The 57,671-nt window shown below is 44.8% G+C and carries 56 protein-coding genes and 2 pseudogenes (1 of these 58 running past the window's edge); 32 read left to right on the forward strand and 26 right to left on the reverse strand.

The genetic code is table 11. The features are described from left to right. Window positions 1-270: 270 nt before the first annotated feature. Complete coding sequence (locus ABK447_RS18970; RefSeq protein ID WP_007409352.1) at window positions 271-633, reverse strand: helix-turn-helix domain-containing protein; 363 nt, start codon at window positions 631-633, stop codon at window positions 271-273. Window positions 634-864: 231 nt separating this feature from the next. Here ABK447_RS18970 and hxlA point away from each other — a divergent pair, with 231 nt between their 5' ends. The 4 genes from hxlA to comJ all read left to right on the forward strand — a co-directional run bounded on the left by hxlA (window position 865) and on the right by comJ (window position 3,269). Then, window positions 865-1,500 carry a 3-hexulose-6-phosphate synthase gene (gene hxlA / locus ABK447_RS18975; protein ID WP_015239130.1) on the forward strand — a complete coding sequence of 212 codons (636 nt, stop codon included), beginning with the start codon at window positions 865-867 and terminating at the stop codon, window positions 1,498-1,500. Next, a complete protein-coding gene (gene hxlB, locus ABK447_RS18980) occupies window positions 1,497-2,054 on the forward strand; it encodes a 6-phospho-3-hexuloisomerase (protein ID WP_007409354.1) in 558 nt (185 codons plus the stop codon). The genes hxlA and hxlB overlap by 4 nt, the downstream gene beginning before the upstream one ends. A gap of 358 nt (window positions 2,055-2,412) precedes the next feature. Further along, on the forward strand, window positions 2,413-2,850 hold the full coding sequence (locus ABK447_RS18985; RefSeq protein ID WP_003156588.1) for a NucA/NucB deoxyribonuclease domain-containing protein: 438 nt from the start codon (window positions 2,413-2,415) through the stop codon (window positions 2,848-2,850). Between the two features lie 20 nt (window positions 2,851-2,870). Next, on the forward strand, window positions 2,871-3,269 hold the full coding sequence (gene comJ / locus ABK447_RS18990) for a competence protein ComJ (protein WP_007609299.1): 399 nt from the start codon (window positions 2,871-2,873) through the stop codon (window positions 3,267-3,269). Between the two features lie 40 nt (window positions 3,270-3,309). Here the strand turns inward: comJ and ABK447_RS18995 are convergent, their stop codons facing one another. From ABK447_RS18995 to ABK447_RS19020, 6 genes are all read right to left on the reverse strand, one after another. After that, window positions 3,310-4,746, reverse strand: coding sequence for a glycoside hydrolase family 1 protein (locus tag ABK447_RS18995; RefSeq protein WP_076425807.1), 1,437 nt, complete (start codon window positions 4,744-4,746; stop codon window positions 3,310-3,312). A 103-nt stretch (window positions 4,747-4,849) separates the two neighbouring features. Further along, entirely contained in the window at window positions 4,850-5,128 is a 279-nt protein-coding gene (locus tag ABK447_RS19000; protein ID WP_263612330.1) for a YckD family protein, read from the reverse strand. Between the two features lie 117 nt (window positions 5,129-5,245). Further along, complete coding sequence (locus ABK447_RS19005; RefSeq protein WP_094031491.1) at window positions 5,246-5,680, reverse strand: RDD family protein; 435 nt, start codon at window positions 5,678-5,680, stop codon at window positions 5,246-5,248. A gap of 14 nt (window positions 5,681-5,694) precedes the next feature. Further along, a complete protein-coding gene (locus tag ABK447_RS19010) occupies window positions 5,695-6,831 on the reverse strand; it encodes a zinc-dependent alcohol dehydrogenase (protein WP_094031490.1) in 1,137 nt (378 codons plus the stop codon). Between the two features lie 64 nt (window positions 6,832-6,895). Then, window positions 6,896-8,098: a GTP-binding protein gene (locus ABK447_RS19015; RefSeq protein WP_069007411.1), complete on the reverse strand. Its 1,203-nt coding sequence runs from the start codon at window positions 8,096-8,098 to the stop codon at window positions 6,896-6,898. 188 nt (window positions 8,099-8,286) lie between these two features. Beyond that, window positions 8,287-9,492 carry an MFS transporter gene (locus tag ABK447_RS19020; RefSeq protein WP_014416869.1) on the reverse strand — a complete coding sequence of 402 codons (1,206 nt, stop codon included), beginning with the start codon at window positions 9,490-9,492 and terminating at the stop codon, window positions 8,287-8,289. Between the two features lie 180 nt (window positions 9,493-9,672). Between ABK447_RS19020 and nirB the strand changes: the two genes are divergently transcribed. From nirB to cobA, 5 genes are all read left to right on the forward strand, one after another. Further along, window positions 9,673-12,000 (forward strand): nitrite reductase large subunit NirB, encoded by a 2,328-nt coding sequence (gene nirB, locus ABK447_RS19025; protein ID WP_094031489.1) that lies wholly within the window; start codon window positions 9,673-9,675, stop codon window positions 11,998-12,000. After that, window positions 11,993-14,125 (forward strand): molybdopterin oxidoreductase family protein, encoded by a 2,133-nt coding sequence (locus ABK447_RS19030; protein WP_094031488.1) that lies wholly within the window; start codon window positions 11,993-11,995, stop codon window positions 14,123-14,125. The genes nirB and ABK447_RS19030 overlap by 8 nt, the downstream gene beginning before the upstream one ends. A gap of 119 nt (window positions 14,126-14,244) precedes the next feature. Continuing rightward, the gene (nasD, locus tag ABK447_RS19035) at window positions 14,245-16,662 is read left to right on the forward strand and encodes an NADPH-nitrite reductase (RefSeq protein ID WP_094031487.1); all 2,418 of its coding nucleotides are present in this window, start codon (window positions 14,245-14,247) and stop codon (window positions 16,660-16,662) included. A 20-nt stretch (window positions 16,663-16,682) separates the two neighbouring features. After that, window positions 16,683-17,003 carry a nitrite reductase small subunit NirD gene (gene nirD, locus ABK447_RS19040; RefSeq protein ID WP_007409365.1) on the forward strand — a complete coding sequence of 107 codons (321 nt, stop codon included), beginning with the start codon at window positions 16,683-16,685 and terminating at the stop codon, window positions 17,001-17,003. A 64-nt stretch (window positions 17,004-17,067) separates the two neighbouring features. Beyond that, complete coding sequence (gene cobA, locus ABK447_RS19045) at window positions 17,068-18,507, forward strand: uroporphyrinogen-III C-methyltransferase (RefSeq protein ID WP_094031486.1); 1,440 nt, start codon at window positions 17,068-17,070, stop codon at window positions 18,505-18,507. Between the two features lie 55 nt (window positions 18,508-18,562). Here the strand turns inward: cobA and ABK447_RS19050 are convergent, their stop codons facing one another. From ABK447_RS19050 to ABK447_RS19090, 9 genes are all read right to left on the reverse strand, one after another. Then, window positions 18,563-19,573 carry an NAD(P)/FAD-dependent oxidoreductase gene (locus ABK447_RS19050; RefSeq protein WP_094031485.1) on the reverse strand — a complete coding sequence of 337 codons (1,011 nt, stop codon included), beginning with the start codon at window positions 19,571-19,573 and terminating at the stop codon, window positions 18,563-18,565. 196 nt (window positions 19,574-19,769) lie between these two features. After that, complete coding sequence (locus tag ABK447_RS19055) at window positions 19,770-21,005, reverse strand: CdaR family transcriptional regulator (protein WP_003156600.1); 1,236 nt, start codon at window positions 21,003-21,005, stop codon at window positions 19,770-19,772. 157 nt (window positions 21,006-21,162) lie between these two features. After that, entirely contained in the window at window positions 21,163-22,617 is a 1,455-nt protein-coding gene (putP, locus tag ABK447_RS19060) for a sodium/proline symporter PutP (protein ID WP_015416771.1), read from the reverse strand. Between the two features lie 91 nt (window positions 22,618-22,708). Next, entirely contained in the window at window positions 22,709-24,256 is a 1,548-nt protein-coding gene (pruA, locus tag ABK447_RS19065) for an L-glutamate gamma-semialdehyde dehydrogenase (RefSeq protein WP_094031484.1), read from the reverse strand. A gap of 17 nt (window positions 24,257-24,273) precedes the next feature. After that, window positions 24,274-25,185: a proline dehydrogenase family protein gene (locus ABK447_RS19070; protein ID WP_087920787.1), complete on the reverse strand. Its 912-nt coding sequence runs from the start codon at window positions 25,183-25,185 to the stop codon at window positions 24,274-24,276. 187 nt (window positions 25,186-25,372) lie between these two features. After that, window positions 25,373-26,158, reverse strand: a complete 786-nt coding sequence (locus ABK447_RS19075; protein ID WP_094031483.1) for a nucleotidyltransferase domain-containing protein — start codon at window positions 26,156-26,158, stop codon at window positions 25,373-25,375. Between the two features lie 65 nt (window positions 26,159-26,223). Next, window positions 26,224-27,180, reverse strand: coding sequence for a cephalosporin C deacetylase (gene cah, locus ABK447_RS19080; protein ID WP_094031482.1), 957 nt, complete (start codon window positions 27,178-27,180; stop codon window positions 26,224-26,226). 140 nt (window positions 27,181-27,320) lie between these two features. After that, window positions 27,321-27,881 carry a shikimate kinase gene (locus tag ABK447_RS19085; protein ID WP_003156609.1) on the reverse strand — a complete coding sequence of 187 codons (561 nt, stop codon included), beginning with the start codon at window positions 27,879-27,881 and terminating at the stop codon, window positions 27,321-27,323. A 125-nt stretch (window positions 27,882-28,006) separates the two neighbouring features. After that, window positions 28,007-29,317, reverse strand: coding sequence for an MFS transporter (locus ABK447_RS19090; protein WP_094031481.1), 1,311 nt, complete (start codon window positions 29,315-29,317; stop codon window positions 28,007-28,009). Window positions 29,318-29,536: 219 nt separating this feature from the next. Between ABK447_RS19090 and ABK447_RS19095 the strand changes: the two genes are divergently transcribed. The 3 genes from ABK447_RS19095 to ABK447_RS19105 all read left to right on the forward strand — a co-directional run bounded on the left by ABK447_RS19095 (window position 29,537) and on the right by ABK447_RS19105 (window position 31,431). Continuing rightward, window positions 29,537-30,325 (forward strand): sugar phosphate isomerase/epimerase, encoded by a 789-nt coding sequence (locus tag ABK447_RS19095; protein ID WP_094031480.1) that lies wholly within the window; start codon window positions 29,537-29,539, stop codon window positions 30,323-30,325. Window positions 30,326-30,379: 54 nt separating this feature from the next. After that, window positions 30,380-30,973, forward strand: coding sequence for a tunicamycin resistance ATP-binding TmrB (gene tmrB / locus ABK447_RS19100; protein WP_094031479.1), 594 nt, complete (start codon window positions 30,380-30,382; stop codon window positions 30,971-30,973). A gap of 179 nt (window positions 30,974-31,152) precedes the next feature. Continuing rightward, window positions 31,153-31,431, forward strand: a complete 279-nt coding sequence (locus ABK447_RS19105) for an antimicrobial peptide LCI (RefSeq protein WP_007609269.1) — start codon at window positions 31,153-31,155, stop codon at window positions 31,429-31,431. Between the two features lie 50 nt (window positions 31,432-31,481). On the opposite strand, the gene nadE is transcribed toward ABK447_RS19105, so the two are convergent. After that, entirely contained in the window at window positions 31,482-32,300 is an 819-nt protein-coding gene (nadE, locus tag ABK447_RS19110) for an ammonia-dependent NAD(+) synthetase (protein WP_085341710.1), read from the reverse strand. Window positions 32,301-32,434: 134 nt separating this feature from the next. Beyond that, a complete protein-coding gene (locus ABK447_RS19115; protein WP_011996295.1) occupies window positions 32,435-33,031 on the reverse strand; it encodes a DUF1989 domain-containing protein in 597 nt (198 codons plus the stop codon). Between the two features lie 124 nt (window positions 33,032-33,155). Here ABK447_RS19115 and ABK447_RS19120 point away from each other — a divergent pair, with 124 nt between their 5' ends. Then, on the forward strand, window positions 33,156-34,484 hold the full coding sequence (locus tag ABK447_RS19120; protein WP_007409059.1) for an amino acid permease: 1,329 nt from the start codon (window positions 33,156-33,158) through the stop codon (window positions 34,482-34,484). A gap of 1 nt (window position 34,485) precedes the next feature. Here ABK447_RS19120 and ABK447_RS19125 read toward each other — a convergent pair whose 3' ends face one another. The 3 genes from ABK447_RS19125 to ABK447_RS19135 form a co-directional block, all read right to left on the reverse strand. After that, complete coding sequence (locus ABK447_RS19125) at window positions 34,486-35,247, reverse strand: YqcI/YcgG family protein (protein ID WP_011996294.1); 762 nt, start codon at window positions 35,245-35,247, stop codon at window positions 34,486-34,488. A gap of 64 nt (window positions 35,248-35,311) precedes the next feature. Continuing rightward, window positions 35,312-35,941, reverse strand: a complete 630-nt coding sequence (locus tag ABK447_RS19130) for a LysE family translocator (RefSeq protein ID WP_007409057.1) — start codon at window positions 35,939-35,941, stop codon at window positions 35,312-35,314. A gap of 63 nt (window positions 35,942-36,004) precedes the next feature. Beyond that, a complete protein-coding gene (locus ABK447_RS19135) occupies window positions 36,005-36,466 on the reverse strand; it encodes a MarR family transcriptional regulator (protein ID WP_032872770.1) in 462 nt (153 codons plus the stop codon). 113 nt (window positions 36,467-36,579) lie between these two features. Here ABK447_RS19135 and ABK447_RS19140 point away from each other — a divergent pair, with 113 nt between their 5' ends. Next, window positions 36,580-38,112 carry an MDR family MFS transporter gene (locus ABK447_RS19140; RefSeq protein WP_015239110.1) on the forward strand — a complete coding sequence of 511 codons (1,533 nt, stop codon included), beginning with the start codon at window positions 36,580-36,582 and terminating at the stop codon, window positions 38,110-38,112. Between the two features lie 41 nt (window positions 38,113-38,153). On the opposite strand, the gene ABK447_RS19145 is transcribed toward ABK447_RS19140, so the two are convergent. From ABK447_RS19145 to ABK447_RS19165, 5 genes are all read right to left on the reverse strand, one after another. Next, on the reverse strand, window positions 38,154-39,107 hold the full coding sequence (locus ABK447_RS19145) for an L-lactate dehydrogenase (protein WP_011996292.1): 954 nt from the start codon (window positions 39,105-39,107) through the stop codon (window positions 38,154-38,156). Between the two features lie 270 nt (window positions 39,108-39,377). Then, window positions 39,378-41,357 carry a starch-binding protein gene (locus ABK447_RS19150; RefSeq protein ID WP_094031478.1) on the reverse strand — a complete coding sequence of 660 codons (1,980 nt, stop codon included), beginning with the start codon at window positions 41,355-41,357 and terminating at the stop codon, window positions 39,378-39,380. A 368-nt stretch (window positions 41,358-41,725) separates the two neighbouring features. Next, window positions 41,726-42,868 (reverse strand): site-specific integrase, encoded by a 1,143-nt coding sequence (locus ABK447_RS19155; RefSeq protein ID WP_349909114.1) that lies wholly within the window; start codon window positions 42,866-42,868, stop codon window positions 41,726-41,728. 20 nt (window positions 42,869-42,888) lie between these two features. Next, a complete protein-coding gene (locus ABK447_RS19160) occupies window positions 42,889-43,410 on the reverse strand; it encodes an ImmA/IrrE family metallo-endopeptidase (protein WP_349909115.1) in 522 nt (173 codons plus the stop codon). Beyond that, window positions 43,407-43,784 (reverse strand): helix-turn-helix transcriptional regulator, encoded by a 378-nt coding sequence (locus tag ABK447_RS19165; RefSeq protein WP_349909116.1) that lies wholly within the window; start codon window positions 43,782-43,784, stop codon window positions 43,407-43,409. The genes ABK447_RS19160 and ABK447_RS19165 overlap by 4 nt, the downstream gene beginning before the upstream one ends. Window positions 43,785-43,961: 177 nt before the next feature. On the opposite strand from ABK447_RS19165, the gene ABK447_RS19170 reads away from it, so the two are divergent. The 18 genes and pseudogenes from ABK447_RS19170 to ABK447_RS19255 form a co-directional block, all read left to right on the forward strand. After that, the gene (locus ABK447_RS19170; RefSeq protein ID WP_045206659.1) at window positions 43,962-44,153 is read left to right on the forward strand and encodes a hypothetical protein; all 192 of its coding nucleotides are present in this window, start codon (window positions 43,962-43,964) and stop codon (window positions 44,151-44,153) included. Beyond that, complete coding sequence (locus tag ABK447_RS19175; protein ID WP_349909117.1) at window positions 44,150-44,410, forward strand: hypothetical protein; 261 nt, start codon at window positions 44,150-44,152, stop codon at window positions 44,408-44,410. Before ABK447_RS19170 ends, ABK447_RS19175 begins: the two co-directional genes overlap by 4 nt. A gap of 51 nt (window positions 44,411-44,461) precedes the next feature. Next, window positions 44,462-44,722: a hypothetical protein gene (locus ABK447_RS19180; protein WP_045927024.1), complete on the forward strand. Its 261-nt coding sequence runs from the start codon at window positions 44,462-44,464 to the stop codon at window positions 44,720-44,722. A gap of 205 nt (window positions 44,723-44,927) precedes the next feature. Further along, window positions 44,928-45,043: pseudogene (locus ABK447_RS19185) on the forward strand (hypothetical protein). Between the two features lie 49 nt (window positions 45,044-45,092). Next, the gene (helP, locus tag ABK447_RS19190; RefSeq protein ID WP_125778493.1) at window positions 45,093-45,473 is read left to right on the forward strand and encodes a helicase processivity factor HelP; all 381 of its coding nucleotides are present in this window, start codon (window positions 45,093-45,095) and stop codon (window positions 45,471-45,473) included. A gap of 297 nt (window positions 45,474-45,770) precedes the next feature. Next, window positions 45,771-47,192 carry an ATP-binding protein gene (locus tag ABK447_RS19195; protein WP_349909118.1) on the forward strand — a complete coding sequence of 474 codons (1,422 nt, stop codon included), beginning with the start codon at window positions 45,771-45,773 and terminating at the stop codon, window positions 47,190-47,192. After that, window positions 47,185-48,243, forward strand: a complete 1,059-nt coding sequence (locus tag ABK447_RS19200; protein WP_349909119.1) for a replication initiation factor domain-containing protein — start codon at window positions 47,185-47,187, stop codon at window positions 48,241-48,243. The genes ABK447_RS19195 and ABK447_RS19200 overlap by 8 nt, the downstream gene beginning before the upstream one ends. A gap of 276 nt (window positions 48,244-48,519) precedes the next feature. Continuing rightward, window positions 48,520-48,774 carry a DUF3850 domain-containing protein gene (locus ABK447_RS19205; protein ID WP_349909120.1) on the forward strand — a complete coding sequence of 85 codons (255 nt, stop codon included), beginning with the start codon at window positions 48,520-48,522 and terminating at the stop codon, window positions 48,772-48,774. A 21-nt stretch (window positions 48,775-48,795) separates the two neighbouring features. Next, the gene (locus tag ABK447_RS19210) at window positions 48,796-49,083 is read left to right on the forward strand and encodes a hypothetical protein (RefSeq protein ID WP_039062656.1); all 288 of its coding nucleotides are present in this window, start codon (window positions 48,796-48,798) and stop codon (window positions 49,081-49,083) included. A 67-nt stretch (window positions 49,084-49,150) separates the two neighbouring features. Beyond that, window positions 49,151-49,444: a hypothetical protein gene (locus ABK447_RS19215; protein WP_047935284.1), complete on the forward strand. Its 294-nt coding sequence runs from the start codon at window positions 49,151-49,153 to the stop codon at window positions 49,442-49,444. Between the two features lie 13 nt (window positions 49,445-49,457). Next, window positions 49,458-50,522 (forward strand): conjugal transfer protein, encoded by a 1,065-nt coding sequence (locus ABK447_RS19220; RefSeq protein WP_349909121.1) that lies wholly within the window; start codon window positions 49,458-49,460, stop codon window positions 50,520-50,522. Between the two features lie 15 nt (window positions 50,523-50,537). After that, entirely contained in the window at window positions 50,538-50,786 is a 249-nt protein-coding gene (locus ABK447_RS19225) for a hypothetical protein (protein WP_172869049.1), read from the forward strand. Window positions 50,787-50,797: 11 nt separating this feature from the next. After that, the gene (locus ABK447_RS19230) at window positions 50,798-51,322 is read left to right on the forward strand and encodes a conjugal transfer protein (protein WP_213404092.1); all 525 of its coding nucleotides are present in this window, start codon (window positions 50,798-50,800) and stop codon (window positions 51,320-51,322) included. Further along, the gene (locus ABK447_RS19235) at window positions 51,210-53,705 is read left to right on the forward strand and encodes an ATP-binding protein (protein ID WP_349909122.1); all 2,496 of its coding nucleotides are present in this window, start codon (window positions 51,210-51,212) and stop codon (window positions 53,703-53,705) included. Before ABK447_RS19230 ends, ABK447_RS19235 begins: the two co-directional genes overlap by 113 nt. Before the next feature lie 13 nt (window positions 53,706-53,718). Further along, complete coding sequence (locus ABK447_RS19240) at window positions 53,719-54,045, forward strand: YddF family protein (protein ID WP_017418466.1); 327 nt, start codon at window positions 53,719-53,721, stop codon at window positions 54,043-54,045. A gap of 10 nt (window positions 54,046-54,055) precedes the next feature. Continuing rightward, entirely contained in the window at window positions 54,056-56,425 is a 2,370-nt protein-coding gene (locus tag ABK447_RS19245; RefSeq protein WP_349909123.1) for a CD3337/EF1877 family mobilome membrane protein, read from the forward strand. Next, window positions 56,422-57,432: a bifunctional lytic transglycosylase/C40 family peptidase gene (locus tag ABK447_RS19250; RefSeq protein WP_349909124.1), complete on the forward strand. Its 1,011-nt coding sequence runs from the start codon at window positions 56,422-56,424 to the stop codon at window positions 57,430-57,432. The genes ABK447_RS19245 and ABK447_RS19250 overlap by 4 nt, the downstream gene beginning before the upstream one ends. Before the next feature lie 183 nt (window positions 57,433-57,615). Beyond that, window positions 57,616-57,671, forward strand: a pseudogene (locus ABK447_RS19255) (hypothetical protein); its annotated part runs 286 nt beyond the window's last position; the annotation flags it as partial.

Here is a 57,671-nt window from a genome sequence, read left to right on the forward strand (position 1 = left end):
ATGCGGCACACCGAAAAAAATTCCGACAAATCCAGAGGGTATTTTGCGGCATCCCGCAATTTATTTTCAAAAATATTATTTACGTAAAATTAAAAATCTTTAAACTATAATGAAAATCTGTCGAATATCCAGTTATGGCAGAATGAAAAAAATTTACGTACGTAAGCTGACCCGGAAAAAACAGCGCAAGAACCGAAACAGACAGTCCGAATGTTCGCAATATGATTTCATTAAACCGCAAAAAAAGCACTCTATTTTACATAGAGCACTTCAAAAAGATTCCTTTATTGCAGTTTTATCAATGTTGATTAATTCCATATAATCTTTTCCCCACTTATACATGGCGTCCAGAATCGGCATAAGGCTTTCTCCTTGCGCCGTTAAAGAATACTCCACTTTCGGAGGGACGACAGGGTAAACTTCCCTGTGAACGATCAGATCCTGCTCCAGCTCCCTGAGCTGATTCACAAGAATTTTGTGCGTAATATCCGGAATTAAAGCTTTCAGCTCATTAAACCGCTTCGTCCCTTCTTTTCCCAAGTGCCACATAATCAGCATTTTCCACTTCCCGCCTATCACGGCAAGCGTCAATTCCTTTTCGCAATTAAACGTTTTCTCATCCATTCGGCTCACGGACAATTCTCCTTCCTCTTACTTTTTGTACGGTCATCATCTATTCATACACGCTTACTTTTTCACACAACTTTCATCAGTTTATACTACCACGCAGTTTTGCTGAAACAAAGCGCATTGCCTGCGGGGACAGTATCCTCAAAGTAACTATTAGACTTCAAAGTGCGTACTTCTCAACATGCGGGGCACTCTATAGAATGAAAATACATAAAAAAGAGGAGTGGATATAAAGTGGAATTACAGCTGGCATTAGACTTAGTAAATATCCCGGAAGCAATTGAACTTGTGAAAGAGGTCGAACCATATATAGATGTTGTAGAAATCGGCACTCCCGTTGTCATTAATGAAGGCCTGAAAGCCGTGCAGGAAATGAAAACAGCCTTTCCTCACTTGAAAGTGCTTGCCGATCTTAAAATCATGGATGCAGGCGGTTACGAGATCATGAAAGCGGCAGAAGCGGGAGCCGACATCATCACCGTTTTAGGAGCGACAGACGACTCAACGATCAAAGGGGCGGTTGCCGAAGCAAAAAAACAGCAGAAAAAAATCCTCGTCGACATGATTAACGTAAAAAACCTTGAAACACGGGCAAAAGAAATTGACCAACTCGGTGTTGATTATATTTGTGTTCACACAGGTTATGATCTTCAAGCAGAAGGAAAAAATTCATTCGAGGAACTGACGGCGATTAAAAAAGCGGTCAAGAGCGCTAAAACCGCAATTGCCGGAGGCATTAAACTTGATACGCTTCCTGAAGCCATCAAACAAAACCCAGATTTAATCATTGTCGGCGGAGGCATTACGGGAGCTGACAATAAAGCGGATGCTGCTGCTAAAATGAAACAGCTGATCACACAAGGATCATGAAAACGACTGAATACTTACATGAAATACTAAATGAAATATCCCGCACCGCAGCATTAATATCCGACAGTGAAGCTGACAAGCTTGCGGATCAGATTTTATCGGCAGATCAAATCTTCACGTCCGGAGCGGGACGTTCCGGCTTTATGGCTAAAGCGTTCGCCATGAGGATGATGCACATCGGCCTGAACGCTTACATCGTCGGTGAGACGCTTACCCCTCCCCTCCAAGAAGGCGGTCTCGTCATCATCGGCTCAGGCTCAGGCGAAACAAAAAGTCTGCTTCATACAGCTGAAAAAGCCAAAAGCCTTAACGGCATCATCACTGCATTAACGATTAACCCCGACTCAAGTCTCGGCAAACTTGCGGATCTTACAATAACGATTCCCGGCTCTCCTAAGGAAGAGACCGGCGGAGACAGAAAGACGATTCAGCCGATGGGTTCTTTATTCGAACAAACTCTTCTGCTGTTTTACGATGCGGTTATTCTAAAAATCATGGAGAAAAAAGAATTGAATTCAGCAGACATGTTTACAAAGCATGCGAATCTGGAATGATTTGCTGACGGCCTTCTTATCAGATGGCCGTCTTTTTATCGTCCTGTTGCGCACGGTGACAAGACGGCCAAGTTTTTCGGGTCGGACACTCGCAGACAAAGATATCCTGCGGTGAGCTTATCGCTATAATAATTCAATTGACGATACACCCGCAACTATTCATTTCTGAATAGGGAAACGGCAAAAAACACTTTCTGATCGAATTTTTAATGAATAAAGTTGATTTGTGCGGATGGTTTTACAGATATTCAGCTGAATTGCGGCTGAGAAATATATTTTAACAGCTTTACAGCCGGCCGATTCTGCTTTATTCTTGGACCAGCTTTACAGCAATTAAAACTGGAGGTGATTGATACTCTTGAAAACATTAAAAGCACTGCTGCTTGTTCTTATCATCATTGCCGGAGCAGTCGCGGCCCTGATCAAGGGTGATCTTTTCTCAGATAACGAGCAGACCGTTCAGAAGAGTGATTACGACAAAGTAATCTTATTTCCGTCCGATCGATATCCGGAAACAGCAAAGCATATTAAGGACGCGATAAAAGAAGGACATTCCAGCATATGCACCATTGACAGAGACGGAGTACATAAGCGGCGTGAGCAATCTCTTAAACATGTGCCCGTCAAAACGGGATACGATAGGGATGAATGGCCGATGGCGGTTTGTAAACAGGGCGGAAACAACGCCTCCGTAGAATATATTTCTCCGGCAGACAACCGCGGAGCCGGCTCATGGGTCGGACACCAGCTTACCAATGATCCCGACGGAACGAGAGTATTATTTAAAATTAAGTAAAAAACAGGAGGAACAGCGCATTGATTAAATCATGGAAACCGCAAGAACTGGCCATTTCTTATCATCAATTTACAATCTTCCAAAAAGATTCAGAACCGCCTGTTATCGATTGGACCGATGAAGCCATTGAAAAAGGATATGCGGAAGCTGACGGAGCTGTTTCATTTGAGGCAAGGAGAAATACGAGGGCATTTATCGTTCTCAGGCTTAACACAAGTGAACCGGTACCATCCTATGAGAAAAAAGCGACTGTTCCCTTTGAGGCTGTAAAAGATGGAATTGAGATTGAAAGCGTGATGTCCAAGCGGCTTTTCTTTCATATTCCGAAAGGCCGATACAGCCTTACCTGTTATTCAGTGCCTGCCGAAATATCCGATCTTCATGCGGATACGTATATTATTGATGCAGCCGCAATGTAAAAGAAATCCCTGAGAGAATTATATTTCTCTCAGGGAACTTTTATAAACTTTTACCGTTTGTTTCAATTACATTCTGGTACCAATAAAAACTTTTTTTCCTGATCCGTTTCAAATCCTTTTCATCTTCTTCATCTCGATTGATATAGACAAAACCGTAGCGTTTTTGATAGCCGTTCAGCCAGCTTAACAGATCCGTGAATGACCAGCTGCAGTAGCCGATGAGATGAACTCCGTCACTAATGGCCTCTCTGCACTGTTCAAGATGGGAGCGTAAATAGTCAATTCTGTAGTCATCCTGAATTGAGCCGTCTTCTTCTATTTTATCGAATTCCCCCAGTCCGTTTTCTGTTATAAAAACCGGCAGCTCATAGCGGCTCGTTATACGCCGGAGGCCGATGCGCAGACCTATCGGGTCAATCGTCCAATCCCAATTACTCGTCACAAGGTTCGGATTCTTTTTCGTTTTAAACAGACCTGGTATACCGGTATCCTGGTTTGTCCCTTTCTGACCAGTCGTGTTCATTTTCCCCTCCGATACACCATCAAGAGGATTTCTTTCGTACGTAATCGTCTGATAATAATTAACACCGATAAAATCCGGCTTGCCTTTTGCAAGCAATTCCATATCCCCGGCTTCAATGGCGGGCGCCCAGCCCTTTTCCTTTAAATAATTGAAAGGAATTTGCGGATAAGTCCCCCGGCAATACATATCAAGCCACCAATGATTCATAAATTCCTCTGCGTTTTCAAATGCAGTTATGTCTTCAGGATGACTTGTAAGCGGATAAGCCGGTGAATAAGCGAAGCTCGGGCCGATCAAACCGTCAGGAACATATTGTCTGAAGGATTCAATCGCTTTGGCATTAGCTAAAAATGCGATATGATTCGCTTCATAAAATCGTTTTCTGTCCTTTACGCCGGGCGGATGTGCAGCTGTAATAAACCCGTTATGAAAATTATAATTCTGCTCGTTTAACGTGACCCAGTATTTCACCTTGCCGGCAAATCTTTTGTATAACGCAATGCAGTAATCATTAAAATCATCAATAATTTTTCTTGATTCAAAGCCGCCGTATTCATCCATCAGCGCCTGAGGCAAGTCCCAATGATAAAGAGTCAGCACCGGCTCAATATCGTTAGAAATCAATTCATCGATCAGGTCTTCGTAAAATGCGATCCCTGATTCGTTAATTTCCCCTCTGCCATTCGGAAAAATTCTCGGCCAGCTGACAGAAAAGCGGTAAGCTTTCAAACCCATTTCTGCCATCAAGGCGATATCTTCTTTATAACGCTCATAATGGCCGACTGCCGTATCGCCATTTGAGCCTTTAAACGTTTTACCCGGTATTTTCGTGAATAAGTCCCATACTGAAGGTCCTTTACCGTCTTTATTCCATGCTCCTTCAACCTGATAGGCAGCCGAGGCTGATCCCCATAGAAATGTATCAGGGAACAGGCCCTGTTTTTTATGTATCATGTGTCTCATCCTCCTGATGCGTATGATATTGATATCATACGTTATGAAACGCGTTTCAGAGCAATCCCGATAAAAACAAAAAAGCATCCGGCTTGCCGGATGCTTAAGAATGATGATGCCGCTTTTCCAATTTATGAGGCGGAGGCTTCGGGACAAACCCATTTTGTTTCATCATGTTAAAGCGCCTGTCCATATGCTGTTTAATATGTTCTGCTTTTTCTTTCGGCAGGACCCCGTACTCAACATATTTGGATATAACATGTTTTCGTTTTTCGAGCACTTCTTTTTCAAGTGATTCAATTTCTTTTTTCTGCTGTTCCGTGAGTGACATTGTTGAAGGCATTTTTGTTCCGGCGGCGTGTGCCGGCATTGTGAAAACCATTGCTGTAATGAAAAATGCAGCTAAAGACAATGCAGCTTTTTTCATGACTCTTTCCTCCTTTAACGTTTGTTATATGTTGCTCCCTCATCCATTTTTTATGCAAAAAAAAGAGCGAAATTATTCGCTCTTTTCAATCGATTCGTCCGGCAGCGCGTATGTGACATACGTTCCCGCTACAAAATCGTGGATTGACCGTTTGTCTTCTCTCATTCCGACCATGAATGCGCTCACGATCACACCGATTCCAAACGTCACGCCATATATCAGGCCGCCCACAAGCACTCTCAAAATCATAGTGAGAAAGCCTACCTGAGTGCCGTCTTTTTTGACGATGCGGGTACCGCAGATCTTTTTGCCGATAACATAACCGTTCCAGTATACAGGGAGCAAAATAGCATAAAGAGTCAAAATGATGCTGATCATTGTGCTCTCATTCGGATCTTTTCCTGTTGCCAGCATAAAAATAATCGCCAAAGGCACTGAAGTAATTAAATAGTCGAGTACCACGGCTCCCAATCTGATCCAAAATCCCGCCGGTCTGTAAATATTCATCGTGTTTCTCCTCGCTATGGCTTTAAAATCACTTTAATGTTGCCATCTTCTTTTTTGTCAAATATATCATATGCAGCAGGAGCTTCCGCAAGACTCATTTTGTGTGTAATGATATCCGTCGGATCAATTTCATTTTGTTCGATCATTTGATACAGCATCGGCATCAGATGAATAACGGGTGCCTGGCCCATTTTCAAAGAAACGTTGCGTGTGAAAAAATCACCGAGCGGAAAGCCGTCCGCTTCAGAAATGTATGCGCCCGTGAGCTGCACGGTTCCGAACTTCTTAACGGCTTCTGATGCTGTAAGAATCGGACTGATCGTTCCGAACTGATTCGGTTTTTGCTCTGTTTTTTCTTTTGGAAGCGGCGTGCCGTCCATTCCAACACAATCAATCACTACATCCGCGCCCCCTGACGTTTGTTCATGCAGCAGTTTCCCGATCTCATCATGTTCTGAAAAATTGAAGGTCTCTGCTCCGTTTATGCGTCTCGCATGTTCAAGGCGATGCGGGACTTGATCGACTGCGATAACCCGCTTTGCTCCTTTTTTCCACGCGAATTTTTGCGCCATTAAACCGATCGGACCTGATCCCAGAATCACGACTGTATCTCCTTTTTTCACTCCGCTGTGCTGGACGCTCCAAAAGGCGGTCGGCATGACATCTGACAGAAGCAGCACCTGCTCATCTTCAAGCTCACTGTCTGCCGGAACCAGAAAAGAAGAGAAATCAGCATAAGGAACACGTAAATATTCAGCCTGCCCGCCGGGATAATTACCGTTAAACTCCGAAAAACCGAATAAGCCGCCGGCATCTGTATGAGGATTTGGATTAGATTCATCACACTGGCTTTCCATCTGGTGCTTGCAATAATGACATTCTCCGCAGCCGATGTTAAAAGGAATCACGACCCGGTCGCCTTTTTTCAGCTTTTTGACTTGACTGCCCGTTTCTTCAACGATTCCCATCGGCTCATGCCCGACGATATAACCCGGATCGGCGGGTATTCCGTTTTTATATAAATGAAGGTCTGAACCGCATATCCCGGTTGCGGTGATTCGAACGATGACATCTCTCTCATCTTGAATGGCGGGTGCCGGGACTTCTTTCACTTCCATATGTTCTTTTCCTTGGTATGTCAGTGCTTTCACACTTGGTCAGCTCCTTTTTCATCACTCCTTCCCTTTTCACCTGCTTCTAAACTTGGCCGGTATGTTATTCGGCCCGCTGAATATCCCATTGAAAAGGATCTTCAAGCTGCGACCAATCAGAATCGAACTCAGACGGCGTGAGCAGGCACTGATCCAATTCCTTTGTAATGGCTGCTTCATCTAAATCTGTTCCGATAAACACCAGGTTCGTATGACGGTCTCCGAATTGGTCGTCCCAATCTTCCAGAATCTCCGGTTCCTGCTGTTTGATCTGCTCCTGCTCAAGTTTCGGCATTGCCGCCACCCAATAAGAAACAGGCTCAATCGAAACCGCCGGACCCGCCTGAGACATCAGCAGCGCAAGGCTGTTGCGGGTTGCGCACCAAGCAATTCCTTTTGCGCGCACAATGCTGTCAGGCATTGATTGATGCAGCCAGCTGTCAAAACGAACGGTATGAAACGGCAAACGCCGCGAGTACACAAACGAAGTGATGCCGTACTCTTCCGTTTCCGGAGTGTGCGCTTCATGACCTGCCGTCAGCTCCTTTATCCATCCTGCTGATGAACTCGCTTCCTCAAACTCAAATAAACCGGTATTCAATATGTATTCGGCGGGCACTTCTCCGCGGACGGACCGGATCAGTCTGGCACGGGGCTGTAATGCGCGAAGAACCGTTTCCAGCTGTTCAAGCTCTTTTTCGCCGACCATGTCGCATTTATTTAAAATGAGCACATCACAAAACTCGATTTGGTCAATTAATAAATCGGCAATCACCCGTTCATCCTCTTCTCCCGCCGCTTCCTTCCGGTCAAGAAGGCTGTCACCGGACTGGAAATCATGCCAGAAGCGGTTTGCATCCACCACGGTCACCATTGTGTCCAGCCTGCAGAAAGTTGTCAGATCAATGCCCATTTCTTCATCTATATAAGAAAATGTCTGGGCAACGGGAATCGGTTCGCTGATCCCGGTTGATTCAATCACTATATAATCAAATCTGCCGTCTTTCGCGAGTTTCTCAACTTCGACTAATAAATCTTCACGCAGCGTGCAGCAGATACAGCCGTTGGATAATTCTACGAGTTTCTCATCCGTCCTTGACAAGCCGCCTCCCTGCTTCACCAAGCCCGCGTCTATATTTACTTCGCTCATGTCATTGACGATGACGGCAATTTTTAAACCGTTGCGGTTTTGTAAAATATGATTCAAAACGGTCGTCTTTCCGGCACCAAGATAGCCGCTCAATACTGTAACCGGAATTTTTTTCATAACATAGCCCCCTGACAAAATAGAATGATTACGATTTATACCCCGCACCTGCCTTATTATCACCATGATGTACATTATTATAAATCGTAATAGTTACTATTTATTCTGATGTATTCTCCGTTTAAAATCAAGTGAAAAATAATCAATCATAAAAAAGACACGCTGTCATACGTGTCTTCCGCCCAAACTTAAACATCCGCAGGACTGTTTTCAGTGCCATAGCTTTTTCTCCAAAAATAGCCTGCGGCCAGAACAAGCACAAATGCGAGCAATGCGATACATGAGAAAGAGATAAAACCGATCGCATATGTTCCCGTCATCTGCTTCAATGATCCTAAAATATTCGGAAGGAAAAAACCCCCTATGCCGCCGGCTGCTCCGACGATTCCCGTCACCATTCCGATTTCTTTTGCAAAGTGCTGAGGGACAAGCTGAAATACCGCTCCGTTGCCCATACCGAGCGCCATCATTCCGATAAACAGCAGAACGATCACCGTTGAAAGCGGAGGCAGGCTGCTGACTCCCGCCATACACAGAGCCGCGATGACAAACAGTACAGCCAGAACTTTCGCACCTCCCGCACGGTCTGAAATCCAGCCTCCTGCAGGGCGAAAAAAACTGCCCGCTGCGACACATATTGTGACGAAATCACCGGCATGGATTTTTGACAATTGATATTGATCAACGAAAAAAATCGCCAAAAAACTTGATAATCCCACAAAACCTCCGAAAGTGACGCCGTACAGAAGACAGAAACACCATGTTTCCTTCTGCCTGAACACGTGAAGGTAGTTTTTAAGCGGCTGCGGTGCGGGCTGTGCAGGAGAGTCCTTCGCCATGACGATAAACAGTATAAAAACGATCATCAACGGAAGAAGCGCAATTCCCATTACACTGTGCCACCCAAACTGTTCCGCAAGGCGGGGACCGAACAATGTCGCAAACAAAGTGCCGCTGTTGCCGGCACCTGCTATCCCCATCGCAAGCCCCTGCAAGTGAGGCGGATACCACCGGCTCGCCATCGGAAGCGCAACAGCAAAACTTGCGCCCGCTACGCCCAGCAGAATGCCGATCGCATACAGCTCAGTCAAAGAACGGCCGCCGAATGCCCCCCAAAGCAGCGGGATCATCGTGATCAGCATCCCGATCACGGCTGTTTTCTTCGGCCCGATCCTGTCCGTTAACACACCTAAAATGATCCGAAACACAGATCCTGATAAGATCGGCAGAGCCACGACAAACCCTTTTTCAAAAGAAGATAACCCGAAATCCTGAGAAATATAAACGCCGAGCGCCCCCAGCATTACCCAAATCATAAAACTCACATCAAAATATAAGAAGGAACAGAGCAGAGTGAGCGGATGACCGCTTGTTTTTAATTCCGACAGCTTCATAACATTCTCCTTTCCGGTCTTCTATCATTTCAAATTGCTGAATCAAGAATATATGACCGGCATTCACCGGAAAAGACATGTGTAAGATAATGCGACACATTTAATGCGTTAATCAGGCAATGTGCCATAATTTCTCATAGAGAAGCAATCTTACAGGCAGCTGCAAAGGAGGTTTGGCGAATGAAGAAACAACGATTAATTGCAGCAGGGAACGGAATGGCCGGAATCCGCTGTATTGAACACATTTTAAAGATGAACCGTGACATGTTTGAGATTGTCATTTTCGGAAGCGAACCTCATCCCAATTACAATCGCATTCTCTTATCCTCCGTTTTACAAGGTGAGGTTTCGCTTGATGACATTACGCTGAATAGCCGCGAATGGTACGAAAAAAACGGAATTACGCTTTACACAGGAGAAACGGTTGTACACATTGATACAGAACGGCAGGTTGTCACAACGGATCGGAAGCGCAGCATGACTTACGATCAAATCATCCTTGCAACGGGCTCCTCTCCTTATATTCTCCCCATACCCGGAGCAGATAAAGAAGGTGTGTACGGCTTTCGGACAATAGAAGACTGCCAATCCCTTATCAATGCGGCCGGCCGGTATCAAAAGGCGGCGGTCATCGGCGCCGGTTTATTAGGTCTTGAAGCGGCCGTCGGCTTACGGCAGCTCGGCATGGACGTCAGCGTCATTCACCACTCTTCCGCCATTATGCAAAAACAGCTTGATCAAACGGCATCCCGCCTGCTGCAGAAAGAGCTGGAACGAAAAGGCTTAGTCTTTCTTTTAGAGAAAGACACGGCATCCATTACAGGGAACTCACGGGCGGAAGGCATCCGTTTCAAAGACGGTTCTTCCATAGAAGCAGACCTGATTGTCATGGCCGCCGGTGTGAGGCCCAATATCCGATTGGCTGCATCTGCCGGACTTTCAGTGAACCGAGGAATCATCGTCAATCAATTCATGCAGACGAACAAACCGAATGTGTATGCCGTCGGTGAATGCGCGGAGCATGACGGGATTGTATACGGATTGGCGGCGCCGCTTTATGAACAGGGAAAAGTGCTCGCGCAGCATCTATGCGGCGTCCCGTGCGAAGGGTTTCAAGGCTTTGCACAATCTGCAGCCTTAAAAATAGCCGGTATTGATGTATGGTCGGCAGGAAAGGTGCACGAGGATGAGCACACAGCCGGCATATTGTTCCATGATGAGCATGCAGGCATCTACAAAAAAGCGCTCTTTGAGGACGATAAACCGGCCGGCTTTATTTTATTCGGGGACACGCGCGGTAAACAGCGGCTTCTCGACAGTCTTGTGAAGCAAAGAGATATTTCCATCGTGAAAAAACAGCTCATGGAACCGGATCAGGGCGGTATATCCTTTGAATCCATGCCTCCCCATGAAACCATTTGCCAATGCAGCTCAGTGACCAAGGGCTCCATTGAAGAAGCGGTGAACAAATATGGCTTAAAAACCGCGGAGGAAGTGAAGCACATGACAAAAGCGTCCGGATCTTGCGGAGGATGCAGGCCGCTCGTTGAAGACTTGCTGAAGTATATGGCAAGCGATGATTACACAAAACCCTCCCGCCAGCCTTCGTTTTGCGGCTGCACCGATTTGACAGAAGAAGAAGTCATCGCCGAACTTCGGCGCCGTCCGTTCACTGATGCCGCCGAGGTGATGGAAGTGATCGGCTGGAAAACAGAAAACGGCTGCCGCATTTGTATTCCGGCGCTTCACTATTACTTGGAAAGGACGCGGCCTGATTTTATGCAGTTCAATGAAATATCGGCAGAAGAGACATGCACCCTGATTCCGCAAATGTACGGCGGACTGACAAGTGCGGCAGAGCTCAAAAACATCGCAAACGTCATCGAAGCATACGGCATCCCCGAGGTTTCGATGACTGACAGTCACCGGCTGAGGCTTTCCGGAATCAGGCCAAATGACCTTGCAAGCATCAGAAAAGCACTGAACATGCCGGTTTTCTCCCCCCGGCACCGCTGGACGATGCAAATCAAAGCATGTACGTGCGGACAGCATCGCTCCTTTCAAGAGCTGGCAAGCAGGATTGAACGAGATACCGACACGCTTGCCGTACCCGCTTATGTATCCGTCAGCTTGTCATGTGAAAACAATTGCACCGATGCTTACATTCAGGATATCGGCGCGCTTCAGACACAAACTTGCTGGGAGATTTATATCGGGGGCGAACGCGGAAAACAAGCCCGCGCCGGCAGCCTTTTTTGTGTGACGGATAACGAAGACAGTACCGCCGCTATGATGAAAGGCCTTATTCAATATTATCGCGAAACAGCTCACTACAACGAAGCGATTTATCAATGGGTTGACAGACTCGGCCTCGTCCATATCAGAGAAATGCTGTTTGAAGAAGATATGCGGACACAGCTTCTGAAAAATCTCCGTTCAGACATATCCCTGCTGCAAAACCTGTCTGCCGGGAAAACGCCATACGAAAGGATGAAGCTTTTTGACTGAACCGATGCTCCGTTATTTCCGTGACAAACTGCAAGATATTCAATCGGAAAAAACATATGAGACGCAATGCCCGTTCTGCAGCATGCAATGCAAGATGCAGCTTACGGAACAAACCTTCGCGGCACGGAAGAAATACACTGCAATCGGCATTGATAATCCGACGACACATGGCCGTTTATGTACAAAAGGCATGAATGCCCATCAGCATGCCGTGCACTCTTCCCGCATTACACGCCCCCTGCTTAAAAAAAACGGTGAATTTGTGCCTGTCTCTTGGGCTGAAGCACTGAATCGCATTAAGGAACAAATCAATCTGATCCAAACCGAACACGGCAATGATGCGATGGCTGTCTACGGGAGCGCCTCAATTACAAATGAAGAAGCCTATCTGCTTGGAAAGTTCGCACGGGTCGGCTTACAGACGAAATACATCGATTACAACGGGCGGCTCTGTATGTCTGCCGCAGCAACGGCGGCCGGCCAGACATTCGGCGCGGACAGGGGCCTGACGAATCCATTATCGGACATCCCGCATACACGTGTCATCATCCTGGCAGGCACCAATATCGCCGAATGCCAGCCGACGATCATGCCGTATTTTGATAAAGCGAAAGAAAACGGGGCTTACATTATCGCCATTGATCCCCGGGAAACGGCGACGACCAAAATAGCCGATCTTCACCTGAAAATCAAGCCCGGCACAGACGCAGCCCTGGCAAACGGACTCGTCAAAATCTGCATTGACGAACAGCTTACAGACAAAGACTTTATCCGCACACGCACAAACGGATTCAATAAGCTCAAACGGCATACCGACGCTTTGGATCTGAAAGAGATCTCCGAGCAGACAAGTGTTCCTTTGGAGTATATACGAAAGGCCGCCGTGAAGTTTGCCAAGGAAACATCCGGCATGCTGTTTACAGCGCGGGGGATCGAACAGCAGACTGACGGTACCGCGGCAGTGAAAGCTTTCTTAAATATGGTGCTGATCACCGGAAAAATCGGCAAGCCCTTCTCAGGTTACGGGGCGATTACCGGTCAAGGCAACGGACAAGGCGCGAGAGAACACGGCCAAAAAGCGGATCAGCTTCCGGGCTACCGTTCTATCGAAATTGAAGAACACCGGGCGCACATTGCGAAGGTGTGGGGGATTCATCAGGATGAGCTGCCGCGCAAAGGCGTCTCAGCCTATGAAATGATAGCAAAAATAGATAGCGGCGACATCAAAGGACTGTTTCTCATGTGTTCCAATCCGGCTGTTTCCGGCCCAAATGCGAATTTCGTCAAGCAGGCAATCAAGAAACTGAGATTCTTTGTCGCAGTTGACTTATTTATTTCTGAGACCGCGGCATTCGCGGATGTGATTTTACCCGCCTCCTCTTATTTGGAAGACGAAGGCACGATGACAAATGTAGAAGGCCGCGTGACATTAAGAGAAGCGAGCCGCACCTGCCCCGGAGAAGCGAAACATGATTGGCAGATCATCTGTGACATTGCCTCGGCTCTTGGTAAAGGGCATTATTTTCCCTATACGTCGGCGGAAGAAATCTTTAACGAACTGAGAGAAGCGAGCCGCGGCGGAATTGCTGATTACTCTGGCATCACCTATGACAGGCTCAGGCGGGAAGGCGGCATTCAGTGGCCATGTCCTGAAGCGGATCACCCCGGAACCGGGCGATTGTTTGAGCACTCATTTGCCCATCCCGATCACAGAGCTGAATTAAGCGTGATTCCAAATGAACCGGCCGTCCCGAAAGAGAAACCGAGCGCCGGCTATCCGCTTTATTTAACCACAGGAAGGGTGATGTCTCATTACTTAACGGGTGTCCAAACGAGAAAAAGCTCTGCCCTGGCTGCAAGACATTTCGAATCCTTTGTGGAAATCCACCCAAAAACGGCGGCCGACTATCATATCGAAGACCGTGTTCTCGTGAAAATAGAATCCCCCCGGGGCAGCATCACGGTCCGGAGCAGATGGTCGGAGAAAGTACGAAAAGACACGTTGTTTGTTCCCATCCATTGGTCTGACACGCAAAACGTCAACGATTTAATTGGTGAAGCCTTGGACCCGGACTGTAAAATGCCCGGTTTTAAGATGTGTGCGGTACGAATCAGCCCTATATAATTTTTCATAAAATTTTTAGATTTTTTAGTATTTTTTGTTACATTTCATAACATGCATCTTAAATATTTGTTTTTGCTGTGCTACGCTAAAAAAAACAAAGATAAGGAGCGGATCATCTGATGGGAAAAAAACAGCTAGTTCTTGTTGGAAATGGAATGGCCGGGGTAAGAGCGATTGAAGAAATACTGCGTGTTTCAAAAGACGAATTCGAGATTACAATATTCGGGGCCGAACCTCATCCCAACTATAACCGAATCCTTCTGTCAAAAGTGCTGCAAGGCGATACCGACATTCAAGACATTACGTTAAACGATTGGAACTGGTACAAAGAAAACAACATCCAGCTGTATACCGGTGAAACAGTCATCAAAGTCGACACGGAAAACAAAACCGTCATCACCGATGCAGACAGAATCCAGCCTTACGATGAACTCATCCTGGCGACAGGCTCTGTCCCTTTTATCCTTCCGATTCCGGGCGCAGACAAACAAGGCGTCACGGCATTCCGGGATATAAAAGATACAGACACGATGCTCTCCGCGTCAAAACAATATAAAAAAGCAGCCGTCATCGGCGGAGGACTGCTGGGTTTGGAAGCCGCACGCGGACTGCTGAATCTCGGAATGGACGTGTCTGTCATCCACCTCGCCCCATTCCTGATGGAGCGCCAGCTTGACGCAGCGGCGGGACGCCTGCTGCAAAACGAATTAGAAAAACAAGGCATGACCTTTTTCCTTGAAAAGCAAACCGAAGAAATTCTCGGTACTGAACGTGTCGAAGGGGTACGCTTCAAAGACGGCACAAGCATCGAAGCTGACCTGGTCGTCATGGCGGTCGGCATCCGCCCGAATACACAGCTTGGCACAGAAAGCGGCATTCCGGTAAACCGCGGAATCATTGTCAACGATTATATGCAGACTGACATTCCGCACATTTACGCGGTCGGTGAATGTGCCGAGCACCGCGGAATCGCATACGGTCTTGTGGCGCCGCTCTATGAACAGGCAAAAGTGCTGGCCAAACATATTTGCGGCATTGAAACAAAACCGTATGAAGGCTCCGTTCTCTCCACTCAATTAAAGGTATCAGGCGTCGAAGTCTTCTCTGCCGGTGACTTTAACGAATCAGAGGACAAAAAAGCGATTAAAGTGTTCGATGAGCAGGACGGCATTTATAAAAAAATCGTCCTGAGGGGCAATCAAATTGTCGGTGCTGTTTTGTTCGGCGACAGCAGCGAGGGCGGCCGCCTGTTTTCTATGATTCAAAAAGAAGCCGATATCTCCGAAACTTCCAAAATATCAATCTTACAGCCTCTTGATCAGGAAGCAGGCGCAAGCATGACCGCGGCGATGAGCGACGATGAAATCATCTGCGGATGCAACGGCGTTTCAAAAGGCGCGATTATTCAAGCCATTCAGGAAAAAGGCTGCACATCTACGGACGAAATCAAAGCATGCACCGGGGCATCCCGTTCCTGCGGAGGCTGTAAACCGCTCGTGGAAGACATTCTTCAATATACACTGGGCTCAGAATTTGACGCGTCCGCGCAAAAAGAAGCGATTTGCGGCTGCACATCACTGTCGAGAGATGAAGTCGTAGAAGAAATCAAAGCTAAAGGGCTGTCCCATACAAGAGAAATCATGAACGTGCTCGGCTGGAAAACGCCGGAGGGCTGCTCCAAATGCCGTCCTGCCCTCAACTACTACTTAGGCATGATTAATCCGGCTACATACGAGGATGACAGAACATCCCGTTTTGTAAACGAACGGATGCACGCCAATATTCAAAAAGACGGAACATACTCAGTCGTTCCCCGGATGTACGGCGGCGTGACCAACTCTCAGGATCTCCGCAAGATCGCCGATGTCGTCGACAAATATGAGATCCCGCTCGTTAAAATGACAGGCGGCCAGCGAATTGATCTCATCGGCGTCAAAAAAGAAGACCTGCCGAAAGTATGGGCCGAGCTTGATATGCCGTCAGGCTACGCGTACGGAAAAACACTCCGCACGGTAAAAACGTGCGTAGGCGAACAATTCTGCCGCTTCGGCACGCAAGACTCCATGGCACTGGGCATTGCGCTTGAGAAAAAATTCGAAGGGCTCAATACGCCTCACAAGGTCAAAATGGCCGTGTCCGCCTGCCCGCGGAACTGTGCGGAATCAGGCATTAAGGACCTTGGCGTTGTCGGCATCGACGGAGGCTGGGAGCTTTATGTCGGCGGAAACGGCGGAACCCATTTGCGCGCCGGTGATTTGCTGATGAAAGTAAAAACGAATGAAGAAGTCTTAGAATATGCGGGGGCTTACCTTCAGTACTACAGAGAAACGGCAAACTATCTGGAGCGGACATCCGCATGGCTTGAGCGCGTCGGTTTATCTCATGTCCAATCCGTATTAAACGATCCGGAAAAACGGCAGGAGCTCAACGACAGAATGAATGAGACACTCTCTGTCCACAAAGATCCGTGGCAATACTTCCTTAAAGATAAAAAAGCATCTAAAGATCTATTCGAAAATGTCGTCACGACTTCATAAAACAGTAAGGGGGAACGGACATGGTGAATAAAGATATGACAAAGGTTTGCATAGGCAAAGTAAACGAATTACCCGAGGAGTTAGGAAAAACCGTATATATAGAAGATAAAGAGCTTGCCGTATTTAAGCTTTCTGACGGGAGCGTCCGCGCCGTCGAAAACCGCTGTCCCCATAAAGGGGGCGTCCTGGCTGAAGGCATCGTCAGCGGAGAATACGTCTTCTGCCCGATGCATGACTGGAAAATCTCCTTAGAAGACGGAAAAGTCCAAGAGCCGGATCATGGCTGTGTCAAAACATACGAAACACTGATTGAAGGAGAGAATGTATACCTCCTGTATTGATCAGACCGGATCACTTTTTCAAGTGGTCCTTCATTTTTTAAATTGCTGAAGGGATGACGCCATCATGAAAAACGGAATCGTATATTTTGTCGGTGCCGGACCAGGAGACCCGGGGCTGATCACCGTAAAAGGAAAACAGGCTCTGGAGAAAGCGGATATTATTTTGTATGACCGGCTCGCAAACCCAAAGTTTCTTGAGTATGCCTCACCGGACTGCCGCTTCATTTATTGCGGAAAGCTGCCCGACCGCCATTTTATGAAACAGTCTGAGATAAATGCCCTGCTGATTGAAAAAGCGGCGGAGGGCTACACCGTCGTCCGCTTGAAAGGCGGAGACCCAAGTGTGTTCGGCAGAGTCGGCGAAGAAGCAGAGGCGCTTCATCAGCACGGCATCCGCTACGAAATGGTGCCCGGCATCACCTCGGGAATCGCAGCGCCGCTGTATGCGGGAGTCCCCGTCACCCATCGTGATTTCGCTTCGTCCTTCGCGATGATCACCGCTCATGATACATCATTGCACGGCAGGCCGAATCTCGACTGGGAAGGGCTTGCCCGAAGCGTTCAAACGCTTGTGTTTTATATGGGCGTTAAAAATCTGTCATTTATATGCCGTAAGCTTACGGAGTACGGAAAATCCCCTTCCGTTCCCGTACTCGTCATTCAATGGGGGACGTGGGGGCGGCAGCGGAGCGTTAAAGGAACGCTTCAGGATATCCATGAAAAAGTTCAAAGCCAAAACATCACCAACCCTGCCATTATCGTCATCGGTGATATTGTCAATTTTCAAACACACAGCTGGTTTGAAAGCAAGCCGTTCATCGGGCGGCATATCATGGTTGTCACTCATGGCGATGAAGAACATACATTGACAGACAAGCTGCGCGAGTATGGCGCCGATGTTATTGAATGGCCGAAGCGGATCGTTAAAAAAATGCCCGCAAACGAAAACATCCTGAAACAGATCAGCACCTTTGAACAACTATTTTTCACATCACGCCTTGCGGTATGCGAATTCTTTGACACACTGGCTTTCAAGCAGATCGACATCCGCCGGGTGACCGCAAGCCTGAATGCAGCGACTGAGGCCGCAAAGACGGAACTGACAAAACGGGGCTTTCTCCTATCCGAATGTCAAATTGATTCTCCGCATTCACTCATTGTAGGAAGCCGTCAAGCAGCAGAAAACTTGTCAGACTCAAAATCATGCCCGTTTTATATCACCCATGAGCATATCGCAGATGAGCGGTTCACTTCCATGATCGAACGCACGATCAGCGAGTCTCCTCTGCAAATGATTATCTGTACGGGCAAAGAATCCGCTCAGCATTTGATCAGCGCCGGAAAACAAATCGGCATATCACCGGATCCGTCAGCAAACCGCCCTCCCGTCATCTGCATGGGCGAAGACGTCCCCGCCGGCTGCGGGTTTACCGCCGTGAAAAATCAGGAACAGTTATTTGCGTTTATACGAAATGAAATGAAAGACATGCTCGTTCACAGCTGATACGCCGAAATGCTTTTCTGACCCCCCAGACTCAACATCGGGGGTCAGCCCTTTTTTATTGTGTCACCAATTTTTTATGGTGAGTCGAATACATCGCCATCTGATCCGCCTGCGGGTCCAAATAGGCTTTGGCGCTGTTCACGGCGGTCGGCCCCTCCGTGAAACCGCCTGCAATCAATCTGAGCTTGCTTTCATAATGGGCGGCGTCACCGGCGACAAACACGCCCGGAAGATTCGTCCGCATATGTCTGTCAGCTTTAATCCTGCCTTCTTCAATCTCAAGCCCCCAGTCCTTCATCGGACCGAGATCAATTTTAAACCCGTGGTTGATAATGAGCTCATCAAGCTTGATGACTTCAGAAAGTCCGGACTCAGTTTGGCAAACGGTGACGCTCTCGATCCGTTCTCCGATGCCGTTGAGATGCTTCAGACGATACGGCGCAAGCACCCGCACGGAAGACCGCTTCATTTTCGCCACGCTGCTTTCCAAACCGCCGAACTCCTCCCTGCGGTGCAAGACGGTAACAGACGCCGCAATCGGTTCCAGCTCATTCGCCCAGTCAACCGCGGTATCTCCCCCTCCTGAAATCACGACATGCTTATCTCGAAACGCATCAAGCTTCTCCACCTTATAATGAAGGTTCTTTCCTGAATACCGGCTCGCATCCTCACTGTCAAGTTCATTGACCTCAAGCGTCCCCATGCCGACAGCCAAAATCACCGTGCGCGTATAGTGCTTTTCCCCATCGGAACTTTCAAGCACAATGGTTCCGTCTTCCAGCCGTTCAAACCCGGTCACCCGCTGATTCAACACGATATCCGGCTTAAATGTCGCAGCCTGTTCCTTCAGCTGCTTAATCAGCTGTTCTCCGGCAATCCCGGGTATTCCGCCGATATCACGGATGATTTTTTCAGGGAAAAACATAGACACTTTCCCTCCGAGCCGCGGCAAAAACTCGATCACTTTCGTTTTCAGCTCGCGCATCCCGCAATAAAAAGCCGCAAACAGGCCGATCGGGCCTCCGCCTATAATCGTGACGTCATACACCTCATGATTTTCCGCCATCGTTCTGCCTCCCGTTTATATCTATACTTCAACATTTTTAATTGAGAATCAATATCAATGAAAGTATAACACATATTGAGGAGCATTGTTTATTCATTTCTCTCTTGCGGGAAAGGAGTGATTCAGAAGTGAGGTTCTGAGATTGATAAGCGGGAAGGTATTAAAACTGAAACCAGTACGGCGACTGGTTTCTTTTTTATCTCTTTTTCATCAGCATGATATCGAGGTACAGCTGGCACCTTGTCCTGAAGTCGTTTAAATTAATTGATGTCATGTCAAGAATCTGTTTGATACGGTAGTTCAATGTGTTTTGATGAATAAAAAGCTGTTCTGCGGCTGGTTTTGTTTTGCAGTTATTGAGGAGATAGATTTCTAACGTTTTCAGCAGTTCGGTACTGCTTTCTCTGTCTTTGGCTTTTAATAATGCTAAATCATCGTTTACATATTCCAGTGAGGCGTTTTTTTCTTCGATGCTTTCAAGATAGCGGTAAATCCCGAGCTTACTGTATTCGTACGGGATATTTTCCTGGTTTCCGGTAATTTCGGCGGCCTTTATGACTTCAAGGGCCTCTATATAACTTTTGCCGAGCTTCAGGATGCTGCTGTATTCATTGCCGATTCCGATATAGATGGGAGTGGGGATCTTCTGAAAGTGAAAATGAGTCAGCAGTTTGTGGATGAATTCAGATGCTGCCGAAGTGCCGGAGCTTTTTTGCGAGAAGCTTGCGACGACGATGACAATATTGGAATCAATGGTTAAGACGTGACTGACTTTATCCCGCAAATTCAAGTACGATTTGATGTTTTCCTTCACATCTTCGACTGCCTCCCCATCCCCATTTGCGGCGTGCAGGACGACTACCGAAAAAACCGACGGCAGCACGGCGTTCATCTTTTCCGCTTCCCGCCTGAACTCCTTTTCAGAGGAGAATTGCTGAAAGATCGCCCGTTTCACCAGGTCTTCCGCTCTCTCTTCTTTTTCCTGTTTCAGCCGGTTCGTTTTATAGATGATTTTTCCGACATGGAATGAAGTTTCATATAAAAAATCGAGCTCCTCGTCCGTCAAGTTTCGGTCGAGCTCCTGAATCCAGATGTAGCCCATCACTTCGCCTTTATGTTTTGCGCTTACAACCACTCTCTGATTCAGTCCGATACTGTCTATTTTTTCGACACGGAACGGTTCAGGAACGGTTTTCAGCTTTTCGATCACCCCGTCCTTCAGAAACCTTTCAAAAATCTGCACGGGGCATTTTTTTGAAAATATCGTCTGCTGGTTGGCGGAGTCGAAGTGATTAATGTAATAAGAATTATAGGCAAGCAAAAAGAAATCCGCGCTTTCCAGAATAACGGGCTTCTGCAATTCATAACTGATGAAATCAATTAATTTATCAATGTCCGTAAATGAAAAAACTCTCTCTAAAAGCTCTTCCATACCTATTTCTCCTATGCTCTTTTTATCTTTATCATACTCTGCGGGGTGACTTTTTGTATAGAAAAAAATTCACATATTCCCAAAACGGCATGATCCGAAAGCCTGTATCGTGAAAAGAGGAAAAAGGGCGGTCCCTTCTTCCTCTCGTTCCTTGCTTTTATTGAGAAAGTGTATCACGGTACTCATGAAACTGATCTGTGACATCTTTTGACGGAGCCTGTGTCAATAAGCTGACGACAAATACAGCGGCAAGGCTTACAGCAAAGCCCGGAATGATTTCGTACAAAAAGTCTGAAAGACCGGCATTCGCCCAAATGATTACGGTAATCGCTCCCGCAATCATGCCGGCGAGTGCCCCCCATTTCGTCATCCGTTTCCAAAATAAACTGAGCAGTACGACCGGCCCGAATGAAGCGCCGAATCCCGCCCATGCATAGCTGACAAGACCAAGTATCGTGTTATTTTTCTCCCAGGCGAGCACCAAAGCGATGATTGACACCGCAAGCACTGCCATTCTCCCCAAAAATACGAGTTCCTTATCAGAAGCCGAACGCCTGAACATGGACTTATACAAGTCCTCCACTAAAGAACTGGACGTAACGAGCAGCTGAGACGAAATCGTACTCATAATGGCCGCTAAAATCGCAGAAATGAGAAATCCCGTAATAATCGGGTGGAACAGAATGTTGCCGAGCTGAATAAAAATGGTTTCCGGATCAGCCAGCTTCAGTCCGTTCTGGTGGTAATACGCGATTCCCGCAAGACCCGTAAACAGCGCTCCTAGTGCAGACAAAATCATCCATCCCATTCCGATCCGTCTGGCGCGTTTGATTTCTTTCACAGACGTGATCGCCATAAAACGCACAATAATATGCGGCTGCCCGAAATAGCCGAGCCCCCACGCAAATAAAGAAATAATGCCAAGGACGGTCGTCCCTTTGAACATGTTAAACAGTTCCGGGTTGACGGAACGGATATCGGCAACGGTTTCCCCCGGGCCGCCCGTATGGAAAATCGTCACAATCGGCACAAGAATAAGCGCCGCAAACATAATGATCCCTTGAACAAAGTCCGTCCAGCTTACCGCCAAAAAGCCTCCGAACAAGGTGTAGGCGACAACGACGCCTGTCACGACCCACAGCCCCGTGTGGTACTTCAACCCTAAAATGCTGTTGAACAAGACACCTCCGGATACCATGCCGGATGATACGTAAAATGTGAAAAAGACGAGAATGACAAGACCCGAAAACAGTCTGAGAAGCTTCGTATGATCACCGAAACGGTTTTCAAGGAAACCCGGAATGGTGATGGAATTCCCCGCTTTTTCGGTATACGTTCTCAGTCTCGGCGCCACGAAAAGCCAGTTCGCCCACGCCCCGAGCACAAGCCCGAGCACAATCCAAGCGCCGCTTAATCCTGTCGAGAACATAGCGCCCGGAAGCCCCATCAAGAGCCATCCGCTCATATCCGCCGCTCCCGCGCTGAGCGCTGTGACGGCAGGGCCTAAAGAACGCCCCCCGAGCATGTAATCCGTCAGATTTGACGTCCGTCTGTAGGCGAAATAACCGATAAACAGCATACCCGCCATATAAATACAAATGGAAATAATCAACTGAATGTTTGCTATGGCATTTCCTCCTCCGCTTTATATGTTTATGGTGAAATGGACACCCCCCGCGAGGAGGATGCCCATTCAGTCCCTCTTAAAACGTTTCACTGATTGTTTTCGCCTGCATGTGGAGGGCCAAATAATCCGGGCCGCCCGCTTTTGAATCAGTGCCGGACATTTTGAAGCCTCCGAACGGATGGTAGCCGACAATCGCTCCCGTACAATTGCGGTTGAAGTACAGGTTGCCGACATGGAATTCCTGTTTCGCCCGTTCAATATGTTTGCGGTTATTTGTAATGACCGCGCCTGTCAAACCATATTCAGTATTGTTTGCCACTTCTAAAGCTTCATCAAAGTTTGACACTTTAGAAAACGCCACGACAGGCCCGAAAATTTCTTCTTGCATGAGTCTTGCTTTCGGATCAAGGTCAGCGAAGATCGTCGGCTTGATAAAGTAGCCTTTTGAATCATCTCCGGTGCCGCCGCTTACTAAACGGCCTTCTTCTTTTCCGATTTCAATGTAGCTCATGATCTTGTCGTAAGAACCTTGGTCGATGACAGGCCCCATATAAACATCTGCACTGTCAGGTTTAGCAGTTACTTTTGATTCCGTAATTTCAATGACACGCTCTAATACTTGATCATACACTTTTTCATGGACAACTGCACGTGAACCTGCAGAACATTTTTGTCCCGCGAAGCCGAATGCTGATGTAAAGATGGATTGAGCCGCCAATTCAATGTCCGCATCTTCGTCAACGACAACCGTATCTTTACCGCCCATTTCAGCAATGACACGCTTTAAGTGCTGCTGGCCCGGCTGAACTTTCGCCGCGCGTTCGAAAATTCTCGTACCGACTTCACGTGATCCTGTAAATGTGATAAGGCTTGTTTTCGGATGGTCAACAAGATAGTCGCCTACTTCCGCTCCGCTTCCCGGCACAAAGTTGACTACGCCTTTTGGCAATCCGGACTCTTCAAGCACCTCAACAAATTTTGCTGCAATAACAGGTGTAGCACTCGCAGGTTTCAGAACCACTGTGTTTCCAGTAACGATCGGCGCCACTGTTGTTCCTGCCATGATCGCAAACAAGAAGTTCCACGGCGGAATAACAACTGTCACTCCAGTCGGTGTGTACACATATTGGTTTTTCTCGCCCTCACGGCTGTTGACCGGTTTGCCTTTTGCCAGTTCGATCATTTGGCGTGCATAATACTCCATGAAGTCAATCGCTTCCGCCGTATCCGCATCAGCTTCGTTCCAAGGTTTTCCCGCTTCCTTGACGAGCAGGGCGGAGAATTCGTGCTTTCTGCGGCGGACTTTGGCAGCTGCGCGGAACAAAACGGCCGCTCTTTCTTCAGGGGATGTGTATCTCCACTCTTCGAACGCTTTCGCAGCTGCTTCAATCGCTTGCTCAGCATGCTCCTGGGACGCTTTTGACACTCGGCCGACGACTTCTTCTTTATCAGCCGGATTGATTGAAACGATTTTCGCTTCCGTCTCTACCTTTTCACCGTTGATGACGAGCGGATAATCTTTTCCCAGATACTCATTTACCGTCGCAAGCGCTTTCTTAAATTCTTCAACGTTCGATTGATCTTGGAAATTCGTGAATGGTTCGTGTTTATAAGGTGTAGTCATTGTCATCTCTCCCTTTTTTACTTCTTAGTCATTCCTTTAAAGGCGAATGCGATGTTTGAGGGGCGTTCGGCGAGCCGTCTCATGAAATAACCGTACCAGTCATCCCCGTAAGGCAGGTAGACTCTCATGCGGTATCCTTCTTCCACCAGGCTGAGCTGGGTTTGCGAGCGCATGCCGTACAGCATCTGAAACTCAAAACGGTCGTTTGGAATGCCGTGCTCTTTGGCAAGCTGTTTTGTAAACTCGATCATTTTGTCATCATGCGTGGCAACTGCCGTATAATGTCCTTTTAAAAGCTGTTTGCGGATGAGTCTTTTATAATTTTCATCGACGTCGCTTTTTTCAGGATAGGCCACCTTTTCCGATTCTTTATAGGCCCCTTTGACAAGCCGCAGAAACGGATTCAGCGGGCTGAGGTCATCAAGATCCTTTTCCGTTCTGTACAGATAGGCCTGCACCACGGTGCTTACATATTCATACCGGCTCCGGAAGTCTTTAAAGATATCCAGCGTCTTCTGGCATCTCGTTTCATCTTCCATGTCAATCGTCACCATGACTTTATGTTTTTCAGCCGTCTGGAGGATTTTCGTCATATTTTCATAGACAAGATCGAGATCTATATCAAGACCTAAAGACGTCATTTTTAATGACACTTGGGAATTCAGCTGTTCATCAGCGATTAAGGCGATGGTCTGCATGCACTCCTCGGTGCGTTCTTTCGCGACATCACCGCTGTTGACAAATTCCCCCAAATGATCGACAGTAACTGACAGCCCCTGGCTGTTCAAATGTCGGATTGTCGGGATAGAACTGCGGAAATCCATTCCTCCGATGATTTTGCCGGCTGCCACACGGCTTCCCCAGCTTCGCGCCATCTTATTGAGAAAGCTGCTCTTGGATAAAAATAAGAAAAAATCTCTTGTAATCACTTCCAACCTTAACACCCCGCAATCTAAGAAGTATTTGTATGAGTCTATTGTAAATGGACAAAACATCCTCTCACAATATTCTAAAAATACAAAGATTCTGATAAATTTTTGTGGTTTTACCACAATCAGCTTCTTAGATAGCAGGCGGATTATGCCGAAAAAAGGCGGACGGAAATGACGGCAATCGTCAATTTCCGCCTTTTTCCCCCCACGCCTCTTCGACGGTTTGAATCAATAGCCGATTCAGTTCCTCCGTTATGTCAGGTTTCGGCGTTTTGATCGTTTTGACATAGTGCCCGATGCGTTCTATTTCTTCTTCTATAAATGCATGAATGATCGTATTTCTCGGTTCCGGAGCCAGCTCCTGACCGCTTTTTTTCCTTGTAAGCAGTGTATTGATTTCAGAAATGAGCGCTTCATCCGTCAATAAGGCATCGGCCAGTACGGGAAATGACATCGGCGGTACGGAGCCGAACGTTTCAATCCATCTGCAGGCAAGGAGAGGACGCAGAACATAAAAATACTTTTTAATCTTTACTTCACTGCCTCGCAATTCCGTTTTTTCATTCCGTTTTGCCATATTGAGATAATGATAGATGCCGGCTTCAGGCGAAAAGGCGCGGATTTTCAGTTTTCGAAGCTTTTCAGCCGCTGAGAAAGCTTCATAATAGATCATCTCAGAAGAGAGCCATTCCAAAAGAGGCGGATTTGATTTTTTAAAAAGCCGCAGCGCTTTTCTCAGTTCCCAGCCGCTGATGTCAAGCATGTCATGAATCGGCTCTTCTATGACATCCCTATGCGGTTCGATCGAAAAGTACCATTCTTTTTTCGGCACATAGAGAAACCGCACATCGTAGTCGCTGTCTCTTGACGGAAATCCCCATGCGCGGCTCCCTGATTCTACGGCATAAAGCACCTTAACGCCGTGCTGTGCTTCAATTCGTTTTAATTCTTCGATGATCCTTTGTTCCATCTGTATCCGTCCTTTTCCGTGATCATTCCTGAAAAAAGCCCGAGTACTTGGGCTTTTCGCTGTCGTCAGCCTTTCAGATGCGCTTTCAGAAAGGCCAGCTTTTCCGTATGGAAAGAAGGTATGTATTCATGTCCGAAATACCGGTAAACCTTCAATTCTTTTTTCGTTTCCAGATGATTGTAAGCGGCAAATACCGTCGACGGCGGAGTCACGCGGTCAATCAGCCCGATGGACATGAGCACCGGAACTTTTACGCGGTCCGCCAGATTCATGATATCAAAATAGGCCAGTGTATTCATCGCGGCCTTCTCCGTTTCGGGGCTGCCGTTCTTTCTGAAAAAGGAGTTAATCTCAAGATACGGCTCATCAAGAGCGACATCAATGGCCCGCTCAAAATTGCTTAAATAAGGATAATCGGCCGCAACCGCTCTCGGAATGTCAGATAGTGCCGCCGCGGCGATTGAAAGTCCGCCTCCCTGGCTCCCGCCGATGACGGCGATCCTCGTTTCATCCACTTCATCAAAGCCGCTGATGACTTCCAAAGCCCGGACGGCGTCTAAGTACACGCCGCGGTAATAATATGTATCTTTATCTAAAATCCCTTTCGTCATCCAGCCGGGAACGTGTCCGTGCGGTGAGACGCTTGTATCTGTGCTGCTGTGCTGGCCGCGGACAAGCATGCCGAACGCGGCATATCCGTGAAGCGCCCAATTTACGATGTCATGTATATCCCCGTCATAGCTCGCATTATAGCCGTGATATTTCACGATGGCCGGATGCGGTCCTTGCCGGTCGGGAACGGCGTACCATCCCTCAATTTCCGCCTTGCCGAAGCTTCGGTATGTCAGCCGGAATACTTTCACGCCGTCAGCCGGGTAGCTTTCAGCCTTCAATTCAGGCTTTGCCTCTTCCTTTGCAAGCTCATGTAATGATGATGCCCAAAAATCCGAAAAGTCATGAGGAGCGGTTTTATTTGGTTTATAGGTTTGCAGTTGGTCGAGCGGCAAGTCGTATAATTGCATATCCGATTATTCTCCTTTGTTTTATAAGATTTAATTTTCTGACTCTATCTTAACACGATTTTACACTCATTTTCTAAACATTTTAATAAACGTTTGTTTAAAAACAAAAAAGCCGTGCGCTCACAGCGTCACGGCTCTTTTTACATCGGCTGATACAAGTCCCAGCCGATTTTTAACGTTTCTACGATATAATCGGCGATTTCTTCTGGTTCCAGATTATCCGTCGCCACTTTTGAATTATGTTTATCATAGATGCTTTGGCGCTCGTTAAAGAGCTGCTGCATTTCATCCATGGAACGGTTATGCAGAACAGGACGGCTTTCAATCAGCAGGTCAGCCCGCTGCTTCCAATTCTCCCATGATAAATCAAGATGGAGCACGAGACAGTTTTCAAGGCAGCACTGTCTGATTTCCTCTTGTTTAAACGAACCGCCCCCAAGCGACACGATCTTGAATTTCGTATTGCGGCAGATATCTAATATATAGTCCTTTTCAGTCTGACGGAAAAAGGCTTCACCTTTTTTCTCAAACATTTCAGGGATGGACATATTGAAATCTTTCTCAATCTGCAGATCAATATCAATGAAGTCTCTGTATAATTTCTTAGCGACCAGCTGGCCGATTGTTGTCTTTCCGACACCCATGAATCCGATCAGTACGATATTTCTTTCTCTTACGGGAATGGCACGTTTTGCGTTCATCTTCGGCGAAATCCTCCTAAGAAATGAAAAAGTTATGTTTATTATATGATAACTCAATATTGAAATATAGAGATAATGCAATGAAAGAAAACCCATCCTTTATAAGAAGAGATGAGTTTTTCTTTCTATCGGAGCTTAATGCGTTCCACCTTTCCGACAATGAAAATATAAGAAAATGCCCCGATAAATGCGACAGCGCCGACAAACAGAATCGCTCCGTTATAAGAACCGGTCGCAGAAACGATAAACCCGATGATAAGCGGGGTGATAATACCGGCCATATTGGCGAAAAAGCTAAAGACGCCCCCTGCCAATCCGATTGTTTCGCTTGGCGCGACCTCACTCAGCATCGTCCAGGATATGTTGGACATGCCCTGCGCAAAAGAAGCAATGGATAAGATCGTCAAAACCGCGGGAGCAGAATCCGTAACATTCGCGAGCACGATGGAGCCTGTCAGCAGAAGACCGAGGATGACGGGCGTTTTCCGGGCAACGTTCACCGACACCCCCCGTTTCATCATGCCGTCAGACCAATACCCGCCGAACAATACGCCGAAAAAAGCGGCGATATACGGAATTGATGCGGCGAAGCCGACTTTTAAGAAAGCCATGTGCTTTGCCTCCGCCAGATAAGTCGGAAACCATGTCAAAAAGAAGAACAGCGTGGAGGCTACGGCGAATTGGCCGATATACAATCCGACAAGCTTGCGGTATTTTAGAAGCTGGACGAAATCCGCCCACGATATCCTGCCGGCTGCATCAGACACCTCAGTCAGTCCGCCGCCTTCTTTAATATAATCAAGCTCCTCACGATTCACTTTCCGATACCCGTTCGGCTCGTGATACATTTTAAACCAGAAAATGGAGAAAACAATTCCGAGCACCCCTGAGGAAATAAATACGGCGCGCCAGTCAAATGCCGTTAACACCCAGAATAAAACCGGTGTGGCAAACGCCAGCCCGACATATTCCCCCGCCGTATAAACACCCGTCGCAAAGGCGCGTTCCCGCCTTGGAAACCATGTCGTGACAATCCGGTTGTTTGCCGGAAACGCCGGCGATTCAGCTATGCCGATGAGCAGGCGGCAGCCGAATAGAAACCCGAAACTTGTCGCAAAAGCTTGTACTCCGGTAAAAACCGACCACACAAATAAAGAAATTCCGTATGTCCGTTTTGACCCGAATTTATCCAAAATGAGCCCGCCTGGAATCTGCATCCCCGTATAGGTCCAGCTGAACGCAGAAAAAACGATGCCCAAAAGCGCGGGGCTTAGGTTCAGCGAATGTTGAATGGATGGGCCGACAATAGATACACTGGCTCGGTCTATATAATTAATCGCAGTGATAAAAAACAAAAGAACCAATATCACATAACGAGCGCGAGTCGGTTTATTGCGGACGGGACTGAAGGCCCTCAGCTCCGTTTCTTTTTTCAATGGCTTCTCCCCCCTTACTCGAATGAAATTAATTGTACAACACTTCGGTTAATTATTTAATACTTTGACGCAAAAAAGCGTTAAACAATTTGTGTGCCGCACTGACCTGATGCAGACACACCCCGCTTATAAAAAAGTGTCTGCCCTTTTCCCCTGTTTATCCGTATCGCACCCGGGGAAAAAGTACACATATGATAGACAGTTACGGGAGGATTACCGATGAAACTGAGTTTTTGCACGACAGGATTTAAGAAAGAGCATATTTTTGACATCATTTCTTTCGCGAAGGAGCACTCCTTTGAGGGAATCGAACTGTGGTACGGACACGCTAAACAATATATAGATGAAATCGGCCCGCTCGACAAGCTTTATCAGCAGCTTCAGGAGGAAGGCATCGGGGTGCCTGCCGTCAGTTTGTACACTGACTTCGCCACTCAGGATGAAAGGCAGGCGTTAAAGGATGTTCAAAGGGCATTAAGCGCGGCACGACAGCTGCACAGTCCCTTGATCAGAGTCTTTGCCGGCAATCTTCCTTCGCACCGGACGTCACCGGAAAAGTGGCAACGTGCGGTTGATCAATTTCAGCAGGCGGCACGGCTCGCAGATGACTATGAAGTCGATATCGGGCTTGAGATTCATTACGATACGTACGCGGATACACCGGAGGCGGCTCTGGCATTTTTGGAGGATGTCGGACATCCGCGGGTCCGCACCATTTTTGACGGCTCCAACCTACACGTCAATCACGTTGACCAAATGTCCGCTTTGGAAAAACTGTATCATACCGTCAGCCACATTCATCTGAAAAACTATCACTGGAATTTTGACAACTGGTATCTCAGCAAGCCAACTCCGATTTTTCAAGGAGATCTCGATCAAAAAGCATTTTTAAAAGAGCTGATGAACAGACAATATGACGGTTTTGTTTCTCTTGAGTATTTTGGGGAACATGCCTTTACGCATATAAAGGAATCGCTCCGCGAATATACGTCTGTTTTTTCCCGCTGACTCTTCGATCGAAGGGTCTTTTTTTGTATCATATAGAAAAAGGGGGATATCATGATGATCATTTGGATAAATGGGGCTTTCGGTTCCGGAAAAACACAAACAGCGTTTGAACTGCACAGAAGACTGAAACCGTCTTACATATATGATCCTGAAAAGATGGGGTTTGCGATGCGTTCGATGATACCGCCAGATATCGCTGAAGATGACTTTCAAAGCTACCCTCTGTGGCGGGAATTCAATTACAGCATGCTTTCCTATTTGTCAGATACATATCAGGGCATCATCATTGTGCCCATGACCATTACGAACGATCAATACTTCCATGACATTATCAGCAGGCTGAGACAGGATGGCCGGACCATTCACCACTTTACCCTGCTGGCTTCAAAGGAAACATTGCTGAAACGCCTGCGCACCAGAGCGGAAGGAAAAAACTCCTGGGCCGCAAAACAAATCGACCGCTGCATCAACAGCCTGTCTGATAGCCTCTTCACAGAACATCTCCATACAGACCAAATGTCTATTCAGCAGGTCGCAGAAACGATCGCTGCCCAAGCAAATCTGCCTCTTGAGCCTGATTCGAGAGGAAGCCTTCGAAGATTCACCGACAGATTGATGGTGAAGCTGAATCATATCCGTATCACATAAAAAAACGTTTTGAAAACATGTCCCTGATCCATGCAAATGGATCAATAAATAAAAAGCCCCTCTGAAGGGATGTTTTTTCAAATTAAGAAAAAAATTTTAGAAACATAGGAGGGATTTTATGGATAATAATCTAATTATTAACATTGTTATACATTTCATTTGAAAAGGGAGTGCTCGAAATGAAATTCAAAAAAGTGTTAACCGGTTCTGCGCTGTCTCTTGCCTTACTGATGTCTGCCGCTCCTGCCTTTGCCGCATCACCAACAGCATCCGTGGAAAATAGCCCCATCTCAACGAAAGCAGATGCCGGCATTAATGCCATCAAACTCGTTCAAAGCCCTAACGGCAACTTCGCTGCTTCTTTCGTTTTAGATGGGACAAAATGGATTTTCAAAAGCAAATACTACGACAGCAGCAAAGGGTATTGGGTAGGGATTTATGAAAGTGTAGATAAATAAAAATGAGATAAACAAAAAACCTCCCTTTCAAAAGGGAGGTTTTTTTCATTCTATTTCCACCAATCATCAAACATCGATGCCGGCACCTGGCGCTTATGCTCTGTACTGAGGTAGCGTTTTTCCAGCGCCTCAATCACTTCGGAAGAAACGTCCTTGCCTTCTAAATAATCATCAATGTCATTGTATGTGATGCCGAGTTCGGTCTCATCAGTCTGCTGCGGTTTTTCATCAAGCAGATCGGCCGTCGGTAATTTCAAATACAGGCGTTCCGGCGCGCCGAGCTCTTCTAATAAACGTCTGCCCTGGCGTTTCGTTAATCCGGTCAGCGGCAGCAGATCAGCTCCGCCGTCACCGTATTTCGTGAAGAAACCGGTCACCGCCTCGGCCGCATGGTCGGTTCCGATGACAAGCAGCCCCTCTTGTCCGCCGATGGCATATTGAGCGATCATTCTCATTCTGGCCTTTACATTTCCTTTGTTAAAGTCAGACAGCTGATCTCCCGTGTCTTTTTTGTACTGATCAGTGAACGCGCTGACAGCGGACTTAATATCAAATGTCCAAGATTTATCAGGCTTAATGAATTTGAGCGCCAATTGGGCGTCATCCTCATCCTGCTGTGTGCCGTGCGGAAGACGGACGGCGATAAATTCAGCGTTTCCGCCTTCTTCTCTGATGCTTTCAGCCGCCAATTGGGCGAGGCGTCCCGCAAGCGTGGAATCCTGCCCCCCGCTGATGCCGAGCACAAAGCCTTTGGCACCTGTTTTTTTCAAATATTGTTTCAGAAAGTTCACTCTGTCCTCAATTTCTTGTTTCGGATCAATTGAGGGCTTTACATGGAGATCATTCATAATTTGTTTCTGGATGCTCATCCCAATCACTCCTCCTGCATTGTTTCTTTATGATCCATTTCCCGTTCATGCTGAAAATGAATCATGCCACTATGTACGACTCTCTGTTAAATATAGCACAGGTGCAGATTTTAAGTGAATCAAATACACCGGGATCAGCTGATTTCCACCCGCAGCGCCGTGATGCTGTCTCCGTTGCATTTTCCTTTTTCAATCGGACAGGATGAAAACGCGACGACGAGATCCATTTCCGCACGGAGCCGTACATAATCACCCGCGTCAGAAAGAGGCGTTTCGACTGATAAGTTCCCCTTCTCATCGAGCACCGTGTTCATAAAGATGGCAAATGGGTAATGCATATGCGGCCGCGGCACCCCGAACGGTTCAAGCGCCCCGCTCATATTGTCATAGCACGTATCCTGGAGCTCGTCTTTATGCTTTCCGTATAAAAGCCTGTTCATATCCGGACGGCAGGCGGGAAGCAGCAGGTCATGCTTGCCGACTGTATCCTCAATCAGCGTCAGCATCGGCTTGTATAAATTCGAATAAATATGATCACCCGTTTTTACATGAATGGACTGGTTGGCATCAATCGTCGCGCCCTGATCAAGGTGTTCATAAAAGTCCTTGGCATGATACGCCGTGAAGTCAGCCACCTGCTGTCCTTCCACATCGACTACTTTTATAATCTGCCCTTTGTGAACCTTCAGGCCGAGCCCTTTTTTCGGCGGTACAATAAATTGCTGTGTCATCAGACTGCTCCTTTTTTTCTTCTATTATGAACTTCGGCCGTTTGTTTCATGTAAAGCAATTTATTGGATGTATATTCCCCTTCTGACGGCCGCAATCTAAGCTTTGATAAAGGGGTTGAACTTCATGGGTAAATCACAGGACCAGCCTAAAGGAAATCTCGCTTGGTGGCAGCTCTCCTTAATCGGCGTCGGCTGCACAATCGGGACGGGCTTTTTTCTCGGGTCCAGCATCGCTATTGTCAAAAGCGGATATTCCGCGCTGATCTCATTTCTTATTGCCGGGCTTGGCACCTATTTTGTCTTTGAGCAGCTCGCGAAGCTTTCGGCCAAACAGCCCGAAAAGGGGTCTTTTTGCGCTTATGCGAGAAAGGCTTTCGGCACTTGGGCCGGTTTCAGCAACGGATGGGTGTACTGGTCGTCCGAGATGCTGATCACTGGAAGCCAGCTGACAGCGATCTCGCTGTTTACGAAGCATTGGTTTCCGAATGTGCCGCTGTGGATTTTCGCCTCCATCTATGCGGTGCTCGGTCTTTTGATTATATTTACGGGGCTGTCCGTTTTTCAAAAAACGGAAAATGTGCTCGCTGTTGTCAAGACGGCGGCGATTTTTATGTTTATCGTGATCGCCATATTGGCGCTGTGCGGTATATTTTCTCATAAACCGGATGTGCAGGTGCCGAACGAATCAAAGGATTTGTTCCCGCACGGAGCGATGGGGTTATGGACGGGATTGATTTATGCGTTTTACGCCTTCGGAGGAATTGAAGTCTTGGGGCTGATGACCGTGCATTTGAAAAAGCCGGAGGAAGCCTCAAAATCAGGCCGGCTGATGCTTGCCGTTCTTGCGGTGATTTACGTCATTTCTCTCGGCCTGGCGCTGCTGTTAGTGCCGCTGGGCAAATTCACCGAACAGGACAGCCCGTTTATTACATCGCTGAAGGGTTTTCATTTAGATATCATTCTTGATATTTTTAACGGGATTTTTATTATTGCGGGATTTTCCACGCTCGTCGCCTCGCTGTTTGCCGTGACGACATTGCTTTGTACGATGGCAGATGACGGAGATGCGCCGAAATGCTTCAGATTAAAGGAAAACAAAAAAATCTGCTGGCCTGCGCTCGGATTGACGTTTGCCGGACTCATCGTCTCCATCATCCTGTCATTGGTGCTGCCGAAAAATATATATGAACACATGACAACCGCGGCGGGCCTGATGCTTCTTTATACGTGGCTGTTCATTTTGTTCTCGGGCAAGAAACTGCTCGAAACGACAAAGATGGGAACCGTACAGATTGTTATCGCCCTTGTGCTGATTGTCGCGGCCGTCTCCGGGACGCTGTTTGAGAAATCGAGCCGGCCCGGTTTTCTGGTCAGCCTTTGTTTTCTCGCCGTCATTGCGATCGTGACATGGATCGTACAAAAAAAGCAGGGACACAGCCCTGCCGGATCATAGCTTATTTCGTCGGTTTAAACAGCCTCTTTAAATAAGAAAAGGGACACTTTGACACTTCCGTCTCATCATCACGGAGGAAATATTGCTTCCATTCTAAATTGTCTTTTCCTCCGTACCACCCCAATCGGGGATGAAGAGGGGCTTCGTCATATGCCTCTAAACGTTTTCTGATCAGCCGGCTCATGTTTCGTCCGAACGCGGTTGAATCGTTTAATCCTTCGAAAACCCATCTCGGCTGAAACGCCAGCATAAAAAACGGGAAGCTTCTGCTTTGTCTCGCTTCATGCGCAGGCGTCGCGCACAGAATAAAATACGGCTCGCCGTCAAAGCAGAACTCCCATTTATAATGTTCAGGGTCTTCCGGCATGTCTTCCGGCCAGTCTTTCGGGTCGCAGCCGCTCAGCCGGTTTAAAAAAGACCAGAACAGCTCTTCATACGCCTCAACGGAATAATGCTCAGCTAAATCCTCAGGCGTATCAAAAATCACAAGCAGCGACGCGTATCTTCCGGTATTCCTTGAGATCTTTCCGTACTCGGACAGCAGCATCCCCACTTCCTCCGGGGTTCCCTCTTCGCGGGGATCACCCGCAAAGGATATCCGGAGCTGATCTGTCAAAAATCCCTGACGTCCCGGAATGCACGGAAACGTATCCGCTTTATCACCTATTGTTTCTGATAGAAGCTCAAAAGCGACTCTCTGCCAATTTGGCAGATCCAACAACTTTTCCTCAAGGCAACTTTTTGTGTACAGCTCGCTTGCCATCAGCCCACCTCCAGTATCGTCATGATACGTTATGATGAAGATAGGCGATGGGTGACTCTTCTATTTATGAGATGAGCATTTGAATCCCCTGCCATCCGAAATAAAACCCGAAAACGATCAAAGACACACCCGCCGCTCCCGTCAGCCAGCGGAGCGCTTTTTCATGAAGGAGATTTCTGAAAGTGCTCGCGGCGACCGCCATGCAGAAATCCCAGATCAAAATGCCGAGAAGAATGCCGGAGCTGTAAATCAAAAGCTGATTTGCATCGAAGGATTCAGCGGTTTTAGCGAGGATGCTGCCGTATATGCCGAGCCAGAATAAAATGCTCAGCGGATTGGAAAGAGAAATAAAAAATCCCGCGCCGAATGTTTTGTAAAAAGCCGGTTTTCCTTTTCCGCTTCTGACATTCATGGCTTCCCTTATATTTTTTAGCGTTTCGACTCCCGTATAGGTCAGCACGAAAAAACCGAAGAGCCACAAAAACGTTTTTACAAAAGGAGCGGTCAAAAATTGAGACAGCCCGAAATAGATCAGAATCATATACAGCCCGTCCGCGGCCATGGCGCCAAGACCGAAAATCCATGCATGCCAAAAGCCGTTTTTGATGCCTTTGTCAATTTGCGCCGCATTGACCGGTCCGACAGGTGCTGACAATGACAGCCCGAGAACGATGTAGCTTAAAAAGATGTTCATTGGCTTCCCCCTCATTCATGCAACTTGTACAAGTTATTCATGAATGGGCCGTGCTATGATATATTATTTTAATTTCTCAAGCTCGTCTTCCATCATGTCCGTCGCTTTTCCTAAAAAATCGAATATCAGCTGCAGTTCTTCTTCTTTATATTGCCGGCAAAGGCTGATCGTGGACTGGGATAAGGAGCTGAACAATTGCTTCACATTCGCCTTTCCGGCTGTCAGCGGCACGATAATCACCCGACGTTTGTCTTCGGGGTCTTTTTTCCTCATGACATATCCCGCTTTTTCGAGCCGGTCAATGAGCGCCGTTACCGAACCTGTGCTGAGACCGGTTTTTTTCCCAAGCTCGCCTGCGGTCATCGGGCCTGCTTCATTTAAGATATCAGCTGATTTTAAATCGGTCGGAAACAGACCGAGAGATTGAGCGGCCGCCTGATGAAAAAGGATCGTCCTTGTGGCCATCTTTCGGAATAACTGTATCGCGGTTTCCTCCGTCTCGCTTCTGGTATTTCTTGTTGACAACTGACAGGCCTCCCTATAAAATCAATTTATCTTGACGATCAAGATAATTTTCGGCAAATCTAATATGATCATAGCAAATTTAATGATCAAAAGTAAGTATGGGAGGAAAAAGCATGGAACAAACAGCCGCGAAGGACGCCTCGACGAAGTTTGTCGTCATCGGTCTTTTGCTGGGCATTTTAATGTCGGCTATGGATAATACAATCGTTGCCACTGCGATGGGAAATATCGTGGCGGACCTCGGAAGTTTCGATAAGTTCGCGTGGGTGACGGCATCATACATGGTAGCCGTTATGGCCGGTATGCCGATTTACGGAAAACTGTCCGATATGTACGGACGCAAACGTTTCTTTTTATTCGGTCTTATTCTTTTCTTAATCGGATCCGCCTTATGCGGAATCGCCCAAACAATGGATCAGCTCATTATTTACCGCGTCATTCAGGGAATCGGCGGAGGCGCGCTGATGCCGATCGCCTTCACGATCATTTTTGATTTATTTCCGCCGGAAAAACGCGGAAAAATGTCGGGCATGTTCGGTGCCGTTTTCGGCCTGTCCAGCGTTCTCGGGCCGCTTTTAGGCGCGCTCATTACCGACTCCATCAGCTGGCACTGGGTGTTTTACATCAACGTGCCGATCGGTATTTTATCATTGTTTTTCATTCTTCGTTATTATAAAGAATCCCTTGAACACAAGAAGCAGAAAATCGACTGGGCCGGCGCAATCACGCTGGTGGTTTCCATTGTCGGTCTGATGTTCGCTCTTGAGCTCGGCGGAAAAACGTATGATTGGAACTCCGTGCAGATCATCGGTCTGTTCGCTGTGTTCGCCGTGTTCTTTATCGCCTTTTTTATTGTGGAAAGAAAAGCGGAAGAACCGATTATCTCATTTTGGATGTTTAAAAACCGTTTATTTGCTACGGCACAGATTCTGGCGTTCCTTTACGGAGCCACGTTCGTCATTTTAGCGGTGTTTATCCCGATCTTCGTTCAGGCTGTGTACGGAAGCACCGCGACAAGCGCGGGCTTTATTTTGACGCCGATGATGATCGGTTCTGTTATCGGAAGTATGATCGGCGGAATTTTCCAGACAAAAGTGCGGTTCCGCACTTTAATGCTGATTTCCGTGGTCGCTTTCTTTATCGGAATGCTGCTGCTTTCCAATATGACACCGGATACGGCGCGTACGATGCTGACGGTATTCATGCTGATCTCAGGATTCGGCGTCGGCTTCAACTTCTCACTGCTGCCGGCTGCGTCCATGAACGATCTGGAGCCGCGTTACCGCGGAAGCGCCAACTCAACAAACTCGTTTTTGAGATCATTCGGTATGACGCTCGGTGTGACGATTTTCGGAACCATCCAGACGAATGTGTTTACCAACAAGCTCACAGATTCATTCAGCGGCATGAAAGGAGCGGGCGGCGCGATGCAGAACATCGGAAATCCGCAGGAGATTTTCCAGGCCGGCACGCGCGCTCATATTCCGCCGCACATTCTGGATCGCATTATTGACGCCATGTCGCAAAGCATCACATATGTATTTACGCTTGCGCTGGCGCCGATCGTCATTGCGGCCGTTACCATTTTGTTTATGGGAAAAGCGAGAGTAAAAACCTCTCAGGAAATGGCGAAAAAAGCGAATTAAAAAAAGCAGTACATGGCGTTTGTCATGTACTGCTTTTTTGTTTACTCTGCGAAATGCGGAGCGAGAATATCTTTCAGCACGTTTGCGCTGCGGCTGAATTGAGCCTGTTCTGTTTCATTCAGCTCAAGTTCCGTCACACCTGCGATGCCGTTCCGATTGACGACGGCCGGAACGCCGATAAAGACGTCGTTTACACCGTATTGGCCGTCCAGATATGTGCTGACGGTTAAAATGCTGTTTTCATTACGCAAAATCGCTTTTGTGATGCGGGCGAGGCTCATCGCCACTCCGTAATATGTCGCGCCTTTTTTCTCGATAATATGGTAGGCCGCGTTTTTCACATCATCAACGATCTGATCCAGCTCGTCCTGCTTGTAAGCTGCATGTTTCTCCAGCAATTGCTGCACCGGCACTCCGCCGATATTGGCGTGACTCCATACAGGGAGCTCGGTATCGCCGTGCTCGCCGATAATGTGGGCGTGTACGTTTTGCGGAGCGGCTCCGAAGTATTCACTCAGCATATAACGGAATCGCGCAGAATCCAGTGTCGTGCCGCTGCCGATGACGCGTTCTTTCGGCAGCCCGCTGAATGTCCATGTCGCATAAGTGAGAATGTCGACCGGGTTTGTGGCAACGAGGAAGATGCCGTCAAATCCGCTTGCCATTACTTCACCGACAATGCTTTTAAAAATGGCGAGATTTTTTTCGACCAGCTCAAGTCTCGTTTCGCCCGGTTTTTGATTGGCCCCTGCACAGATGCACACGATATCGGCATCCTTGCAATCCTCATATGTGCCGTAAGACGTTTTGACCGGATGAGGCGCAAATGCCTTTCCGTGATTTAAATCCATGACATCTCCCATGGCTTTTTCTCTATTTACATCAATGATCACAAGCTCATCTGTGATCCCTTGGTTAATTAACGCAAATGCATAACTGCTTCCAACAAAACCTGCTCCGATTAATGCTACTTTGTTCACTCGTTCGTTCATCATGTATGCTCATCCTCCAGTGTTTCGTGGTGTCTGTTTTTATCTTGTGAAGTATTTCACATTTATATTGTGCAACACTTCACAAACTTTTGCAAGAGAAAAGTTTGATTTTTGGACAAAAAAATATCGGTGATGGTTTCCGGATTGTTGACAGCATCCTAAAACGGAACCGTTTTAGGATGCTGTCATCTTTTCAGCGTGATTGAAGACGCGCTGTTCCTTTCCCAGAAGCGGGGGTTTGCCGGCACGATGATGTGATGATGGCCCTATCCATTAATGCGGAAGATAACCGTTTAAACCGGAGTTGTTATACAAACCATTCTGCACATAATCAAAGCCGGGCTGGTTCTGTCCGGGCACTTGGGCGCTGCCATTGTTAAAAATCACTTTGGCGTTGGCCGTATCCGCATTCTCAGGCAGCGTCAGCGTGTACATTCCATCTGCATTCTTAGTCATGGCTTTCCCCGGCCACGATCCGGTTAATTCTATGGCCCTGCCTCCATCATGTTTGTAAATATAAGCATTTACCTGGCCCCAATGGTCCGGATTTTGATAGCCAATGATGTTGGTTTGGGACGGGTCTTTTTTAACAAACTTGTATTCTTGGGTCCTCGCTGCACCCTCGCCGTTCGTTCCGGTTAATTTGATGTTGTATGTCGTGCCGATTGGATCTCCTTTCCCGATCGTTAGTCGGTCTCCATCCTTAAATGCTGTCTGCTGCCCATTATTGATTTGGTAAACGGCTTTTGTTGTTTTCGCATTTGCACGCAGGGTGACCGTCAGCTGATCATTGAAAGAATGGACTGCCCCCGTTTGGTAATTCTCAAGAAAGACATGAGGCGCATTTCCAATATCATCAGGATAAAGAACAGCCGCCGATCTGGCATTGATCGTACCTGTCAGTTTGCCGTTCGCTACTTGAAATGAACCGGCGCCGGCCCTATTATCATACCTGCCGTCAGGTAATTTCGCTGAAGTATTGATGGTGACAGAAGACGATCCCGCATTTGCCAGCACAACGCCTTTTGAGCCGCGCTGATTCATAAAGACTTGGTTGTTCCCATTCGGATTCGAGAGTTCCTCGGGCTGCCCGGCCATTACATTGTGAAATGTATTGACCGCAGTGATCGCCTGATCTTTAAATAAGGCGCTCCCGCGATCTCCTATTTGACTTTTTCCGGGAAATCTTACACCATTTCCTCCGCCCTCAGGTCTGGAAAAGAAAAGAGGCGTGCTTCCTGAGCGGGAACCAATCACTGCCCAGCCTAAACGAATATCGTCATCACTCATCCATGTGGACTCTTCATCATCATTGGCATACGTATCATGTGATTCCACCCATGTGACTAACTTGTCCGCAGACACGTCAGATGCATAATGGGAGATATTCGACACACTCAGATTACGGTTCTTTAAAGCGGATCTGATGGAATGCCCGTAGTTAGAAGCCGTCACATTCATATAATTCGCATAAGCTGTATCTCTGGACGCGCTGTCTTGCAGGATTTCTCCGTATTGGAACTCCGCTGATGTATTTGTGATATTTGGCCAAAATTGGCTGCCGTAATTCCCATCATCCGGAAGCTCTATATGCTTGGCGGCATCATAGCGGAACCCGTCTGCTCCGTCATTCAATGCTCTTTCCAAGAAACGTTTCAGATAGGCCTGCACCTCAGTATTCTGTGTATTCCAATCATACAGCCCAAGCAATGAATTTTGAGTGACGTCCCATCGATCCGACCAATTTTTAATTTGTGTGTTTCCATGGGTCCAGTTTGGAATACGCTTAATCTCGTCAGAAATCGCGCCATAATCGCTGGTAGTATGATTGATAACCGCATCGACAATGACTTTTACGCCATATTTTTCCGCGGCTGCACACATGTCCTTAAATTCTTGTTCAGTGCCTAAGTAACGGTTGCCGATTTGGTACGATGTCGGCTGATACAGCCAGTACCAGTTCCTCATGCTCTTATCTCCTTGGTTCCCTTCCTTTACTTGGTTAATCGGAGACGTCTGAATGGCTGCATAGCCCGCATCACGAATATCTTTCATATTTTGTGTTAACGTATTGAACGACCAATTCCATGCATGAAGGATGGTCCCGTTTTTGACCGATGACGCGGTCACCTTATTCGATTTGTTTGCAGTTTCAGCGTTTGCAGCCGCCGGGCCTGACAAAACCAAATAAAACAGCAATAAAAATCCGGCGAATAACGGCAGTAAAGAGGTTTTGAATCGTTTTTCAAACATTTTTGACACTCCTTATTTGATTTTTGAAGACTGACTGCGGAGTCAAAAATTCCTCTTACTCTTTCTTCAGCTCCTTTCAACTGTTGTGAAGACTGGAGAATTCTGTTAACGCTTACATTTCAACTTATCACACACTCTCTATCAAAGCAACGTGACAGAGTGAATTCAAATCTATATTCCTATCAATTAAAAAGACTTCCCGCTTTCAAACAAAAAAAGAAACCACCTGTCAAGATTGAATAGGGGTTCAAATAGTTAATTATGTTTGAATTTAGGGTGTTTTTTTGTGTTTATTTTTCTTGTTTTTTATATTTTTTCGTCTGCTTTGGAGTACAGTTGGTGAGTGCTCAGATTGGTGAATGTGTGATTCAAAATAGTTCATCTAAGCGATCTGCAAGTTCTTTTTGACGAGTAGGAAAAAGGTGTCCATAAATATCGTAAGTTGTTGTGGTTGTCTTATGGCCTAAACGTTGGGAAATGATATAAATGTCTTCTCCCCTATTAATAAGTAAAGCAACATGTGAGTGTCGGAGTTCATGAACGCTAATTGGTGGTAAGTCAAGATTATGCTTTTCGCATGTTCTCTTTATGAAATTTGTTAAGTAGGCACGGTCTGGCGTTTTATGATCAAATTTGAAAATTCTTGTTTTTTCGGTTTGTTCTATACCGTATTTACCCAGACCTTCTTTTTGATGTGACTTCCATTTCACAAGTAAAGATGCTAATTTTTTATTGATTGTAATTACTCTTTTGGAACTTGAAGTTTTGGGATTTGTAACAAGGAAATCATCGCCTTGTTTTATCTTTGTTAATGTTTTATTCACTTTTATTTCAAGACTATATTTGTTGAAATCGTTCCACTCTAACGCTAATTGTTCACCCAATCTCACGCCTGTAAAATAAGCGAAGGTATAATATACTTTCTTAAAAAAATCCTTATATTTTTTCTCATCAAATATGCTAATAAATGTTTGAAACTGTTCTGGAGTCCAAAATCTAATATCATCTTCAAAAGCATCTTTAATTTTTAAGTTTTTTATTCTCTTTGTTGGGTGTTCTGATAAGAGGTTTTCCTCGATTGCTAAGTTAAATATATCTTTTACGTAAAACATAATTTTGTTGATGTACGTATGTTTTAGATTATCTTTTTGAAGTGATTCTCTATATTCTAAGATTTCACGGTGTGTAATGAATTTTATTGTGGAATTTTTGAAATAAGGGAGTATCCTGCTATTCACTATATTTTCAGCAGCACTGTACGTAGATGACTTTAATTCGGTTTTTTTTAACGTTAAGTATTTTTCAACTAGTTCTGAAAATGAATATGCAGTGCGTTTAACATTTGGCATATCCCCATTATGAAATTTCCTTCGTGTTGAATAGTAAATTTCTTCTGCTTCCTTAGCGGACGCCGCAATCTTTGTTGTTCTTCTTCTTTTGCCTGTGATTGGGTCTATTCCTAGGCTTATGTCAACCCTATATTTACCACTTGGTAATTTCCTTATTGGCATATTTGAATTACCTCCTTGCTTTAAATGATACTTAAAATCATATTTGGAATATTATTAGATTTGTGTAAGGGGAAAAAATTCATTTGTTCTAGCTTTAGATTCATAACTGATGTCGGGATGTTAAAGTAAGATGCTAATTGAATGTTAGATAAATGTTTGATGTAAGGTAACTCTTCATATATCATCCTGTCGGTTATTAAAAGTTCTGCGGCGAATATGTCAGCTTGTCTTTCGAGTTTCTCTTCCAATGTTATTGAACAATTAAGCATTTTGAATGTGTTCAATTGCTTGTGTAAAAAATAATGTCCTAGTTCATGGGCGATGATAAATTTTTTATGCGATCGGTTTTTGGATATCTGGATGATGTATTGATCTTCTTCTTCATAATACTGGAGAAAACCATTTAATTTCTGTCCTAAATCGTTTTCTAGTATCGGGATGTTAAGGTCAGAACAAATATCCAGGGGGTCGTTGTTACTGAATTTTTTTATGATTTCTTGTGTTTTATGTTTGATTGTTTTATTCGTATAAATAAGAATCACTCTTTCTTTTTCTTCATAGCATCAACGTATTTTATTCCGTTGATCAATGCTTGTTTGATTAAAAAAGCTGTTTCCTCATCTATATCTGCGTTACGCATTAATAAAAGAGTCTCTTCTCTTTTTAACTCTTCTATTGCATCATTTATTGATTCGTCTAATTTAGATTTAGGTTTCTTTTCTGTACCTATTAGATAATCTGCGGATACGTTATAAAGTTCTGCTAATGCTTTTAAAGTTTGTGTATCGGGGTCACGTCTTCCACCTTCGTAATTTGATAAAACTTGGGGTCTCATTTTTAGTTTTTGCGCTGCTTCAGTTTGAGTTTTGTATCCTGCTTTTAATCTTGCTTCTTTCAATCTTTCTCCTAATGACATCTTTATCATCCATTCATTTTTTAGAGTGGGAGTAATCAAAACAATCCGCTTTGTATTTTTTTAATGGCTTGTTTTTTTATTTTATCCATTTTGTTTCAAAAAGACATTGACTTATCCAAAAAGGAGTAATATAATTTAATTAACAACAAAACGGATAAAAAAAGGAGGCCAGAAAATTTGGATGACTTTTTAACATCTAGTGATATTGAAAAATTGCTTAAAGTAAAAAAAGGAAAAGCTTATGAGATTATAAGACAACTTAATGCACAATTAAAAAATCAAGGTTATGAAGTGGTTAAGGGTAGAGTGAATCGGCGTTATTTTGAGAAGTGTTTCATTTTCAGCAGTGATGAAAGTAAGACTGGGTGATTAAAGTGAATTTAAAACAAACAAATTTATTTATGAAGGATGCTGTACCACTCGCCAGGCAGATGGAGGGTCATTGGTCGTTGAGAATGAAACTGGCGCTAAATCAAGTCATTGTAAAACATCTTTTGAATAAGCCACTTTCAAAGAATAACATTCAGGAGCTACTTAAAAAAGGTGTTTCATATCGCCGGATTTGTAAAAATTACGGTATCGGCAGAAAAGACCTTTCTGCACTTCAACAAAAACGTATAGTGTGAAGTCATATACCACTATCGGTATTGTTGAAAAAAATTGAAAGGGGGAATGCGATGAAAGTAAAAGTGAATGCAACGATTGTTATGGATATTGAAGCCTTAGAAGCTGACAAGAATTTCGAACATTTTGCTGATTATGCAATTTCTGAATCTTATGTAGTGGAAGCACCAACTTATGATTTAGCCAATGTGGAAGTGTCAAAACAGCTTAAAGGCTGGCATTGGTGGTGCATATGGTCGGTTGAACCGACAGGCAAGAAAGATAACCGAGTGTTCGTCTTGTACAATGATGAATTGTACGAAAAATGCCATTAGAAAGGATTGTGCTCTTTGAAAATTACATACAGACAAAGAAAGCGCCTTGATGATTACCATCAAGAACGCCCACAATAAAACCTCAACAATTTTATTATAGGGCATTTTTGATGAAAAGTCATGCGTGAGTATTTGAGTGATGAACAGCAATCACTTTAAATGCTGTAGCAGGCTAGAATAAGCGTGCGGCATGGCTGTAATCAGCCTGATGGCTATAAATAGCCTACTAGGTCGCCATGAGGGAATTTTCCGTTAGCGACTGACAAGCGTCACGATGGAGACAGTACCGGAGCGAATCCAAAATATAAAATCGAAATTTAACGATCTTTTGAAAATAAATGATAAAAAAAATGAAATGGGGATATGAAAAATGAACTTAAACTTTATTGTACCGGATATCAATATGACTTTTGGAGAAATGAAGTACATGGGACTAAACAGAGAAAAATATGTGTATGATCGGGAAAACAATAAGCGTACTGACGTACTGGAATCACGAATTTATAACATTGCTAGTGCTGTCCAAGGCGGTCAAATTGAGGTAACTATTCCTGAGTATGCTGGAGCAAAAGAAATTCCTGCTTTTGCTGATATTGAGTTGAAAAACCCAAAAATTAGCGCTATGGCGACTAGTCAAAGGGATTCAACTTTTGCCAATGTAATGTGGAAACTTGAAGCTGATGATATTGTTGTAAAAGGCGGCTCTTCTGTAAAACCTGCGGCGGCAACAAGTGGCAATGATAAAAAGTAATATGCTCTCTGTAAGCTACAGGGGGTGTAGGATGCCAAAAAACTTTGTAAAAATAAAACAATGCGTTCGATAATTGTGCGAGTTGTTTTGTGGATTGTATTCTTTGTGTTTTTCGCTTGGTATCGTAAGCCAGTGGGATGGTTGCCATTTGATATTTTCATTACCGTTTTTGTATCAATCTGCATATTTGCTATGTTTGGTGGTCAATTTCTAATTATCGACATAATAGACTTGTGGAGTGAGAAAAGGGATAAATCCAAACGTTAGGAGTGTTGCTTCATCTCTAGGCTTAAGACAATGCTTTGGAAGTATAGGGGGGTTCGAATCCGGCCTAGAATGAGAAACAATGTAATAATGACAGGTGCAATCATATTTGTACCTGTTTTTTTGTTATCTATGTTTTTCTTCTGGGCAGATCATTTGTCTCACTTGGATGTTATGAAAGTCGTAAAGCATTTTGAATGGAATGTCCCATTGCTTATTAAAAGTGTGTTGTGTTCTCTTTTAGTTGCGGCGGGCGCTGTCATCCTAGCTTATTTTCTGTTTTATGATGCGTATAAAAAGCTGTACCACAGGCAAAAAATTGCAAGGATGATCTTTTCGAATAAGTTTTATGAAAAGGAAAGTGTTCAGGTGAAAAAGCTGTTTTCGAATGAAACAGCTTCAAAAGAAAAAATCACTTACTTTCCAAGGATGTATTATCAAGTTAAAAACAATTATATTTATATCCGTATAGCTATGGATATGAGCCGTTTTCAGAATCGCTTCCTAGACTTGGGAAAGGATTTGGAAAACGGCTTATTTTGTGACCTGGTGGATAAAGAAATGGAAGAAGGCTTTGTCTGCTTCAAACTGCTTTATGATGTGAAGAAAAACCGAATTTCAATAGATGAGGCAGTGGCGAAAGATGGTGTCTTGCCATTGATGAAACATGTGTCATGGAAGTTCGACAAGTTGCCGCATATGCTTATTTCTGGTGGTACAGGCGGAGGGAAAACCTATTTCATGTTAACAATCATAAAAGCATGTGTGGGGTTTGGGGCAGATGTGAAAATCTTAGACCCGAAAAATGCCGATTTAGCCGACTTGGAAGAGGTGCTCCCGAAAAGAGTCTATTCGCAGAAAAATGGTATCCTTATGTGTCTGAGAAAGTCGGTTGATGGCATGATGGAGCGAATGGATGAAATGAAGAAAATGCCAAATTACAAGACGGGTGAAAACTATGCCTATTTAGGGTTGAAACCTGTTTTTATCTTCTTTGATGAATATGTGGCGTTTATGGATTTTTTAGATATGAAAGAAAGAAATGAAGCCCTTTCTTATATGAAACAGTTAGTCATGAAGGGGAGACAGGCGGGTTACTTTCTCGTTTTAGGCGCACAACGTCCAGATGCGAAATATCTAGCGGACGGAATACGAGATCAGTTTAATTTCCGTGTATCGTTAGGCTTAATGTCTGATACAGGTTACGGAATGATGTTTGGTGATGTTGACAAAGCATTTGTGAATAAAAAAGTGACAGGGCGAGGGTATGCCAATGTTGGCACAGGTTCGGTTTTAGAGTTTTACAGTCCAATTGTGCCGAAAGGGTATGATTTCATGTCATCTATTAAGGAATCGCTGGTTGGAGTCGAGGGAGCGCAGGCGACGGCAGTCGCCAGCGGCAGCGTAAGCGACCAGACGGCCAGCGGTGAACGAAGGAGCGAAGCGAGTGAGTGAACTACAAAACCCCCCCCACGCTAACAGGGGGGTAGTAATCGTAAAAGAAAAAGAAGAAAACGCTGAAAAGCCTTTAACATCAATGGTTGACTACATTCGTGTGACTTTCAAAACGCATGATGTTGATCACATTATCGAGAACATTCTTCACTTGAACAAAGATTTCATGACAGAAAAGCCAAACGGCTTTTACGGATATGTCGGAACGTTTGAACTGGACTTCATCAAAGTTTTTTACTCTCCACCGGGAGATAACAGAGGTACTCTGGTTGAGTTATCTGGTCAAGGCTGTCGGCAATTTGAGTCGTTCTTAGATTGTCGGAAGAAAACATGGTTTGATTTCTTTCAAGACTGTATACAGCATGGCGGTTCATTTACTCGCCTTGATCTGGCGATTGACGATAAAAAAACATACTTTTCAATCCCGGAATTGTTGAAAAAAGCCCAAAAGGGCGAATGTATTTCACGGTTTAGGAAATCTGATTTCAATGGCTCATTCGATTTATCAGATGGTGTAACAGGCGGAACGACAATTTATTTCGGATCAAAAAAATCAGAAGCGTATCTCTGCTTTTATGAGAAAAATTATGAACAAGCTGAAAAATACAATATCCCATTAGAAGAATTAGGCGATTGGAATCGCTATGAATTGCGCTTGAAAAGTGAACGGGCGCAAGCCGCAATTGATGCTTTGATGAAAACGAAAGACTTAACATTAGTTGCCATGCAGATCATTAACAACTATGTAAGGTTCGTTGATGCTGACGAGGAAGTCACTCGGGAGCATTGGAAAACGAGCCTTTTTTGGTCTGAATTTATTGGTGATGTAGGAAAACTGCAACTGTACATGAAGCCGCAAAGAGACTTTTACCAAAAAACAAGGAACTGGCTGAAAAACTCATGTTCCCCCACCATGAAAATGGTGCTGGAAGCTGACCAACACTTGGGACGCAATGACCTCTCGGACATGATTATGGAAGCCGAGCTGTCAGAGAAACAAGAAAAGATGTTGGATGTGTTTCTTGCTGAGGTGGAGGACATGGTCATTTAGATGTTTTAGATAGACTGCTATCGCTCTTAAACACAGGTGATGCGATTAAACGTATGTGTCAACGGTACCGGAACGAAGTGAGGATAAGGAGTTGACATATTCAGCGCCACCAAAACCCTCTTGGCATTGAACAAACAACCGTTTGTTCCTGCCTACCGGCGAGGGAGTCCCCCGATGATTCGGGGGAATAGGGGGATAGATTATTAGCGATCCAACGGGCATCCGTTGGTGGGTTTGGGTGAAACCCAAGATATTAAACAAGAAAGGTGTGCTGTCATGATAGTGCATCATCTAAAGATACTTCCGGAAGAGTTTGAGGCTATTTCTAAAGGGGCTACAGAGGTTACAGTCAGCGAAAATATTTATAACGCCAAAGATGTTTTGTGTCTTCATGAATGGAAGGGCGAGTGTACGAAGCGAGTCATAGAAGTCCTTGTTTTAGATAGGCGTCAGTCATTGACACCTGGTCTTATAGTATTAAAAATCGAAAAAATGAAGGAAGGAGAAAATAACAGCGATCTATTTAAATAATTTCAATAAGGAGGAATAAAGATGAATAGCTTTAATCTTCTCAATCGAGCATATTTAGAAAGTGAGTTAGAAAAGATTGGTTTATTGAAATTGGCTGAGGAATTCATTGAAAGATTGAATGAATTAGTCCCTTATTATGAGAAGGGTCAAAGGATTTTGCTTGAATCTGAGTATCCCTTAAAGGATGATTTTAAACGTTTTGTGTCTGCTGTCTTCTTCATTCCTGAAAGTGAAGACGAAGAGGAAGAAATAGAGGAAGTTGATGTTGAGTTTGAAATATTGAGGTCGTATGATAGCTCTCCAAAATGAGGAGGATATTATGAATATGAAGCAACCTACTTGAAGAATGGAGGACGATGATAGAAGGAGTGGTTGTGTGTCTGCTGTTGACGATCAATTCAGAAGCTTGGGGTTTAATGTAGGCATCCCGTCGCTGGTTTTTGTAAGGAGTCTAAGCAGAGATTGTATGTTGGTTGTGGAAGGTCAAAGGGTCAAAGGTTTTTCTGAGTACAGATACACCTTTTATAAAACGAGGTATCTGCCGGATGGACGAATGACAAGTGTAAAAGTGTATATAGAGAATCAAGCCATAAAAAGGGTGTTACTTCGTGTAGCATCCTTTTTATCATTCTTGGAAAGTACAAAGCAAATTGAAAAAGGTACTGCTTAAAAGGGGTGAAAAGATGCTTCAAAAGGAACGTGAAAACGAGAAAAAAGAAGAATCATTTTTTAAGGCTGCTATCCAAAAAATAAAACAAGTCCGTCGGCCTGAGAAAACAAATACAAAAGTGCCGCGAGATCGTACCCGATTGGTCGCAGGGACGTTGTGGACGTGTGTAGGAGCGTTACTTCTCTTTTGTCTCCTGTCTGTTTTGTTGTCTGTTAACACTCGATCTGCTGTGAATGATATAAGGAATCAATCCAGTAAGCCTGCTGAAAGCGAAAAACAGAAAATGTCTACAACGGCGGCTGAGAATTTTCTGTCAGGCTTCATCAGTGAATATATCAACGTGAAAAATGATCAAGACGCCATCGATGAACGAAAAAAGAATCTTGAAAGTTTCATGGTGAAACAGACACAAACGAGCTTTGAAGATGGCGAACGTTTTGATATGGATGGCTTTAAGGGTGATCGTCAGCTAAATGATTACAGCTTGTATAACGTGAAAGAAGGTGATAAAGGGAAGCTTTTTCAGTACAAAGTGACATATACGAATCTCTTTCCGGTAGAAAAAGAAGTTGAGAAAAAAGTAAAGGATGGGAAAAAGGAAAAGAAAGTGAAGGAGAAAGTCACAGAAAATGAAAAAGCTGAAAAACAAGTGCTATTAAATATTCCTGTAGTCAATAAAGGCGATGCGTTCGCTGTCTCTGCTGTCCCGTACTTTACTGAGATATACGATTTAAAGGGCAGTGTATCAGCTTCTGAGAAGGAAGAGACAAGGGACGAATACGCAGGAGATAAAAAAGAAGCGATTGAGTCATTTCTTACTTCTTTCTTTGAAAAATATGCTTCTGAAAAAGAAGAGGAAATGGTGTATATGATGAAAAAGCCGGAAGCGCTTCAAGGTAGTCTTGCATTCGGCGAAGTGAAAAGCGCTAAAATCTTCAGGACGAAAAAAGGTTTCGAGGTTATTTGTGCTGTCCAATTTAAAGAAAAAGAAAATGAGATACCTGTCAATGAAAGCTTTACGCTCGAATTAACAGAGAACAGCGGTCAATTTTATGTGAGTGAATTAAAACACAATTAGAAAGGGGAAAACAAGATGGATTTATTCAATCATTTGGTTATGGGAGCTGGCCTTCCTACTCTTGGAGGGGTTAAAGGCTGGGTTTTGGACATTGTCTCGCAGTTTATTGTGATTGTTGTTATCGGTATGGCTGCTAAACACTTCACGAGAATGAAAATGGGCGGAATTGTGGCGGTTTGTGTTGTCGGAAGTGCTGTTACATGGACTATTCATCACTGGTCGCAGTTCTCCGGCTGGGTTGACGCGCTCATGAACAAATTGTAAGGAGTGGTATTGTGGGGCGTCTAGTTTTTAATTATCGGAAGGCAATGCGGGAGCCAAAAAAAATTCAACAGCTTACTGAAAAATTTTCATTACCGTTTGCTATTGAGTTGATACCTGCAATCAACTACTTTATTTTTGTGGCTCTGTGCTTCGGTTTTTGGTATGGCGTGAGGATAATCTTTCCTCACGCTTTTGAAAATACATTCTTTATCGTGATTTTTGGTACTCCGTTATTTTTAACCATACTTGTAACGAAAATTAAACCGGAAGGAAAAAACATCTATCTGTATTTCTTTGACTTTGCGAAATACTATTTTCTGATTAAGCTTCCTGAAAAGAAGTTTTGTAATGACCGCAAGGTAGATTTAAGTAATGAAAAGCAAATTGAGTTTCGAAAATTAGTAGAGGTGGTGGGAAAACCGAATGAAATTAAGAACACCGATGAAAGCCATATACAACAACCTGTTATTGACAAGAACGGGAGACGTTTGGGCGTATTACCGCATAAAAAGCAGTTCCATCCCAATGCAGAATAAAGAAGAAGTCGAGAGTTATAAGCAAAAATGGAAACACTTATTTGAAGAAATTACATCATATGATGACTTTCATTTAATGATGTATCCAAGTGAATATGAATTGGAAAAACGATTTGAGGATTTAGAATCTGATCTTGCCGAAGATGCTTTGGATGTGGCTCGTTATTACAATGAGGAAACGGTAAGACTCTTGGAACAACGTTTAGGTCGGCTTACCAAGTATGATTATATCTTTGGCATCAAATTGAAAAACAGTCTTGTTAACATCAGCGTTGAAATGAAAGACAATGTACTATCATTGTTCGATACTGCCACTAATACAGTCGTCAAAATGTTGGGGTGGGAACAAAATGTTCCGACCTCCTTTTTTTATAAGTATGAAGAGGTAGAAGAAACATTGGCCAATGTGATGGCATCCATTTGGGGCGAACGGCTGACGGAGCAGGAAATGACGTATATGAATCGCTATCACTTTGTGCGTGGTTTAAACCACACAATCGAAGAAGAAAGCGAGATTAGAAACGTTCGATCAATCACGAACACGCTCATTGACCCTACACACCCTTCGGTATTATATCTCCATAGTGATCAAGATGAGGGCTTCACTTCTTTTGTTGTCGTTGATGAATTTTTGCACAACATGTCTGAAAGTGATTTGTTTTATGAAGCGCAGGCTCTTCCGTTTCCAGTAGAAGTACAGATCAAGGCACAGACAGAATCGAAGTCTATCACTAAACCAGCCTTAAATATTAAGAAACAACAATTGAAAGAGGAACAGCGTGAACAGCATAGCACAGGTGACCGCAGTGACGTTTCAACTGTGACCAGTGCGACGATGGTGCGGCATCTGCAAGATGAAATAAAAAAAGAAGAAGTGTACTTGATGAACTGGCTGGCCGTCATCGTGGTTCATGGCAAAGATAAAAAGGACTGTACCCAAAAGGCTACGATTGTTAGGCGTCATTTAAAAGGGGCAGGCATCACATGCAGGCTTCCTGTGGCGGATCAATTGAAACTTTTTTATAAGATGCTGCCCGGCGAAAAGTTAGATATGACGGATAAAAACTGGATTCAAAAAACAACACAAGACGGGCTGGCTGAGGGTTTGTTTGCGGTTAACTCTGATATTGGTTCGAAAATAGGGTTCTTTATCGGTTGGGTTGATCGCTTCTTAAAGCACACTGATTTGGAAAATGCCATTTTATCAAGTCGTGATTTTGTCTTGTTTCACCCATTCTTAGCAAATCAGCAGTTAAAAGGGTCGAAGACACGCTCCCCTCATTGTCTGATTTCAGGAGACACAGGGAACGGAAAGTCTTACCTCGCAAAGTTGCTTTTTAACTATATCAGCCTGCTGAACATTAAGGCACTTTATATTGATCCGAAAAAAGAAATGCGAAAATGGATTCGCAAGGTTTTAAATGATGAAACTATCCGAGAAAACTTCCCTTTATATATCGCCCATTTAGAGAAATATAATTACATCACATTAGATCATGAAGATGAAAAGAACTGGGGAGCACTTGATCCTATTTCCTTCCTCCCTCCTATGAAAGCAAAGGAGCTAGTTCAAGTCATTTTTGAACAAGTTTATGATTTCAAAGGAAAGGATGACATAAACACAGCTTTCCTTCGTGCTACATCAGATGTAATCGAGGCAAAACAAAAAGGAAATCAGGTCGGCTCACTCCACATTATTCGAAAGATGCAGAACCACCCTGAAAAAGCTGTACAAAAAGCTGGTGACTACTTGAATGAAGTTGTGGCGGACTCCATCCTGAAATTATGTATTCATGATGGATCAAACCCGGCTCTATCACTTGAAGAGCGAATCACCATTTTAGAAGTTGAAAATATGGATTTGCCTGATTATTCTGAGCGGATTGAAAACTACACCATAACGCAATTAAAGTCTAGTGCCGTCATGTTTGCACTCGGTAAATTCTGTGAGCTGTTTGGAATGAATCCAGATGAACAGACTGTTGAATTTATAGATGAAGCATGGATATTTACAACGTCACAACAAGGGAAAAAAGTCGAACGTCAAATGCGGCGTATAGGTCGCTCTTATAATAACGCTGAGTATTTTATCTCACAGTCTACAAAAGACGCATTGAAAGAAGAGGACAACGGTAACTTTGGTGTTGCTTTCGCTTTTGATGAACCGAACGAACGTGAAGACGTGTTGAAGTGGATGAACATGGAGGTCACAAAAGAAAATCTGAAAATGATGGAATCCATGTTTCAGGGGCAATGTCTCTTTAAAGATTATTATGGCCGTACTGCAAAAATATCAATTGAATGTCTGTTTGAAGAATGGGAAGGCGCATTGAAAACAGTTGAGAAAAAAGCTGTCGCATACGCCGAGGAAAAATATTTATAAAGGGGATGGAGAAATGGAGGTTGCGCTCTTAAATTCTTTGGTTCTGACCAGCCCGGGCTGTTATAAGGCTGACAAAATTACGATACAGGAAGTTCATGATGTACTGAGGTGTTACGGTTGGCGTTATAAAAGCTTTATCGGGCACAGGTCGACGGCTCTATTTATGCAAGCGCTGCTAGGAATTAGAGTGGAGCATAATCGTAAAATATTCAGGCACATGAGGTATCAAAAAGCAATTTGTTTTAAACTGTATGATCGGTTTCCTGAATGGAAGGTGCTGACCGAAAGGGATTTAGCGAATGCAAATTATCAGTTTTATTTACTGACAAGGCTGGATTAGGAGGAACGACATGAAAAAGAAAAAAATTCTTATAGTGTCAGCTGTCATTTTGCTGTTCATCACTATCATAACAGCAGTATCCACCATTTCGGCGGATGGAGATACAACCACACAGCCCAAAATTGAAAAGTCGGGAGGCGTTGAATTAGAATCGAAACGATTTCCGATCTCTCGGTATCAGGCGAACAATGAAGCATCTGACAAAATTCTTGAAGGACCATTTGTGGGGATGACAAATGTGACATTCTCATTTGCTGGAAACATCGTTCGTGTGGTAGATGCGGGAATGGATGTCATGTATAACCTTAAGCCGATAGATAAATTTGCAGACAGCATCACGAATGTATCAAAAACGGTATATAAGTCGCTGAAAAAGAATTTTGGGGAAGCGCTTTTTATCTTTGTGGGCGGTTATGTTGTGTACCTCTTCTTTGTAAGAGGAAGTGCAAAGGATGCTATGAGACGTAGCATTCTTTTTATCGTTGTGCTGGTCATTGGGGGATTATGGGTATCAAACTCCGGTTATTACATGAAGGGATTAAATGCCCTTTCTGTTGAGTTGCAAGGGAAGCTGTTGAAAGCAGGAAACGGGCTGATTGGAATAGTAGAAAATGAGGGCGTTTATGCTGATGCTTCAAAAATAGAGAAAGGCAAGGAAATGGAAGGAACAGTCGCTGTAATGCGTAATGTGTACTTTCAGATTGCTTTAAAAAAGCCTTATCTTATTGTGAATTATGATCAAACAAGTGCGGCTAAAATCAATGAGAAAGGAGACAGTAAAGATGATTTAAGCCGTGTAGATAGGCTGTTGTCCTATAAATTAACTGATGAAGGACAAGAGGAGAAAATGGAATATATAAAGAAAACTGAAAAGAAAAAATATAAAAATGACGCAATGACAACAGGAAATGTGTTTAATCAATTGGGAGAATCGTTTATAGCTGTTGCGGCGGCAATAGCGATTGGAATACCTTTTCTTGGTTTGGCGTTTCTCAGTTTCTTATTACAGATTATCGCCTTAGCGATAGTATTTTTTATTCCGTTTGCGTTTATTATTGCCTATGTCCCGCAACTTGCTATGTCGGGCTTTGTTGCTTTAGGACGTTTGGGAAGCATTTATCTCTTAAAAGCAATGTTGGGCATTTTAATACTTTTTGTATATGTCCTCTGTTTCATGGTTGATACACTCATCCCCCCTAACAGTTTTGGAATGTACCTGTTAAATACGGTTGTGTTGGCGCTTATAATGTGGATTGCAATTAAGAAAAGAGATTCAATTGTTCAATTTGTGACCGCTGGAAAAGTTGTATCTGTTGATAATAACATGGTAGACAACATGAGAAAGGAATATGTACAGCCTTCTTGGGAAGCCGCAAAAAAAGGTGCAGGCAGACTATCTGGGGCAATTGGACAAATTGGAAAGGTATTTGGCAACAGAAAAGGAAAAGGCGGATTCGAAGATCAAGAATCGCCATCTTCTGAGGGAGCGAGTGCAGGCGGAAGCAGTCCGGGGATGGTGACTGGATTCAACAAGGGAGCTATTTCGAGGACGCCGCAACAAAATGAAAAAGCATCTGTAGCCCCGCCATCTGATCAAGCGAGAAAGGCACTTGAAAGAAAGCCGCAAAACATGAGAAAAGAACAGCCTAGATTAACGCCGAGTGAATTACAGAAAAAACAACAACTTAACTCTTCTGCAAGAGACTGGCGGCGAGAAGGTGTTAAAGCTCCTATGATGGATGATGTTTTGAAAGAAGAGCAGGAAGGCGCTTATAAGCGTGCACCAATGCTTCAAGAGAAGATGGATGAAAAAGATCGGTCTGACCAAAGGCAATTTGTTGAGAATTCCGATGCTGCTTCTTATGAGACGGACGGAAATCTTCATCAGCAGGAAGAAGATAAAATAAAAAGAGCACCTTTACATCAAGAAACGATGACGGAAGAAGAACGAACAGACCAACAACAATTTAGTGAAAGAGAGCACCGGGCAAAGGGTTATGACCATCAGGTAGCGCAAGTGAAACGGGAGAACATTTCTCCGGCTTATCAAGAGATTCAGAAGGAAACACAACATGTTCCCTATTCAACCGTTAAGCATGAGAATAAACAGCCAAATCAACCAGTTACAAGACCATCTGAGACACCTCCAAAAGTTCGGACAGATGGTTTTTCTATGGGGAAAAAACAATCTGTTTCTCCCGGCGGAGAAAGCCGATTTGTAAATCGGGAAGTTCCGAAAAAAGTCACTGAAAAGCCTGTGACCCTGAAACGTAAAAGTCCAAAAGTCGTGAACAAGGTGGAAACTCTTCCCCTGCATGATATTGTCGGTCGATCATCAGTAAAAAGTATAGATAGACTAAGAGAGGATGAAAGGACATGACAGTTTTAAGTAAGACGAAACCAAAAACAAAGCTTTGGATACTCATATGTTCAACTCCTGTCATCCTCTTCTTTCTTTTAGGGGTGGCTGCTGTCATGTTGATTTCGGGAGAACATGATATTGGTAACGATGAAATCGGGGGCAGAGATGGAGAGTTTGAGACGATCGGCATTGCCCCGGAGGTTGAACGTTTTCGATTTGCGTTTGAAAAATACGCTCGTCAAGAGGGTGTATATGATCAAGTGAATGTAATTATGGCGCTCACCATGCAGGAAAGTGGTGGGCGTTCTTTAGATATTATGCAAAGTTCTGAAAGCATAGGATTGCCGCCAAATACCATTACAGACCCGGAGTATTCTATTGAAGTCGGTATCAAACATTTTAAAAAAGTGTTTAAGGAAGCTGGAGGGGACGTCCGGCTGGCTTTACAATCGTATAACTTTGGCTCTGGTTTTATCGGATATGTAAAGAAGCACGGTGGCAAATACACGAAAAAACTAGCATTAGACTTTAGCCGACTTCAAGCCATTAAGATGGGTTGGAAAAGCTACGGTGACCCGAGCTATGTTGACCATGTGATGCGTTATCTCAAAGGTTCTAATAAGGATGTGAAGCCTGTTGACGGCGCAATAGATGGATATGAAAACATTATGAAAGAAGCTCTGAAATATGAAGGGCAACCGTATGTGTGGGGCGGTTCAAACCCGAAAAGTGGTTTCGACTGTTCAGGGCTTGTTCAATGGTCATATGCGAAGGCTGGCATCACTCTTCCAAGAACAGCACAGGAACAGCATGGAGCGACAAAAAAGATCAGTGAAAAACAGGCCGTGCCGGGTGACCTCGTGTTCTTTGGCGGCACATATGAAGGAAAGGCAATTACTCATGTTGGCATTTATGTTGGCGAAGGTCGAATGTTCAATTCAAATGACAGCGGTATTCAGTATTCTGATCTAAAATCCGGCTACTGGCGCAATCATTTAGTGTCATTTGGACGCATTAAAAATTAGGAGGTTGTTTCTATGACAAGAAAAGCGAGTTGGCTTCTTTATGGGGTGTTATTACTTTTGGTATGTGGGATGGGATATCTTGCTTACTCAAAATTTCAAGAATTTGATAAAGCGAGACAAGGGTTTTTAGAGAAGCAGGTAGAGCTTAAAAAAGAAGAAATACGTCAATCAGAATCAGGGGGAGCTACTGAAAATCATGCTTTTTTTGAAGCGTTTCTGAATTACAGTGATATTGATAA

The sequence above is a fragment of the Bacillus sp. hwrm1 genome, from assembly GCF_040207805.1.
GTDB classification, from domain to species: Bacteria; Bacillota; Bacilli; order Bacillales; family Bacillaceae; genus Bacillus; species Bacillus velezensis.

Coding starts and splice junctions, on each gene's coding strand:
- ABK447_RS19105 (WP_007609269.1), top strand. CDS start 31,153: ATGAAATTCAAAAAAGTGTTAACCGGTTCTGCGCTGTCTCTTGCCTTA.
- ABK447_RS19095 (WP_094031480.1), top strand. CDS start 29,537: ATGAAACTGAGTTTTTGCACGACAGGATTTAAGAAAGAGCATATTTTT.
- ABK447_RS19000 (WP_263612330.1), bottom strand. CDS start 5,128: ATGGTTTTCACAATGCCGGCACACGCCGCCGGAACAAAAATGCCTTCA.
- cobA (WP_094031486.1), top strand. CDS start 17,068: ATGAAAAACGGAATCGTATATTTTGTCGGTGCCGGACCAGGAGACCCG.
- ABK447_RS19210 (WP_039062656.1), top strand. CDS start 48,796: ATGAATAGCTTTAATCTTCTCAATCGAGCATATTTAGAAAGTGAGTTA.
- ABK447_RS19020 (WP_014416869.1), bottom strand. CDS start 9,492: ATGAAGCTGTCGGAATTAAAAACAAGCGGTCATCCGCTCACTCTGCTC.
- ABK447_RS19075 (WP_094031483.1), bottom strand. CDS start 26,158: ATGGAACAAAGGATCATCGAAGAATTAAAACGAATTGAAGCACAGCAC.
- ABK447_RS19195 (WP_349909118.1), top strand. CDS start 45,771: ATGCTTTGGAAGTATAGGGGGGTTCGAATCCGGCCTAGAATGAGAAAC.
- ABK447_RS19165 (WP_349909116.1), bottom strand. CDS start 43,784: ATGTCATTAGGAGAAAGATTGAAAGAAGCAAGATTAAAAGCAGGATAC.
- ABK447_RS19115 (WP_011996295.1), bottom strand. CDS start 33,031: ATGACACAGCAATTTATTGTACCGCCGAAAAAAGGGCTCGGCCTGAAG.
- hxlB (WP_007409354.1), top strand. CDS start 1,497: ATGAAAACGACTGAATACTTACATGAAATACTAAATGAAATATCCCGC.
- ABK447_RS19125 (WP_011996294.1), bottom strand. CDS start 35,247: ATGGCAAGCGAGCTGTACACAAAAAGTTGCCTTGAGGAAAAGTTGTTG.
- ABK447_RS19180 (WP_045927024.1), top strand. CDS start 44,462: ATGAAAGTAAAAGTGAATGCAACGATTGTTATGGATATTGAAGCCTTA.
- cah (WP_094031482.1), bottom strand. CDS start 27,180: ATGCAATTATACGACTTGCCGCTCGACCAACTGCAAACCTATAAACCA.
- ABK447_RS19005 (WP_094031491.1), bottom strand. CDS start 5,680: ATGAATATTTACAGACCGGCGGGATTTTGGATCAGATTGGGAGCCGTG.
- ABK447_RS19220 (WP_349909121.1), top strand. CDS start 49,458: ATGCTTCAAAAGGAACGTGAAAACGAGAAAAAAGAAGAATCATTTTTT.
- helP (WP_125778493.1), top strand. CDS start 45,093: ATGAACTTAAACTTTATTGTACCGGATATCAATATGACTTTTGGAGAA.
- nadE (WP_085341710.1), bottom strand. CDS start 32,300: ATGAGCATCCAGAAACAAATTATGAATGATCTCCATGTAAAGCCCTCA.
- ABK447_RS19015 (WP_069007411.1), bottom strand. CDS start 8,098: ATGAAAAAAATTCCGGTTACAGTATTGAGCGGCTATCTTGGTGCCGGA.
- ABK447_RS19250 (WP_349909124.1), top strand. CDS start 56,422: ATGACAGTTTTAAGTAAGACGAAACCAAAAACAAAGCTTTGGATACTC.
- pruA (WP_094031484.1), bottom strand. CDS start 24,256: ATGACTACACCTTATAAACACGAACCATTCACGAATTTCCAAGATCAA.
- ABK447_RS19130 (WP_007409057.1), bottom strand. CDS start 35,941: ATGAACATCTTTTTAAGCTACATCGTTCTCGGGCTGTCATTGTCAGCA.
- ABK447_RS19155 (WP_349909114.1), bottom strand. CDS start 42,868: ATGCCAATAAGGAAATTACCAAGTGGTAAATATAGGGTTGACATAAGC.
- ABK447_RS19140 (WP_015239110.1), top strand. CDS start 36,580: ATGGAACAAACAGCCGCGAAGGACGCCTCGACGAAGTTTGTCGTCATC.
- ABK447_RS19150 (WP_094031478.1), bottom strand. CDS start 41,357: ATGTTTGAAAAACGATTCAAAACCTCTTTACTGCCGTTATTCGCCGGA.
- ABK447_RS19050 (WP_094031485.1), bottom strand. CDS start 19,573: ATGGCGGAAAATCATGAGGTGTATGACGTCACGATTATAGGCGGAGGC.
- ABK447_RS19145 (WP_011996292.1), bottom strand. CDS start 39,107: ATGATGAACGAACGAGTGAACAAAGTAGCATTAATCGGAGCAGGTTTT.
- ABK447_RS18995 (WP_076425807.1), bottom strand. CDS start 4,746: ATGATACATAAAAAACAGGGCCTGTTCCCTGATACATTTCTATGGGGA.
- ABK447_RS19240 (WP_017418466.1), top strand. CDS start 53,719: ATGGAGGTTGCGCTCTTAAATTCTTTGGTTCTGACCAGCCCGGGCTGT.
- nirD (WP_007409365.1), top strand. CDS start 16,683: ATGGTGAATAAAGATATGACAAAGGTTTGCATAGGCAAAGTAAACGAA.
- ABK447_RS19085 (WP_003156609.1), bottom strand. CDS start 27,881: ATGAACGCAAAACGTGCCATTCCCGTAAGAGAAAGAAATATCGTACTG.
- ABK447_RS19225 (WP_172869049.1), top strand. CDS start 50,538: ATGGATTTATTCAATCATTTGGTTATGGGAGCTGGCCTTCCTACTCTT.
- tmrB (WP_094031479.1), top strand. CDS start 30,380: ATGATCATTTGGATAAATGGGGCTTTCGGTTCCGGAAAAACACAAACA.
- nirB (WP_094031489.1), top strand. CDS start 9,673: ATGAAGAAACAACGATTAATTGCAGCAGGGAACGGAATGGCCGGAATC.
- ABK447_RS19205 (WP_349909120.1), top strand. CDS start 48,520: ATGATAGTGCATCATCTAAAGATACTTCCGGAAGAGTTTGAGGCTATT.
- nasD (WP_094031487.1), top strand. CDS start 14,245: ATGGGAAAAAAACAGCTAGTTCTTGTTGGAAATGGAATGGCCGGGGTA.
- ABK447_RS19235 (WP_349909122.1), top strand. CDS start 51,210: ATGAAATTAAGAACACCGATGAAAGCCATATACAACAACCTGTTATTG.
- ABK447_RS19055 (WP_003156600.1), bottom strand. CDS start 21,005: ATGGAAGAGCTTTTAGAGAGAGTTTTTTCATTTACGGACATTGATAAA.
- ABK447_RS19245 (WP_349909123.1), top strand. CDS start 54,056: ATGAAAAAGAAAAAAATTCTTATAGTGTCAGCTGTCATTTTGCTGTTC.
- ABK447_RS19120 (WP_007409059.1), top strand. CDS start 33,156: ATGGGTAAATCACAGGACCAGCCTAAAGGAAATCTCGCTTGGTGGCAG.